The organism is Ruoffia sp. FAM 24228 (genome assembly GCF_045528575.1).
Classification (GTDB): Bacteria; Bacillota; Bacilli; order Lactobacillales; family Aerococcaceae; genus Ruoffia; species Ruoffia halotolerans.
Genome location: NZ_JBGQQZ010000012.1, coordinates 1 through 49,037, shown reverse-complemented (window position 1 = coordinate 49,037; position 49,037 = coordinate 1). Strand labels below are relative to the sequence as shown.

Annotated in this window: 48 protein-coding genes and 2 pseudogenes; 16 read left to right on the top strand and 34 right to left on the bottom strand. The window is 38.6% G+C overall.

Annotated elements, in window-relative coordinates; genetic code table 11:
* Positions 1-164 precede the first annotated feature (164 nt).
* The 4 genes from ACEN33_RS03600 (at position 165) to ACEN33_RS03585 (ending at position 2,752) form a co-directional block, all read left to right on the top strand.
* Positions 165-839, top strand: coding sequence for a hypothetical protein (locus ACEN33_RS03600; protein ID WP_407094596.1), 675 nt, complete (start codon positions 165-167; stop codon positions 837-839).
* A gap of 12 nt (positions 840-851) precedes the next feature.
* A complete protein-coding gene (locus tag ACEN33_RS03595; RefSeq protein WP_407094595.1) occupies positions 852-1,118 on the top strand; it encodes a hypothetical protein in 267 nt (88 codons plus the stop codon).
* 100 nt (positions 1,119-1,218) lie between these two features.
* On the top strand, positions 1,219-2,616 hold the full coding sequence (locus ACEN33_RS03590; RefSeq protein WP_407094594.1) for a recombinase family protein: 1,398 nt from the start codon (positions 1,219-1,221) through the stop codon (positions 2,614-2,616).
* Positions 2,606-2,752, top strand: coding sequence for a recombinase family protein (locus tag ACEN33_RS03585; RefSeq protein WP_168164936.1), 147 nt, complete (start codon positions 2,606-2,608; stop codon positions 2,750-2,752). The genes ACEN33_RS03590 and ACEN33_RS03585 overlap by 11 nt, the downstream gene beginning before the upstream one ends.
* Here the strand turns inward: ACEN33_RS03585 and ACEN33_RS03580 are convergent.
* From ACEN33_RS03580 to rlmH, 9 genes and pseudogenes are all read right to left on the bottom strand, one after another.
* Positions 2,738-3,352: an ATP-binding cassette domain-containing protein gene (locus tag ACEN33_RS03580; protein ID WP_407094593.1), complete on the bottom strand. Its 615-nt coding sequence runs from the start codon at positions 3,350-3,352 to the stop codon at positions 2,738-2,740. The genes ACEN33_RS03585 and ACEN33_RS03580 overlap by 15 nt on opposite strands.
* A gap of 72 nt (positions 3,353-3,424) precedes the next feature.
* Positions 3,425-4,153, bottom strand: coding sequence for a DUF554 domain-containing protein (locus ACEN33_RS03575; protein WP_407094592.1), 729 nt, complete (start codon positions 4,151-4,153; stop codon positions 3,425-3,427).
* A 134-nt stretch (positions 4,154-4,287) separates the two neighbouring features.
* Positions 4,288-5,193, bottom strand: a complete 906-nt coding sequence (locus ACEN33_RS03570; RefSeq protein WP_071408066.1) for a metal ABC transporter permease — start codon at positions 5,191-5,193, stop codon at positions 4,288-4,290.
* Complete coding sequence (locus ACEN33_RS03565; protein ID WP_071408071.1) at positions 5,190-6,116, bottom strand: metal ABC transporter permease; 927 nt, start codon at positions 6,114-6,116, stop codon at positions 5,190-5,192. The genes ACEN33_RS03570 and ACEN33_RS03565 overlap by 4 nt, the downstream gene beginning before the upstream one ends.
* Positions 6,117-6,121: 5 nt before the next feature.
* Complete coding sequence (locus ACEN33_RS03560) at positions 6,122-6,865, bottom strand: metal ABC transporter ATP-binding protein (protein ID WP_407094591.1); 744 nt, start codon at positions 6,863-6,865, stop codon at positions 6,122-6,124.
* 163 nt (positions 6,866-7,028) lie between these two features.
* Positions 7,029-7,976: a metal ABC transporter solute-binding protein, Zn/Mn family gene (locus ACEN33_RS03555; protein ID WP_071408064.1), complete on the bottom strand. Its 948-nt coding sequence runs from the start codon at positions 7,974-7,976 to the stop codon at positions 7,029-7,031.
* 222 nt (positions 7,977-8,198) lie between these two features.
* Complete coding sequence (locus ACEN33_RS03550; protein WP_071408063.1) at positions 8,199-8,696, bottom strand: dihydrofolate reductase; 498 nt, start codon at positions 8,694-8,696, stop codon at positions 8,199-8,201.
* A gap of 14 nt (positions 8,697-8,710) precedes the next feature.
* Positions 8,711-9,489: pseudogene (locus ACEN33_RS03545) on the bottom strand (thymidylate synthase); the annotation flags it as partial.
* A 423-nt stretch (positions 9,490-9,912) separates the two neighbouring features.
* Positions 9,913-10,392, bottom strand: coding sequence for a 23S rRNA (pseudouridine(1915)-N(3))-methyltransferase RlmH (gene rlmH, locus ACEN33_RS03540; protein ID WP_407089126.1), 480 nt, complete (start codon positions 10,390-10,392; stop codon positions 9,913-9,915).
* Positions 10,393-10,486: 94 nt separating this feature from the next.
* Between rlmH and ACEN33_RS03535 the strand changes: the two genes are divergently transcribed.
* Together ACEN33_RS03535 and ACEN33_RS03530 are read left to right on the top strand one after the other, a co-directional pair.
* Positions 10,487-11,863, top strand: coding sequence for a TrkH family potassium uptake protein (locus ACEN33_RS03535; protein ID WP_407094589.1), 1,377 nt, complete (start codon positions 10,487-10,489; stop codon positions 11,861-11,863).
* 17 nt (positions 11,864-11,880) lie between these two features.
* Entirely contained in the window at positions 11,881-12,546 is a 666-nt protein-coding gene (locus ACEN33_RS03530; RefSeq protein WP_407094588.1) for a potassium channel family protein, read from the top strand.
* A 539-nt stretch (positions 12,547-13,085) separates the two neighbouring features.
* Here the strand turns inward: ACEN33_RS03530 and ACEN33_RS03525 are convergent.
* The 11 genes from ACEN33_RS03525 to ACEN33_RS03475 form a co-directional block, all read right to left on the bottom strand.
* Positions 13,086-14,309, bottom strand: coding sequence for a S1C family serine protease (locus ACEN33_RS03525; RefSeq protein WP_407094587.1), 1,224 nt, complete (start codon positions 14,307-14,309; stop codon positions 13,086-13,088).
* 312 nt (positions 14,310-14,621) lie between these two features.
* Positions 14,622-15,485 (bottom strand): MBL fold metallo-hydrolase, encoded by an 864-nt coding sequence (locus ACEN33_RS03520; protein WP_407094072.1) that lies wholly within the window; start codon positions 15,483-15,485, stop codon positions 14,622-14,624.
* A 132-nt stretch (positions 15,486-15,617) separates the two neighbouring features.
* Positions 15,618-17,525, bottom strand: coding sequence for a DUF2207 family protein (locus tag ACEN33_RS03515; protein ID WP_407094586.1), 1,908 nt, complete (start codon positions 17,523-17,525; stop codon positions 15,618-15,620).
* A 402-nt stretch (positions 17,526-17,927) separates the two neighbouring features.
* On the bottom strand, positions 17,928-18,761 hold the full coding sequence (locus tag ACEN33_RS03510; protein ID WP_138404474.1) for a two-component system regulatory protein YycI: 834 nt from the start codon (positions 18,759-18,761) through the stop codon (positions 17,928-17,930).
* Positions 18,761-20,170 carry a two-component system activity regulator YycH gene (gene yycH, locus ACEN33_RS03505; RefSeq protein WP_407094597.1) on the bottom strand — a complete coding sequence of 470 codons (1,410 nt, stop codon included), beginning with the start codon at positions 20,168-20,170 and terminating at the stop codon, positions 18,761-18,763. The genes ACEN33_RS03510 and yycH overlap by 1 nt, the downstream gene beginning before the upstream one ends.
* Before the next feature lie 3 nt (positions 20,171-20,173).
* Positions 20,174-22,027 carry a cell wall metabolism sensor histidine kinase WalK gene (gene walK, locus ACEN33_RS03500; protein WP_407094073.1) on the bottom strand — a complete coding sequence of 618 codons (1,854 nt, stop codon included), beginning with the start codon at positions 22,025-22,027 and terminating at the stop codon, positions 20,174-20,176.
* A 257-nt stretch (positions 22,028-22,284) separates the two neighbouring features.
* Positions 22,285-22,989: a response regulator YycF gene (gene yycF, locus ACEN33_RS03495; RefSeq protein WP_138404477.1), complete on the bottom strand. Its 705-nt coding sequence runs from the start codon at positions 22,987-22,989 to the stop codon at positions 22,285-22,287.
* A gap of 235 nt (positions 22,990-23,224) precedes the next feature.
* Complete coding sequence (locus tag ACEN33_RS03490; RefSeq protein WP_407089119.1) at positions 23,225-24,601, bottom strand: peptidoglycan binding domain-containing protein; 1,377 nt, start codon at positions 24,599-24,601, stop codon at positions 23,225-23,227.
* A gap of 100 nt (positions 24,602-24,701) precedes the next feature.
* Positions 24,702-25,547 carry a Cof-type HAD-IIB family hydrolase gene (locus ACEN33_RS03485; RefSeq protein ID WP_407089118.1) on the bottom strand — a complete coding sequence of 282 codons (846 nt, stop codon included), beginning with the start codon at positions 25,545-25,547 and terminating at the stop codon, positions 24,702-24,704.
* Entirely contained in the window at positions 25,548-26,219 is a 672-nt protein-coding gene (locus ACEN33_RS03480) for an O-methyltransferase (protein WP_407089116.1), read from the bottom strand. It abuts the gene before it with no gap.
* A gap of 108 nt (positions 26,220-26,327) precedes the next feature.
* A complete protein-coding gene (locus ACEN33_RS03475) occupies positions 26,328-27,737 on the bottom strand; it encodes a hemolysin family protein (RefSeq protein WP_407094585.1) in 1,410 nt (469 codons plus the stop codon).
* 415 nt (positions 27,738-28,152) lie between these two features.
* Here ACEN33_RS03475 and cbpA point away from each other — a divergent pair, with 415 nt between their 5' ends.
* Positions 28,153-28,785: a cyclic di-AMP binding protein CbpA gene (gene cbpA, locus ACEN33_RS03470; protein WP_407089114.1), complete on the top strand. Its 633-nt coding sequence runs from the start codon at positions 28,153-28,155 to the stop codon at positions 28,783-28,785.
* 225 nt (positions 28,786-29,010) lie between these two features.
* Here cbpA and ACEN33_RS03465 read toward each other — a convergent pair whose 3' ends face one another.
* From ACEN33_RS03465 to ACEN33_RS03430, 8 genes are all read right to left on the bottom strand, one after another.
* Positions 29,011-29,643, bottom strand: a complete 633-nt coding sequence (locus tag ACEN33_RS03465; protein WP_407089113.1) for an MBL fold metallo-hydrolase — start codon at positions 29,641-29,643, stop codon at positions 29,011-29,013.
* A 21-nt stretch (positions 29,644-29,664) separates the two neighbouring features.
* Positions 29,665-30,819, bottom strand: a complete 1,155-nt coding sequence (gene alr / locus ACEN33_RS03460) for an alanine racemase (RefSeq protein ID WP_407089112.1) — start codon at positions 30,817-30,819, stop codon at positions 29,665-29,667.
* Positions 30,819-31,229: a holo-ACP synthase gene (gene acpS, locus ACEN33_RS03455; protein ID WP_407094218.1), complete on the bottom strand. Its 411-nt coding sequence runs from the start codon at positions 31,227-31,229 to the stop codon at positions 30,819-30,821. Before acpS ends, alr begins: the two co-directional genes overlap by 1 nt.
* 257 nt (positions 31,230-31,486) lie before the next feature.
* A complete protein-coding gene (locus ACEN33_RS03450; protein WP_407089110.1) occupies positions 31,487-32,998 on the bottom strand; it encodes a DEAD/DEAH box helicase in 1,512 nt (503 codons plus the stop codon).
* Positions 32,999-33,175: 177 nt separating this feature from the next.
* Positions 33,176-34,582, bottom strand: a complete 1,407-nt coding sequence (gene murF, locus ACEN33_RS03445; RefSeq protein ID WP_407094584.1) for a UDP-N-acetylmuramoyl-tripeptide--D-alanyl-D-alanine ligase — start codon at positions 34,580-34,582, stop codon at positions 33,176-33,178.
* A 114-nt stretch (positions 34,583-34,696) separates the two neighbouring features.
* Entirely contained in the window at positions 34,697-35,782 is a 1,086-nt protein-coding gene (locus ACEN33_RS03440) for a D-alanine--D-alanine ligase (protein WP_407094158.1), read from the bottom strand.
* Between the two features lie 168 nt (positions 35,783-35,950).
* The gene (locus ACEN33_RS03435; RefSeq protein ID WP_407089107.1) at positions 35,951-36,763 is read right to left on the bottom strand and encodes a hypothetical protein; all 813 of its coding nucleotides are present in this window, start codon (positions 36,761-36,763) and stop codon (positions 35,951-35,953) included.
* A gap of 402 nt (positions 36,764-37,165) precedes the next feature.
* Positions 37,166-37,726 (bottom strand): LemA family protein, encoded by a 561-nt coding sequence (locus ACEN33_RS03430; RefSeq protein WP_407089106.1) that lies wholly within the window; start codon positions 37,724-37,726, stop codon positions 37,166-37,168.
* 245 nt (positions 37,727-37,971) lie between these two features.
* On the opposite strand from ACEN33_RS03430, the gene ACEN33_RS03425 reads away from it, so the two are divergent.
* From ACEN33_RS03425 to ACEN33_RS03410, 4 genes are all read left to right on the top strand, one after another.
* Positions 37,972-38,838 carry a VOC family protein gene (locus ACEN33_RS03425; RefSeq protein WP_407089105.1) on the top strand — a complete coding sequence of 289 codons (867 nt, stop codon included), beginning with the start codon at positions 37,972-37,974 and terminating at the stop codon, positions 38,836-38,838.
* A gap of 86 nt (positions 38,839-38,924) precedes the next feature.
* Positions 38,925-39,209, top strand: coding sequence for a hypothetical protein (locus ACEN33_RS03420; RefSeq protein WP_407094583.1), 285 nt, complete (start codon positions 38,925-38,927; stop codon positions 39,207-39,209).
* A gap of 72 nt (positions 39,210-39,281) precedes the next feature.
* Positions 39,282-39,755: a VOC family protein gene (locus ACEN33_RS03415; RefSeq protein ID WP_407094582.1), complete on the top strand. Its 474-nt coding sequence runs from the start codon at positions 39,282-39,284 to the stop codon at positions 39,753-39,755.
* A gap of 319 nt (positions 39,756-40,074) precedes the next feature.
* Positions 40,075-41,562 carry a hypothetical protein gene (locus tag ACEN33_RS03410; RefSeq protein ID WP_407089103.1) on the top strand — a complete coding sequence of 496 codons (1,488 nt, stop codon included), beginning with the start codon at positions 40,075-40,077 and terminating at the stop codon, positions 41,560-41,562.
* Positions 41,563-41,632: 70 nt separating this feature from the next.
* Here the strand turns inward: ACEN33_RS03410 and ACEN33_RS03405 are convergent, their stop codons facing one another.
* Together ACEN33_RS03405 and ACEN33_RS03400 are read right to left on the bottom strand one after the other, a co-directional pair.
* A complete protein-coding gene (locus ACEN33_RS03405) occupies positions 41,633-41,971 on the bottom strand; it encodes a hypothetical protein (RefSeq protein ID WP_407094159.1) in 339 nt (112 codons plus the stop codon).
* A complete protein-coding gene (locus ACEN33_RS03400; RefSeq protein WP_407094160.1) occupies positions 41,949-43,268 on the bottom strand; it encodes a DUF1576 domain-containing protein in 1,320 nt (439 codons plus the stop codon). Before ACEN33_RS03400 ends, ACEN33_RS03405 begins: the two co-directional genes overlap by 23 nt.
* A gap of 251 nt (positions 43,269-43,519) precedes the next feature.
* On the opposite strand from ACEN33_RS03400, the pseudogene ACEN33_RS03395 reads away from it, so the two are divergent.
* Positions 43,520-43,975, top strand: a pseudogene (locus ACEN33_RS03395) (TIGR00730 family Rossman fold protein); the annotation flags it as partial.
* Between the two features lie 174 nt (positions 43,976-44,149).
* On the opposite strand, the gene ACEN33_RS03390 reads toward ACEN33_RS03395, so the two are convergent.
* Positions 44,150-45,118 (bottom strand): aromatic acid exporter family protein, encoded by a 969-nt coding sequence (locus ACEN33_RS03390; protein ID WP_407094161.1) that lies wholly within the window; start codon positions 45,116-45,118, stop codon positions 44,150-44,152.
* An 80-nt stretch (positions 45,119-45,198) separates the two neighbouring features.
* On the opposite strand from ACEN33_RS03390, the gene ACEN33_RS03385 reads away from it, so the two are divergent.
* Positions 45,199-45,630, top strand: coding sequence for an acyl-CoA thioesterase (locus tag ACEN33_RS03385; RefSeq protein ID WP_407089099.1), 432 nt, complete (start codon positions 45,199-45,201; stop codon positions 45,628-45,630).
* A gap of 137 nt (positions 45,631-45,767) precedes the next feature.
* Here the strand turns inward: ACEN33_RS03385 and efp are convergent, their stop codons facing one another.
* Positions 45,768-46,325: an elongation factor P gene (efp, locus tag ACEN33_RS03380; RefSeq protein WP_407089098.1), complete on the bottom strand. Its 558-nt coding sequence runs from the start codon at positions 46,323-46,325 to the stop codon at positions 45,768-45,770.
* A gap of 153 nt (positions 46,326-46,478) precedes the next feature.
* Here efp and ACEN33_RS03375 point away from each other — a divergent pair, with 153 nt between their 5' ends.
* From ACEN33_RS03375 to ACEN33_RS03365, 3 genes are all read left to right on the top strand, one after another.
* Positions 46,479-47,657: an aminotransferase class I/II-fold pyridoxal phosphate-dependent enzyme gene (locus ACEN33_RS03375; protein WP_407089097.1), complete on the top strand. Its 1,179-nt coding sequence runs from the start codon at positions 46,479-46,481 to the stop codon at positions 47,655-47,657.
* A gap of 128 nt (positions 47,658-47,785) precedes the next feature.
* Complete coding sequence (locus ACEN33_RS03370; protein WP_407089096.1) at positions 47,786-47,911, top strand: hypothetical protein; 126 nt, start codon at positions 47,786-47,788, stop codon at positions 47,909-47,911.
* Entirely contained in the window at positions 47,912-48,193 is a 282-nt protein-coding gene (locus ACEN33_RS03365) for a DUF4386 family protein (RefSeq protein ID WP_407089151.1), read from the top strand.
* A gap of 24 nt (positions 48,194-48,217) precedes the next feature.
* On the opposite strand, the gene ACEN33_RS03360 is transcribed toward ACEN33_RS03365, so the two are convergent.
* Both ACEN33_RS03360 and ACEN33_RS03355 read right to left on the bottom strand, forming a co-directional pair.
* Positions 48,218-48,460: a hypothetical protein gene (locus tag ACEN33_RS03360; protein WP_407089095.1), complete on the bottom strand. Its 243-nt coding sequence runs from the start codon at positions 48,458-48,460 to the stop codon at positions 48,218-48,220.
* A gap of 74 nt (positions 48,461-48,534) precedes the next feature.
* Positions 48,535-48,843, bottom strand: coding sequence for a Crp/Fnr family transcriptional regulator (locus ACEN33_RS03355; RefSeq protein WP_407094163.1), 309 nt, complete (start codon positions 48,841-48,843; stop codon positions 48,535-48,537).
* Positions 48,844-49,037: the final 194 nt, after the last annotated feature.

Here is a 49,037-nt window from a genome sequence, read left to right as displayed (position 1 = left end):
TAGATTCTCCTTTGATTGGTTTTGGTCGACTTAATTATAAGGGAATCTACTGACCTTTTTCTATTGATATACAAAAAAACGTACCAGTGAGTTTTTAGAACTCACCAACACGATTAATTATAGAACCTGAACTTAGTGCCAATTCCACCAGAAACCTAGATAGCTTGTTATATACATTGACTGAAGGTGTCGGTAGGTCGAGAGCTAGAAGTGATGGAAGACTTAGAGAGGTAAGTACATGGTCAACAACTATCCTTAGCTCAGGCGAACTGGATATCTTTAACCGCTTATCCGAAAACACCGGTTTAAAAATGCGTGTCTTCAATTTTAGGGATATCCCTTGGACCGAGTCAGCTGACCAAAGTGAAGCAATTAAAGCTTGTATTACAGCCAATCATGGTTGGCTCCTCTCCGCTTTTATAGAGTACTTATTTACTGAAGATGCTGACATTGAGCACTATTTTGAAGAAGCCATTGAAGTACTTAGAGATGATTCTAATTTAACGATAACGAGTGAGCGAGTGTTTAAAAAATTGGCTGTCATTACAGCAACTGCTAATCTACTCAATGATACTGAGATTCTAGAGGTTGATGTTAAAGCCATTTATGACTTGGTAGTCTCCCAGGAAAATGAAGCGAACCAAACAAGAGACATTGCTAAACAAGCGCATGAAAGGCTGATGCAGTATCTTCTCGCAAACCAAAGTCTGATTTCTTCAGGAAGTCGTTCAAAGATTGGGTACATTGAGGGACAAACCGTTTGTATCTACCGCGATCAATTAACCAAGATACTCAAAGAACTGGGTTTTGAAGACGCACGAATCGTCCGAAAAAAATAGCTAGAATCAAATGTGATTGTTCCTTCCGAATCAGACCGGGTAACGACTCGGAAAGTAATTGAGAGTCAAAAGCATATTAGCTATCGTATCTCAATTCCTGATGCGTATGCGGAAGAAGGCTTGAGGGACGTCAGACCGGTAGGAACATCTACCTACTCTCTCCCTTCTCATCCACGACTACAAAGTACGCTTGTTGGTGAACTACATTCAAATGAAGAGAATCCGACCATTGAGACGTCTGAAGGATTCGACCTTGATGACAGCGACATAGACTTTTAAGGAGATGAAAAAATGGCTACTTCAGAAACTAATTTAAAAATTCAAGTCTTCCTCGAACTACTGGTACAAGTTTTGATTCAACTGGAAAGTGTGAGTGACGATGACTAAAACTGCTGTGATTTATACCCGTCAATCTACACCCAAGCAACAATCCATTCCAGCGCAGATTAAAGCGCTGGAGGATTATGCGAGTCAACATAACACTCAAGTCCTTGCGATTTTTCAAGATGCTATGAGTGGGAAAGATACGAACCGAGAAGACTTTAACGCGATGGTTGAATATATTTCTACTCACGATGTCGATGTCCTATTAGTTTGGCGATATGACCGAATCGCTCGTAACTTAAAGGACCTTGAAAGCTTCCTAATGCTCTGTTCAGATCTAAACGTTAGCGTCATAAGTATCAACGAAAAGTTGGGTCATAACCGTGCCCAAGATGTATTTATGTTACAAATGCTCGGGGCTGTGGGTCAGTATCAGCGAGAAATCATTAAAGAGAATCAGCAAATTGCGTATCAACAAAAGTATGACGAAGGCAAAATTTTGAGTGGGACTGTGTCTTATGGCTATCGTTTAATCAATGACACTCTAGAGGTAAAGGAGAACGAGGCAGCCGTTGTTCGCTTAATCTTCTACCTATACACCCAGAAAGAGCTGGGCTATAAGGCGATTTCGGAACACTTGAATGCGTCTGGTAATCTTAACCGCGATGGCAAATGGTGGCACGCCGTTCGTATTAAATCGATATTGGACAACCCCTTCTATACTGGAGCCATCCAAAGTAAATATGGCGATGCGAATTCTCACCAGCTTCCTTTGATTCAAAAAGAGCGTTTTGAACAAGCCCAAGCCATCCAGTTAAGTCGAAACACTCTCAAACAGCTCGTGACCAGACGTTATGTTTTACAAGGGAAGATAAAATGTCCTCACTGTCACACTGTCTGTACGCCAACTCATACCCTGAACGGTCAGCGGGATTATTATTACTATTCATGTTCTCTCTATACTTCTGGAGGGAAGCGACACTGTCCTGGTATGATACTCAATGCTTTAGAGGTTGAAGACTTCATTAGTTCCAAACTTCATCAATTTATTCAATCTGATTTCGTGGCAGGCCAACTGAAGTCACACATCACTCGAACCAACTACGATATCGATCGAACCAATCAGCAGAAGCAAAATAAGTTAAAACAAAGACAGAGACAAATTATGGATGCCTACGAAAAGGAGCTCCTTGATGACGACCAACTTTCTGATAAGTTGGTCGCATTGAACGGGCGAAAAGCAAAGCTTAAGTTAAAACCCAGGATACCTGAATCCATCACTAATCTAATTGACCGCAACTTACTCATCGACAACAACCCAACCCTTCCACAATACACCCTGTACCAGAGTATCATTGAGAGGATTGCAGTCGATGAAGAAAAGAACGTCATCGCGATTTATTTAACCGGGTTCAGAGAAAATATTTTAGAGGAGGAAGACGATGTTTCATAAAGATAAAATGCGGGCAGTCTATTATACCCGTGTAAGCACGGCAGAACAGGCCCTCTCGGGTTATAGTCTTGGTGCCCAACAACAAATCATCTCGGAGTACTGTGCCAAAAAAGGCTATGAGTTAGTAGGTGGCTAAATAACGTTCCAGCCATTGGATAGAGGCGATATCCAGGTGGTTGGTTGGCTCATCCAAGATCAGTAAGTCCGGCGCTTCAGTCAACACTTGGGCAATACCTGCACGTTTTTGTTGACCTCCGGACGTTTCACCAATTTTTTGGGACAGATTTTTTAATCCCAAACGGGTCAGGATGGACTTGGCGCGGGTTTCTAAATCCCAGCCATTTTGTTCCGTCATCTTTTCGGACAAGCGCAAGAAGGATTCTTGCAAGGACACGTTCTCAGGATCTTTCTCTAACTGAAGTCGCAGGTCTTCATAATCATGAACCAAGCGGACCAAAGGCGAAGAACTGTCATAAATAGTTTCCAAAACTGTTTTATCTGGGTCCAGGTCCGGGTTTTGATCCAAATAGCCAATGCGATAGTTCTGAGGTGCCATCATCTTGCCATCATCGGAGGTTTCCAATCCTGCAATGGTCTTCAAAAAGGAACTTTTCCCTGTGCCGTTGGGTCCAATAAGACCAATCCGGTCACCGGTGCGTAGGGAAAGATCAATACCATCTAATAAGGTCTTGGTACCATAGGTCTTGTGTAAGTTTTCAATGGTTAATTCTTTCATGGAGAAGCCTCCTTTGTAATGAAATTATTATAACATATCCTGGATCTAACAAAGCTTGAAGGAATGATTCTTCTAGAAGAACTGCGCCAGATAGGTGATCCATAGATAACTAATGGGTAGCGAGACCGCCATGGCTGGAATCATGTTGGTGACTGGTAAACGTTTTAACTCCAAAATATTGAGTGCAGAAGCTAGAATCAAGACCCCACCCACTGCCTTGAAATCCGCAATTATGGCGGGTGTCGTATAGGCCAAAATTATTTCACCGGCATAGAACAAGGATAAGAAAACAATCGCCTGTGGCACCGCAATAAAGGAAACTACGGGCCCTAAGCTAGCGGAAAAAATCATGGCAGTAAAGAAATCCAAGAGGGTCTTGGTGATTAACAACCCATGATCACCGGTCATTCCTGATTCCAAAGATCCGTAGATCCCTGTCCCACTGGCACAAAAAAGCACAATGATGGTCGTCAATTGGAAAAAGTAAGTCTTTGAACCTAAACCGTGATTACCGATAGGAATCACTTTGGCCACCCATCGTTCCATATTGGCAGCCGCCTGATTAATTTTCTCATCAAAGCGCAAGCCCATTCCTACCAAAAGGCCGACAATCAGGCTCAATACAACTGCCGGCAAATTCTCGAGGGCGATCATATTCACAACTGCCATTAAGAAGGTACAAAGACCAAAAATCATGGTGAGCGATTCTTTGGCCTCTCGGCTCAGCCTCTTACCAACGCTTCCACCTAATAATCCTCCAACAAAGATTCCCAATGAATTCACAAGGACACCGATCGGCATAGATGACTCTCCTCTTTCTCTTTTCTCACATCGACCATGCGTTTATTTTATCATGAATCATTCTTGAGTGGTAAAAATTTACAAGAAAGAGCCTTCCCGGTGATGATGGGAAGGCTCTTAAACGTGCGTTTGTCTTATAAGTTTTTAATGCTTTCATTTAATGCGTGTTGACGTTTCCGGCGGTTAAACCAAGCACGCAAATGACCTTTGCGCGGTGAGAACAAGAATGCAATCATAGCAACGATTCCTGTCACAACCGCAATCACACCGGCGTAGGATAAATCCATTTTGTAAGCCAGATGCACACCGACAATGGCATTGAAGGCCGCAATGATTAAACTGAGAACAATCACATGACTCAACCGATCGGATAAAAGATAGGCTGTTAAAGCCGGGCCCACCATAAAACCAACGACCAAAATAGATCCGGCGGCTTCAAAAGCACCAACCGCGGTTAAACTTACCAGCGTCATGAGCCCATAATGAAGAAAGGTGGTCGGAATTCCCAAGGAATGGGCGTATTGAGGGTCGAAGCTCGAAACCTTTAATTCCTTGTAAAAATGAAGCACATAGCCAAGGTTCACTAAGAAAATCACCACGGCGATCCAGAAAGCGCGTGGTCCAATATCATGACCCGCAATGACCATCCGGTCAAAGACCGTGAATCCCAACTGTCCCATAAAAACCGAGTCAATGTCCAAGTGAACATCCCCAGCATAGCGGGTCAACAGAATAATGGCAATACTAAACAAGAAAGGGAACACAATTCCGATGGACGCATCCTGGTCTAAGAGCTGTGTACTTCTTAAAGCTTCAATAGCCAAGACAGTAATGACCCCCACGATCGTTGCACCCACCATGAGCAGTGGTGAAGAAAGATCTTTGGTGATAAAAAAACCTATGACGATTCCTAGAAGAACCGTATGGGTGATCGCGTCGGATACCATGGTTTTACCTTGCAAGACCAGAAAGTTTCCGATAATTGCACAGGAAAGAGCGACTGCAACGGCCACGAAGGTAATTTGAATTAAGAGGCTCATAAAGATTCTCCTTTCTCCTGGGCCAGACTTTCTTTTAATTGGCGTTGACGACGAAGAGAACGACGGCGTCTCGCAATTAATCCACGTTCAGGTGCAAAACACACACTGATAATTGTGAGACACGTGGCGACGATTACAATGGTGGCACCTGTAGGAATCTGTTTGCCTGTGGAGCTCAAGAAGGTTCCTAACAAACCAGATATTCCACCAAAGAGGCCCGATAAACCGACAACGACTGACATGCGGTTGGACCACTGGCGAGCCGCAATGGCTGGATTCACAAGCAAGGCCGAAATTAAAACAACTCCGACCGATTCAAGCCCCATTACGATGGCTACCACAATCAGTAGAGACAAAAGAAAGGCAAAAAATCGGTAGGGACCCGGCAAAGTTTGGGCAAAGTGAGCATCGAAGGTAATGATCTTGAACTCCTTCCAAAAAACAATGACCAGTGCAAGAATTATCATTCCAATGATGATCAAAACATTGACTTCTTGCTTGAGCATTCCACTGGCTTGTCCAAAGATAAAATTATGCAGACCCGCTTGAGCGGCATTGGGCGTCTTTTGAACAGACGTTAACAGCGCTGTTCCTAATCCAAAGAAAGTGGATAATACCAAAGCCAAGGCGCTGTCTTGTTTGACCACAGAATTTCTTTGAGAAATAAAATTGATCAACCAGGAAGCCAACCAACCAAAAATTGTAGCTCCCGCTAATAAGGCAAACATGTTCTTGCTACCTGTTAAAATAAAACCAATGACAATTCCCGGTAAAGACGCATGCCCCAAGGCATCTCCCAAAAGACTTTGCTTTCTTAAGGTCAGGAAAACTCCCAATACTCCACTGAAAACACCCAAAAGTGCAGTACCCGTCGCTACCACTTGGAAAGTATGGTTATTTAAAATGTTGGCAATTGAATCCACATCACTCACCCTTCCCCTAAGTTATGGTCTTGTCGATAAGTTTCTTCAATATTGGCAGCCGTGTAAAACTCCTTGACAGGTCCTGCAGCCACGACTTCACGGTTCAAAAAGACCACTTGATCAAAATAATCTTCAACCGTATCCAAATCATGATGAACCGCAATGACTGTTCGTCCCAGTTCTGCCTGCTGGCGCAAGAGATCCATCAAGATTTTCTCCGTCTTCATGTCTACACCAGCCAATGGTTCGTCCAAAATAATGATATCCGCGTCTTCACAAAGAGCTCGGGCTAAGAAAACACGCTGGCGCTGACCGCCTGAAAGTTGTGAAATTTGACGATCCGCAAAAGTACCCATTCCGACACGTTCCAAATTCATCTTGGCAATTTCTCGGTCTTCTTTACTCGGTCTTTGACCAAACTTTAAGTGCCCATATCTTCCCATCAAAACCGCATCCAAAGCAGAAGTGGGAAAGTCCCAGTCTACACTGGTTCTTTGAGGCACGTAAGCTAAGCGGCGTTTGACTTCCTCATAACGATAAGATTCACCGTCCAATTGATAAGTGACCTGGCCGGCGATTGGCTTCAAAAGGCCCAACATCCCATTAAGCAGTGTGGATTTACCTGCTCCATTGGGACCGACGATGGCGGTGCGTTGCCCTTTCAAAAACTTTACATCCACGTTCCATAAGACGGGATGCCCATCGTAAGCAACGGTTAATTGATCGACTGTAATCGCATTATTAGTCATTTTCGAACCTACTTTCTAATTGAATCAAAACAATTGATAGTCATTAATTTTACTCTGGCCTAAACTTTTTCCTGAATCGATTTTTAGACCTTGTCAGGGAGAATTTTTGCAATAAGAAAACGGCGACCCTGTGAGTCAGCCGTAAAATTCTTATATCAAAGAGTTATTTTAAAGCATTCACAATGGTTGAAATGTTTGTCACATAACCGTCGATGTAGTTACCTGCTTTTTCTTCGTCAGTACCTAGGGCGTCTGAGTATAGCTCTCCGCCGATTTCTAGATTTCCACCTTTTGCTTCGACTGCTTCGACCAACGCTTTAACGTTACGATCTGAAACAGAACTTTCGATGAAACATGCTTTGATCTTCTTGTCGATGACAAGGTCAGCAACTTTAGCGATGTCCCCTGTACCAGCTTCGGTTTGTGTATTCAGACCTTGGATACTTTCGACGTTGAAGCCGTAGTTTTTACCAAAGTATGAGAAAGCGTCGTGAGCAGTTACTAGGTAACGTGATTCTTCTGGAACTTCAGCAACTAAGTCAGCAATTTGCTTGTCTAGCTCGTCCAATTCCTTCACGTATGCATCCGCATTGGCTTGGTAGTCTTTGGCGTTGTCTGGATCCACTTCTGCTAACTTATCAGCAACTAATTGAGTGGCTTGTTGCCAGATTTGGATGTCGAACCAGATGTGTGGATCTAGGTCTAAATCTTTGTCTTCGTAGACATAGTCAAGAACTTGACCGTCTTTAAGAGCTTCTTCCAATGAGAAGATGTTAACATCATCGGATTCTGCCATCTTTTCGAAGATATCTGTGAACATGGCTTCTAAGTGCAGGCCATTGTATCCTACTAAATCCGCATTGTTAACAGCATCAATGTCTGAAGGGGTTGGTTCATAACCGTGTGGGTCAACCCCAGGTCCCATAAGACCGGTCACTTTTACGTGCTCCCCGCCGACAACTTCAAGCAAGTCCTTCATGTGTGTGGTCGTAACAACAACGTCTAATTTCTCAGCTTCCGCTTGTGCGGATGGCGTTGAAACAAATAGACCACCGATCATTAAAGCCAGCGCAGCAAGAACTACCAAGCTTCTCTTAAATAAATTATTCATATAACCTATCGTCTCCTTTTTTATGATAAATTTAGTCTAGCCTAAAATATAATTTCTGTCAACTTCACTTTGATCAATTTATAAAATAGCGACAAATTTTCCCAGCGTTTTCTCTTCTGACCAATGTTCGTTCAACTCCTTTATTTTGATTCTTAGATTAGAAAACAAAAGGAAAAAGCCCCACTCTGACTTTAGGGAAGAGCTTTTGAAATAAAGACTGGCTTATGGGGTGTCCTTGCGTACCCAATACTCATAGGCATAGTCGACAGGATCTTCGGGATTGGTTTCACCGGGAATGGACGTTTCCAAGATAAAAACTTCTGGATCAATGGGTGGCATAAAAGTATCGCACTCATAGGTATGTCGAATATTGGTGCGGATAATTTTATTCACATCGTCCCAAAATAAATTAAAAATTTCTGTTCCACCGATGACCATGAGGGCTTCTTGAGTGGCCATATCCAAGGCTTCTTGACGATCAGTAATCACAGTCAGGCCCTGAATGTCGGCACCATAATGAGGATCTCGAGACAAAACAATTGTTTTTCGTCCTGGAAGTAGGCGTTTGCCGAGAGATTCAAAAGTTTTGCGTCCCATCAATATGGTATGTCCCATAGTTGTGTCTCTAAAGAACTTTAAATCATTGGGTAGATTCCAAGGCAATTGATTGTTGACACCAATGCCTCCTTGTTGGTCTTGGGCGTATACAAAGATAATCACTGGCACTCTCCTTTTTAAACGGCGATGGGTGCACGAATTCCTGGGTGTGGGTCATAGCCTTCCACTCGGATGTCATCCACACTTAATTCATCCATGGGCGTGTCTGAATCGATAACAAGCGTCGGTAAATCTTTAGGGTCACGGCTGAGAAGAAGTTCGGCTTGTTCCATGTGATTGGTATATAAATGGACATCGCCAAAGGTGTGCACGAAATCTCCCACTTCCAAACCGGTTTCACGGGCAATCAGATGGGTCAATAAGGCATAGCTGGCGATATTGAAAGGAACCCCTAAGAACAAATCGGCGCTTCTTTGATACAATTGACAGCTTAATTTTCCATCTTGAACGTAGAACTGAAACAAAGTATGACATGGAGGTAAGGCCATATTGGGCACACCTTCCGGGTTCCAAGCCGAAACAATCAAACGCCTTGAATCTGGATTCTCTTTGATTTGCTCAATGACGTCGGCAATCTGATCCAAAGTCTCCCCTTGACGTGTTTGCCAAGCGCGCCACTGTTTGCCGTAGACATCTCCCAATTCACCATGTTTTTGAGAGAATTCCAGATCATTTAGAACCTTGTCTTGGAATTTTGACATTTCCTCGTCATAAACTTTTTTGAAAGCATCATCTTCTAAGACGCGCAGACCAAAATCAGTCATGTTCGGTCCCGTATAGTCGTCGCTGTCGACGTATCTTTCAAAGGCCCACTCGTACCAAATGTGATTGTTGTGTTCCAACAAAAATTGAATGTTGGTATCCCCCGTAAGAACCAGAGTAACTCACTCAAGACATTGGCCACGAGACAAACAGTTCCAAACAAGAGAACCTTCCAGACGGAGGGTTCTTTTCGCGTCGTCCGATTGAGATATGGGTATAACCATTCCCCGAAACCCCGACGGTTTCAGAGAGGAGACACATAAGACGACATAGGAGACTTCCCGATTTCCCGACGATTTTAGAAGGATAGGAGTTTGAGTGAGGACCTCATTTCCTCTTCGGCAAACACCCCAAAGCAGAGCTTACAGGTTTTCCTGTAAACTCTGCTTTATTTTTTTTGATTAGATAGATGATCAAGTTGGGTTTTCCTATCTATGGGCTCTTACTTACTTCAACTAAGGACTATCTAGTAATCCCCCGAAACCCCGATGATTTTAGAGGGTAGAGATGCATTGAGTAAGCACTCTCATCTACCAAACAGATGTAATTTTTATCATCATTTATGATACGCATGCCCCTTCATAATCCGAAACGCTCGGTAGATTTGCTCTACCAACACTAATCGCATTAACTGATGAGGTAATGTTATTCGGCCGAAGCTAATGGATAAGTCTGCCGATTGTTTTAATGATTTGTGTAAGCCGAGAGATCCTCCAATTATAAAGGTTACTTTACTCTGCCCGTAAGTTGCATAGTCATCTAATTGGCTGGCAAGTTCTTCCGATGAGATAAGTTTTCCTTCAATCGCTAGGACGATGACTTTGCGACTTGGGTCTAATTTAGCTTTGATGCGGTCGGCTTCTTTGGCTAAGACAGCCTCTTCTTCGACGTCACTCATATTTTCCTTAGTTGGTTCGTCCGCGAGTTCGATGACTTTTACGTTAGCGTAAGCATCCAGTCGTTTCAAGTATTCTGCGATACCCATTTTTAAGTACTTTTCTTTCAGTTTTCCTACAACAATCACTTCGATATTCATTTCCTCACTCCTTTGTCTGAATTATCATAGCATTTATCAGATATATTTTGTATGATATTTACATTGAATTAATTATCGAAAGGAGCGATTAGGTTTGGCCATTACGATTGGGAACCGAAAAATTTCGACTTCTCTTCAATTAACATTAAGTTTTGTGCTTGTGGCTTTTATCGGAAGTTTGATTTTATCTCTTCCTATCTTTCACCAGCCTTCTACAGATGTAGGTTATTTCGACCACTTATTAACAGCGATTTCGCTTGTTTGTGTATCAGGTATGGCGGCCTTACCCATTGCTGAGACGTATAATTTAGCTGGGCAAGTGATTGCTCTCTTACTTATCCAAGTCGGTGGACTAGGTGTGATTACGATCTTAAACGTTGGGATTTTCTATCTTAACCGACGCCTTTCATTGCAAGATCAGTATTTACTTCAACAATCTTTAAGTCGGGATACGAACAGTAACTTGATGGATTTTCTATTATCAATTTATAAATTTACGATTTCTGCTGAGTTTATTGGAGCTTTAATTATTATGTATGATTTTGTTCCTCGCTTTGGCTTTGCTAGAGGGGCTTTTAATGCTTTATTCTTATCCATCTCTTCTTTTAGTAATTCGGGTTTTCATAATTTATACACAGATAGTTTAGAAGGCTTTTACAACAATCCACTGATTCTATTAACTGTTTCGTTTTTAGTGATTTCTGGTGGGATTGGTTTTTCTGTTTGGTTTGAATTATCTGAACGTGTCGGCAAGTATATTAAAAGTCGTCCACGGTCATTGAGGCTCGCTTTTCAACATTTATCCGTTCATAGTCGGATTGTTTTGGTCTTTTCAAGCGCGATTATCGCTTTAGGGACAGTCTTGTTTCTAGCTGCTGAATGGTCGAATCCTAATTCGATAGGGGATATGTCTCCGGGCTTAAAGCTCTTGAATGCATTCTTTAATACTACAAATACGCGTACGGCTGGCTATACTTCGGTGAATTACTTTGAGTTAAATCCTTTTACAAAATTAAGTTCTATGGTGCAGACAATTATTGGTGGTGCACCGGGTGGGACAGCTGGCGGGATTAAGGTCACATCGTTTGCGATTTTGGTCTTATTATTTAAATCTGAGGTTCAAAGTTATAACCATGTCGTGGCTTTTAAACGAATTATTCCATCGCGTATAGTGAAGCAAGCAGTGATTATTGTTTTATTCTTTGTCATTTTATTATTTGTTGGGTATGGGGCGATTTTATTAACTCATCCTCATCTTGATTCTTTGGATATTTTATTTGAGACAGCAAATGCCCTAGGTTCAGCCGGAATTTCTTTTAATACGATTGATTATTTAAATCCTTTTGGGGTATCTATCATGGTTGTTCTGATGATAGCCGGGCGTGTTGGGCCTATTACCTTACTCTTAGGTATTTTACAAAGACGTAATCGTGAAATACATTACGCAGAGACGAATATTTTCCTTGGTTAATATGAGAGGGGTTCAAAATGAAGAAAAAAATTGTAGGTGTGCTAGGTTTAGGTATCTTCGGCGAGCGCGTCGCAACAGAGTTAAGTGAGTATGGGTGTGAAGTCATCGCCATTGATACTGACGCGGCTAAAGTTCAAAAGATTTCAGAACAAGTGACAAATGCGACGATTGGTGACTTTACAGACATTGAATTACTTCGAAACGTTGGGATTAATAACTGTGATGTTGTGGTCATCGCAACAGGAACTCACTTAGAAAGTGCCGTTCTTGCAGTGATGCATTGTAAGAAATTAGGTGTGCCGCAGATCGTTGCGAAGGCTCGTAGCTTGATGTTTGAAGATGTCTTATATGAAGTGGGCGTGAGTGCAGTTGTGGCTCCGGAACGTGACTCTGGTCACCGTCTTGCATCTAAGATATTACGAAATAAAATCGATGAAGTCTTGCGTTTGGATGATGATACATCGATTATTGAATTTGAAATTCCTGAAGCTTGGATTGGGAAGTTGTTGACAAATCTTGACTTACGTCGTAAATACGAGATTAACTTGATTGGACAACGATCCGAGCGTGGGGAAAACTTAACTGGGATTAATATCGCTGAGCCTTTGCCAGAAGATGTTATCTTAGTTGGGATTGCGAATACGCATACGTTTGAAAAATTTGACTATCTTGGTCAACTGTAAATACGATTTAGACTCACTTCATACTTTGTGAAGTGAGTTTTTTGTTTTTATAAAAAGTTATCCACAATTATAAAGGATAATTATTTTGAATTTTGGGTATTCATTTCGGTTTTTTAGTAAATAATGGGTGTTTTACCGACTTATCCACTAACAGGTTGTGCATAAGTCTGTGTATAAGTCATTTTTCTGTTGAAAACCCCATAATTATCATCATTTTATTATTTATTCACACTCTGAGATGTAATTTTATTTCATTTTATGTACTTATCCACACTTTTCGACAGTTATACACAATTATCGGGGTGTTTTCTGTTGATAACTTGTTTAATTGTTGATAACTTAAGCTTGCATGTTTATACACATAGTTTTTATTCACAAGCGGAATCCTTTAACTTCGTTTTTACAAAGCAAAAAAACGGTCTAGCTGAAAGCTAAACCGTTTCTTTGTTTCACTGACGCTTAGGAAAAGTGTTCTTGAGGAGAAAAATTGAAATAATGGGTAGGTTTATTCAATTTATTTCACTTAACGTTGTGAATTGTTACTGTGCTGGTTGAGTGTTTGTAGTGGGTGATGCTTCTAATGTTACTTCAATTTGTTGCTCTTCCCCACCACGGATAATTGTTAGGGTAATTGTGTCGCTAACTTGGTATTCATAGAGTAATTGACGTAATACTTGGCCATCAGTAACTGGTTCGTCATTGATTGCGGTAATGACATCGAATTGTTCAATACCTGCTGCTTCGGCTGATGAGTTGGCTGCTACATCAATAACAACAGCTCCGTCAGTCATGTCTTCAGCTAAACCTAAATCTTGAACACGTGTTTCAAGGGCAAAGTAGTTCAAGTTAACAGTTGTTGTTCCGAGTACTGGACGGATGACTTCACCATTGGCTTCAAGTTGCTCGATGATTTGAGTCACATTGTTACTTGGGATAGCAAAGCCCATTCCTTCGACGGTTGATGTAGCAATTTTACTTGAGTTAATTCCGATCAGTTGACCACTTGAATTAACTAAAGCCCCACCAGAGTTACCTGGGTTAATCGCTGCATCCGTTTGTAGTAAAGTCATTTCCCAGTCTTCTGCCCCATCACTATCTGTATCGATTGGTAATGAACGGTTAAGTCCTGAGACAATCCCTTGCGTTACTGTTGAGGCGAATGTTGCTGAATCTAAAGGTGATCCGATAGCAATTGCTATGCTACCAACTTGGATTTCATCAGAGTTCGCAAATTCAATCACATCAGTAACACTTTCAGATGAGATTTGTAAAACTGCTAAGTCACTTAGCGCATCTGATCCTACTTCGGTTGCTTCAATTTGAGTTCCGTCATTTAAAGTGACTTCTAAAGAGTCATGTCCATCAATAACATGGTTATTTGTAACAACGTAAGCTATCTCTCCATCAACTTTATAAATAACACCACTACCTGTTCCCACTAGAATTGGTTCTTGTTGGATATCTTCCAGTTGTAATCCTTGCCCTTCAACATAGCCTCTTTGGCCAAATGGACTAGTTTGAACTGATTGGTAGTTTCCGACAGATACGACAGCTTCCTGTGTATCTTGCACTGTTTGGGTAATTGTTGATTCGAATTCAATTAAGTCTTCTTGCGAGTATGCGGTTGGTTGATCATCACTCAATAAGCCGAATCCTAGGACACTGACTAATGATAATACAAGGACAGTTCCCATAATTCCGCCGAACACACTACGCCAAAAGCTTAATGATTGAGTTTCGGTTTGTTGGTTTTTCTTTTTCACTAGCATCTTCCTTTCTAATATTTATTACATAATATATTCTAGCAACCATTTATGAAGCATTTATGAAAATTTATCAATAAAATTTGGATTATAATCTTAAGTCGTCTTAATCTTTATGACATCGCGTTAATATAAGATTGCTGTGACACTTTTTAGGTGTATCTTAAGTTAAATGGGTGATTGGTTTGGCTTGAGATGAGGCAACTTAAGACAAATCACAGTTCATTTCGCGTGAGCCAGCTCACATCACATTTTCAATATAAAAACCCCTCTTTATTAGCTTTGGCTAACTCAGACGGGTTGCTTATACGTTTATAGGCGTTTTAAGGGGGTTGCTTCGCCGGGATCGGTCATGTGTAGTAAGAAATCTTCGTTTACTGCAAAGTTGTTGTAACGTAAGATATCTTCCATTGAAGCCATCGCAAATTCTTTTGTATTGTTGTCACGGCTTAAGTGACCTAGGTAAATATCGGTCGTGTTGTTACCGATTAAGTCTTTCATCGCTAAGGCACCGTCTTCGTTACTTAAATGCCCTTTGTCGCTTAAGATTCTTTGTTTAACAGACCAAGGATATTTTCCGTAGCGTAGCAGTTCAATCTCATGATTACTCTCGATTAAGTAAGCCGAAAGATTCTTTAATTGGCTGCGTAAGCGGTCGCTGACGTAACCTGTATCTGTTAGCATCGCGAAATGTTTTTTGCCTTTTTGAAAAGCATAAAATTGTGGTTGAATCGCATCATGGCTGACACCATAACTTAACACATCAATATCACCAATCGATACAAGTGTATCTGGTTCGATATATTGACGGTTCTCGGATGCGATTTTTCCGATCATATTTTCCATGGCGCTCCATGTCTTAGCATTAGCATAGATTGGAATATTGTATTTACGCGAAAGGACACCGACACCGTGAATATGATCTTTGTGCTCATGCGTCACGAGAATCGCATCAATATCGCTCACCTGACGGTCAATTTGAGCATATAGGGCTTCGATTCGCTTGCCGCTGAGTCCGGCATCAATCATAATTCGGTGATTCATCGATTCGACATAAGTACAGTTCCCACTACTTCCACTTGCTAAAATGGAGTATTGCAATGTATCAAATGCGTCTTGAACACTTTTCTTTTCTTCTTTACCTGGCGTCGATCCAGGTATAATTATTTCAGTCATTTAATCACTCTTTACTTTCATTTTAACGTACTAGATAGCTTATCATTACAACTCGAGATTGGCAATGCTTATTGCTTACAAAAAAACATCTATCAAGCAAAATGTGCCTGATAGATGTTTGGCTAGTTTGGTTTAGAAACCACCGGTTCCCCCACCGCCACCTGATCCTCCAGATGACCCACTAGAGAAGCCACCACCAAAACCTCCCGTATTCGACCCAGAGTATTTGCTTTGTGCTGGAGCGCTACTTGTCACGGATTGGCTAATCGATGGTCTGACAACTTGGTTAATCCAGTAAGGGTTACTGTAGATAACCATTGGCATTGCCATTTGACTCAATTCTTCCATACCATATTCTTTATTCATGGCTTCAATCACTTTATCTGCCACATCTAAGGAAATCGCATAAACTAAAAACTCTTCCCAGAGAGGCAGTGAAGCAACTTCACGCATGTTGAAATTCCCTATATCATCTAACATATTCGCAAAGCCTTTCCACTCTTTAATCATCTTATCTTGTTCGTAAGTTCGAATAGGTCGAAGTGTCGTCAATAATAAGATGACAATGGCTAAGATCAAATTCACTGTGAAGGCTAGTAAAATCGGCATAATATGTTCTTGTAGTGGTGAATCTAAAGTTAAAAATAGTAAAACAAATAACATAATCACACTTGCAATAACAGCTAGAACAGCGTAACCAACGGAATTATTATATTCTTTGGGTTGATTTTTAACTTGTTCACCTTTGACTTCAACGTAATTAGCAAACTGTGTCCATTTACGGTATTTTTGCTTTTTAGTATTACGATTACTTTGAATATCTTCTTCGATTTGACTGAGTGTTGTCGGTTCATTGTTTGGAAGTAAGTATTCATAAACATAGCGTTCATGCTTTTGTAAATCAAATAAGTCAGCTTCTTCTTCAACCGGCGATACACGAATGGTTGACGCGCTTTTGCGTTTTAAAAGACCCCGTTTTTCTCGACTGACTTCTTCTACTTTGATATATCCTTTACGGGCTAAATCAATAATTGTTGCCGAGAAGTCATCCGCAATTGGCTTATCACGAAAAACCGCTGTTGCCATAATGGCGGGTGTTAACTCTTCTGGTAAAGAATAGACATGTTCTGGGACATGCGCTGGCTTTGGATTTAGTTTACGATGATTACGGAAGTAATACACCCAAGCAAAGATAGTCACGAGTGGGAAGCCAATTAAAGCTAAGATGACCCACAACCAACGGCGTTGTTGTGAACTTTCATGCGCCTCTCTATCTGCTTCGACGGTTGCTTCAGATCGCTCAATAATCTCATCTTTCATATTTGCTTGAACGATATTTTGGTTATTTGGTGTTAATGCGGTTGGGAAGATTGCATTAACTTCCACGAATTGATTTGGTGGATTGTCTGGCACTGTGATATCGATGTAACTTTGATCGCCTTCAGTGACCGGCTGAATTTCTCCGTTATAAGGTCCATAACCCCACGCTCGGAAATCATCTGGGTTTGAGACACTTCCGGGTAAGTAAATTCTTGCATCGACCGCAAAGTCATCGTCTGTATTTTCCGGAACGATCTTGCGGTTAATCTCGGCAGTGTCATTATAGTTAGTAATTAATTCTTCTAGTGTGTATTCGAATACAAAATGCACCGTCTCGTCCTCTGCTGGATTAAATACTTGTAGTCTAAAAATCTGACCATTATCGGATACTTTAAACGTTCCAGGTGCTTCGTTAAAACTTTCATTGAGGTAATTAATATCGCCGGTTTCTTCATCTAAAATTCCGACACGATAATCGGTTAGAGTGTAACCCCCATAATCGATATTGTGGTAAGCACCATTCATATAATCGACATCGAATGTGTAGATTTCTTTAAAAGACACATCCCCATCCGACGAAATTTGTCCTGTAATATCTGCTTCTGTTATATCAAAACTAATATCCTGGGCACTCACGGTTGAAATTGTCATCAGCGGCACAAGAATAAAGAGCGAGAGTAACAAGCTCAATATATTTCGGCTCAAACGATTTAAATTCATTTGGCTCACCTAACTTTCCATTCATTATAATAGTATTTTACCATGTATAGGATGCATTCGCACACTAAAGCATGAATTACTTTTTAAAGACTTCTTTTTGAACATGTGTTACGGGTAATTATTTAAAAAGTTTGTCTACTCAAGACAAACCAATCACCCATTTGGCCTGAGTTGCGTCAACTCAAGACAAACCGATCACCCATTTGGCGCAAGTTACGTCTACTCAAGACAAACCGATCACCCATTTGACCTGAGTTGCGTCTACTCAAGACAAACCGATCACCCATTTGACCTGAGTTGCGTCAACTCAAGACAAACCGAACAGCCATTTGGCGCGAGTTGCATTTTAAATCACGATCCCCAAAAAAACCGCTCCACCACAATAGTGGCGAACGGTTCTTACTAATTAAATTGCTTCCGGTTAACTGTATTTCCTCGAATACTATCGACTAATAAAGTAAAGCGGCCATTCGGATTGTCATACACGATTTGCCAGGCAGGTGAATAGACGTTTAAGCCGTCTAATTGCGTCTGGCGGTAATAAACTAATATCGAATAATGAATTACCGAACCGTCTGGGATTAAAGTTTCCACACGACGATCAATAATTTCTAAAGCTTCACGTTCGGATAAGATGGTCCGGTCTCGGTCAAGCTCTGTAACATTGCTTTGGAAAGTTTGCGTATAACCAGTCATCATAAAGTTTTCATCCAAATTAATTCGGATTTCTGCTGTACCATCCACAATCGGACGCCCGTCAAAGGCGGTCATTCGAGCATAGATGACTTGTTCTGAATTAACATACCAAATATTTCGGTAAACATCTCCAGAGATAAATAAGGCTGGGTTCTCCAAAAAGTCTTGAAGGGCTTGCCGTTGTTCATTTGAAAAACCCGTTGTTTCAGCTGTTAAGCCGAGTCCTAAATCCATCGGTTCTGATAAAGTCCCAGTCAGCATGCCTTCTTGATTCACAGATACATCTTCGATTTCAAGTTGTGAAATATTTTCAGCAAGATGATTATTAGTCTCTGATACGACGAATGGGAGTTGATATTTTTCAGTCGATAATTCATCAAAAGTAACGCCACGATTTGATAGATTTTCTTCAATGGATAACTCAATCTGTTCAGTTGGTAAACTGGTTACTTCAGCTCGATTAAACAACATGAATAGTAAGTAAATATCGAATACTAGAAAGAAAAACACTAATACGATTTGAATGCGTTTAAAGTCCACTAGTCAGCTCCCCCTTCACCAAGTACTTGAGTATTCCAAATATCCACAAAGTCGTCGCTTTGAATTTCTTCTAAAGTATAGTGCTCACCGTTTAATTGGAAGAACCAAGTCGGAATGAGCTCTGCTTTTCTAAACATTTCCATATCTTCTTGCCATTCATAAGCCATAAAGATATCTTCAAAGCCATTCACTGTATAACCTCGTTCTTGAAGCACTGCTAAAATTTCTTCATGATTCATCAATTCATACTCTTGTAAAGCCGTGTCGATATGCGTATAAAAAGTCAACATCGGTTGGTGGTATCGGAAGATATCCCCACTCAAATCGCCACGCATCTGAACGGAGTTCGCTCCATAATCAGGCATGTTTGAGCTTGTTAAGATGGGTAAATCATTGTAGTAACGTCTAAAAGTAATGAAGTTATTCTCTTGATGGAATAGACGAATATCGCCTTCCCAATACTCAAATTGTTGCACCATACTAAAGGCATTACGGAATTTCTCAACAGTCGTTCTTGGCTCACCCGGATCTGCCCGGCTGATTGTTAAGTCAAACTGCTGAGTCGTTCGGTTCACATCAAGTGTATTAATATAGTTTTGATAACGGAATACTTCGTCATCATCACTATTTGCTACTTCAGTCGTATTAAAGCCAGTATTATCAAACAAATCACTGACATGAAGATTTTCTGGCAATACATCCAGGGTAAAGAGTTGCGACTGTAAGTTTACATTATTGACTGGCAGGTAAATTGGCTTATATGCGCCTTGATAACGAACCACTTCAAGCAAATCTGAGTTCTCTAAAGTAATAGCATTACGCAATTCATCTTTTCTTAAATTCGATGATAATTCTGCTTCAATCACACGTTCTGTCTTAGAATCAATTAAGTAAACTCCACGCTCTTCTTGCGAAGTCAGCGGAATAATAATTCGATCAATTAAAATATCTGTCGGTATCTCGTCTTCAATGGATAATACTCGCGTGTATGCTCCTAAGGGAATACGCGTCGGTAATTCCATCTGCAGATGATCAACATCTAATAAATTATTAAGTAACTGCGGATCTTCCATATATGACACATTATCAACTGAGATGGGTCTACTTTCAATTAAAGAACGCAATGTGTTGATAGTTGCTTCATCACGAATGAAGTAAGACTGTTGGCCTAATCGAATAATATACTCATCTGAAGAGACAACATCTTGAAAACTTAATCGCGTGGGTGAGTAGTAATTAGCAGTTGGTTGAATGGTTTCAGTCGCTATCTCTTCGTCTGTCGGAGCTGATTCATTACCAATAATACTTTCAAATGTGTTGATATCATAAAGAATAAAGTATGAGAATAAGAAACTAATCGCAACTAATATAACGAGCACGACTGTGATCCCCGTATTTTGTTTTCTCATCAATTAATCCCACTCCCCATCTAGCTCGGTGAATTCGGTATAAGGTAATTCAAAGATAAAGGTTGAGCCTTCACCTTCAACACTATCTACCCAAATTGAACCGCCATGTAATTCGATAACCTCTTTAGAAATCGCAAGGCCGAGTCCACTACCACCTTGTTCACGAGACCGCGCCTTATCAACGCGGTAGAAACGATCAAATAATTTCTCAGCGTCTTGCTTAGAAATTCCTAACCCTTCATCGGTGATACGTACAATGACACTGCGGTGGTTATCTTCAATTTTAACTGTAATGGTTCCCCCATCGGGTGAATATTTCACGGCATTATTTAAGATATTATCAATCACCTGAGTCATTCGGTCCTGGTCAACATCGACATAGATATCCCGTGTTGTAAATTCACGCACAAAATTATAGTTCCCTGCATTTGAATCCGATTCTAAAGTGAAAACTAACCGGTCTATGATATGGTTAATAATCCGTTTCAAATCAACGTAGTCGGTCTGAAGTGTAATTTGGCCACCATCCATCTTAGATAAATCCAGTAAGTTTGCGATCATCCGAATCATACGATTACTTTCTGATTGAATGACTTCTAAAAATTGCGGCGCAATCTTCTCGTCACGCCAAGCACCATCAGATAGGGCTTCACTATAACTTTTAATACTGGTTAAAGGTGTACGCAATTCGTGCGACACATTTGATACGAAATCGCGTTGTTCTTGTTCGGTCTTCTCTTGTTCTGTGACGTCTGTTAACACACACACAACTCCAGTAACAAAGCCGGTTTCTCGACGAATAATCGAGAATTCACCTTTTAAAATCGAATCTACACCTTTATCACTGTGATTAATCATAACTTCAGTATCTTTTTGTAATAATCCTTTTAAAGCGATCTTTGATTCGATATTCAATAGACGTAAAATCGAATGACCAATCGCTTGCTCTCGGCGAATATTTAACAATTGGAGTGCTCGATCATTTACTAAAAGGACGCGTCCTCGCTGATCAGTCCCGATAACACCATCAGTCATATGACGAAGAATTCCGTCTAAGCGTTGTCTCTCTGACTCGGTTGATTCTTGGGCATCTTTTACTTTGACGGCCAGCTCATTAATGGTCATCGTTAACTCGCCTAATTCATCATAACCGTACACTTCAGCAGGATAATTATAGACCCCTTCCGAAATACGTAAGGCTTGTTGACGCATATTCTCAATTGGACGGGTTAAACCTTGACTTAAGACAAAGGAAATCAGTAAAGCAACGCCTACGGCTAAAATCGAAGACTGGAGAAACAGGTCGATAATATTATTATTCTGACTATAAATTTGCTCCATATTAGCTTCAATAACTAACACTCCGAGTAACGTCGTTTGCGTTGTCCCAAAGATAGGCTTAATTAATTTGTAAATCGGTGCATCTGTTTCTGGGTCTGAGTATTCACTGCGTAATTCATTTTGATAGAGTAAGACATTACGCGCATCGGCATCCGTAGTTTGGTTCCCAATCGAACTTTGATCTAATCCCTGATTCGTCGCAATGATCGTTTGCGCATTATTAATCACTTCAAGGCGCGCTGGCGCTGTTGAGCTAAAAGTTTCTAAAGTTTGACGCAATTGGTTGAGCACACTTTGTGACTCTTGATCTGAATTTGATAATATCGGTGTGATATTATTCGCTAAAAAGTCCGCTTGTGTATTAATTTGTACTTTAAAATTATCTACCGTTTGTGTCTCTAACTGGTCAATAAAGATGACTCCGATAAATTGGAAAGTGATCACTAAGATAAATACAAATAGTAAGGGTATTTTAAAGTATATCGATTGGAAAAAGCGAAAAGGTCTTTGCTTCATCGTCGTATCAGCTCCAATCTTTCTAAATTTTTATGTTCTGAACACAATAATAACATGTTGGTGTCTCCTTAATTCAAACATTTTAATTCTAAAAAACATATAGATTCAGTTTATTGATTTTTAACTATAATTACAAGCTAGAATCTCATTTAATTTACTTTGAATCAAGAGCATTGTGTTCTTATTATGTATAAAAGAAGTGCCTGCTAAGCGAAGGAATCCTTCTGCAAATAGCAGGCACTTTATATTGTATTTAATTATTCTTGTTCTGGATTTTTTAAAAAGTATCCAACACCACGACGGGTAATAATATACGTCGGGTGACTTGGTTGATCTTCGATTTTCTCACGTAATCTTCTAATTGTTACGTCCACTGTTCGGACATCCCCAAAATAATCATAGCCCCATACAGTTTCTAGTAAATGTTCACGAGTCATGACTTGTCCAATATGTTTCGCTAAGTAGTGAAGTAATTCAAACTCACGGTGAGTCAGTTCTATTTCTCTACCTAATTTCGATGCAATGTATGCATCTTGGTGAACAATTAATTCGCCTACTTTGATTTCATTGGCATTATTTTCATCTTCATCAACTTCTTTTAAAGCGTTACGACGTAGGTTCGCTTTTACACGAGCCATTAGTTCGCGGTTAGAGAATGGTTTCGTTACATAGTCGTCAGCACCTAATTCCAGACCGAGTACTTTATCAATCTCAGAATCTTTTGCCGTTAACATAATAATCGGCACAGCACTTTCTTTTCTAATTTCTCGACACACTTCCAAGCCATCTTTTTTAGGTAACATTAAATCTAAAATAACGAGGTCAGGTTTTGTTTCTTTAAATTTTTCGATCGCATCTTCGCCATCAAAACTTGTGACAATTTCATAACCTTCGTTTGATAGATTGAATGTAATTATATCCGAGATTGGCTTCTCATCGTCGACAACAAGTATCTTCTTCATATAGTTTTCTTCCCCCTTACATAAAGGATTAATATTTAGGTTAGTCAAATATTAATTAAATATATATCGTATTAATTATACAGTTTTATTAAATATAGTCAAAATTGCCACAATAAATTAAGGTTTTCTTAATTATTTATGACTAAATAAGAAAAGCAAAGTAGTCGAATATTTCATTCCCCTACTTTGCATATTAACCTAATTTTTTTAAAAAGTCATTTTTAAGCCCTTAAGATTAATGGATAAGGACTGGCATACCTTCGTATGCATGAGCAAAAACATCTGCCATAACATCAGGTGGTGTATTAATACATCCAAGTGATCCTGATACTTGATAAGTGTTTCCGCCAAAATTACTTTGCCATCCAGCATCATGGATACCTTGGCCTGTATCGTCAAATGGTAACCAGTAATTTACTGGTTGGACGTAATCACGCTCTGTACGAGGGTTGTATCCTTTTAATTCAGAGTCTTCTTCTTTATCCCAGATTGAGTAAGCACCTGGTACAGTATCTGTTCCGATTTGTCCGGTTACGATAGGTGTTTCAACTACGATTTGTCCATCAACATAAACCCACATTGTCTGGTGGTCAACACTGACTTCAACGTAGCTATCCCCAATATCATTGCCTCCAGTATTGTAACCCGTCCCCACTATATTTGGTTGACGTGATACATTCTCACCAGCTTGTAAATCAGCTAAAATGTTTTGCGTTTCTGATTCACGGTCAATGGACCAACCTAATGTTCCGGGTTCAACTGTTACTTCACCTTCTGAAGTACTTTGGAATTGACGTGGTTTGTCATAAGTTGCGTATTCATCGTTTAATGTTCCAAGATATTCGTAAATTAATTCTTGGTCATAAACAATCTCGTTATTTGAATCAAAGTAAATCCACTCTTCAATTGTTTCTTGAGGAATTGTGACATTGTTTCCAGCAATTTCAAGGTTAATTTCAGTGTTTTTAGCTGTTTCAATTTGTTCCATGACTGAATCGATTTTTTCGTCATGACTTGATAATTCGGGTTCTAAGTAAGCTGAATTAATTTCGATTGATTCTTCACCATTTTGAATACCGTTCATAATTAATTCTTGAACTTTATCAATATCTAATTGATTTCCTTCTTCCGCTTCAGTAACGTAGTAACCTTGCGCTTCAGTATATTCAATGGCTGCATCTTGAGCCGCTGTACGGTCTTCATTACTTAAACCTAGATTCGCTAATTGTTTGTTTAATTTTTGCTCGTCTAAATTCATTGTTTCCATTAAGCCACTATCATGGTTTTCAGATTGGAAGTAACTTGTAATCCACTCATTTGGGTTTTGGCTATTGTAAGTTTCTGTTAAAACTTCACCCGTTTGTAATTCTGGTCCCAATTCACCTAATTGAATCGAACCAACTTCTTGGCCGTTCTCAGTAATTTGGAAAGTTTTGCTGTAGATATCCTCTTGAATTTTTTCTTCCGCTTCAGGGAGTGTTAAGTTACTAATATCAACACTTCCAAAAGTTGTATTTGCTTGGAATTTCTCAGCATAATATCCGATACCTGCACTATATGCCACAATTATGATGACTAGTGCCGATACTACAGAGATAATTAGTTTTTTCATTTGTTCACCTCAAAAAATTTAATATTCGTTCTTTTAAATAACAAGACCTCATTCAAATACATATTTTAGCATGTAAATGTGAATAAAGTATAAATATTACTTAACTATTGTGTGGCGGTTGTGTGACAAATTTTCTAATCGCATGTGCGACTCCATTCTCATTATTCGTTAAAGTCAGCTCATCGGCCACTCTTTTTACTTCTGGATGGCCATTTTCCATTGCGACTCCTAAACCAGCCATTTTAACCATTTCGTAATCATTTAGTTCGTCCCCTATGGTCATAATGTTTTCAGCTTTAATATCTAACAGTTGGATTAAAGCATTTAGACCATTAGCTTTATTCGCTAATTTAGGAATAAATTCAATTGCAACGGGTAAAGAGCGGACAATATGAACTTGTTCATATAATTCATTAGGAATTTTTTCTAAATAATCATCGATAAATTCAACTCCACCAAAGACAACGATTTTATAGAGTGTCTCTAAGTTTAGAACTTCTTCAAATTTTGCCAATGTAATATCAGTACTTAACGTTTTAGCATCTTGTACAACCGTTGGATTCGCTGTCTCATCATCAACTAAATACAGCTTGTCTGGATCAAAGGCAACCATTTGAACTTCTTCACTCCGGTACTCTTTAAAGACATCATAAATTGCTTGACGGTCTGCTTCAGTTAAGATTGTTTCATGAACAATATTTAAGTCAGGTAACTGATGGACAACTGCCCCATTTTGTAAGATTAAATATTCATCGCCATGCCCTTGTGGCAGCTGTTTAGACAAATATTGAATACTTGGTAGCGTACGTCCTGTACAAATAACGACTTGAACACCTTGTTCAATCGCCTCTTTAATTGCGTCTACATTTTCTTGCGACAAAGATTTGTCATCTCTTAGTAAAGTCCCATCTAAATCAATTGCTACGAGTTGAATATCACGTGTCATTTATGCTACTTCCTTTCTGACCATTAAAAGGCCATCGCCAAGTGGAACGAGTGTTGAACGGTTTGTTTTATCATTTAATACAGTATCGAACAATTCATTTAATTTACGATGAATTTTTCTAACGCGTTTTGGAATTTCTGCTTCATCATCTAATACTGTACCACCTTGAAATACATCGTCAATAATTAATACGCCTCCTTGACGAAGTAGACGCATACACTCAGGATAAAATTCGATATATTTCGCTTTGGCACTATCCATAAAGATTAAATCATATGAACCTTCTAAGGTCGGCAAGACATCCGCTGCGTCTCCTTCAATTAGAGTAATGCGATCTTCTAGACCCAGCTTTTTAAAGTTTTCTTTGGCACGTTCATACATTTTTTCATAGCGGTCAATGGTCGTTAAATGCCCATCTGCTTGTAAATGCTGTGCCATTAAACTTGCTGAGAAGCCGATGGCTGTTCCGATTTCTAGAACTTGACTTGGTTGCATGGTTGCAGTAAAGAAATCAAGAAACTTCGCTGTTTCATGCGGTACAATCGGAATGCCTAATTCATTCGCGTAAGCTTCAATCTCACCAAGTCCTCCCTCAAAGTCAAGTTGGCCTTCACGCATAAAGTCAACAACTTTTTGCATCACGATTGGGCGGTGCATCATTTCGTTTAACATGTTATTACTCCTCTATTCAATATTCTCCAAAAAAAAACGAACTTTGGCGCTTGATCAGTCCTAGCTGGCCGACTCAAAGAGTACCGAAAGTTCGTTAGACATACTTGATTATTGGTCACTCTCTCCAGAGTCTAAGTCCAATAATTCTTCTACTGTTATATCACTCGCATCTGCAGTGACGTCATGGTATAAGTTATAATCACTCGAAATTTTCTGATCGTCATCATATTCCACGTGAATTCCACGAATTCGACCGTTATCAATATGACTTGTCGTAATCACATAATCACTTGCTCTTAGAACAATTCGCTCGTCATCGTCTGGCACATAGCCTAGATGATAAATAATCAGACCAGCAATTGTATCTACTTCATCATTTTCTAATTCAACATCAAAATACTGATTAAATTTATCAATTGGTAAAATACCATTCACATAATAATTGTTATCATCGATTTTACGTATGTCACCTGCTGTTGAGATATCTGTCTCATCTTCGATATCCCCAACAATCTCTTCTAACACGTCTTCTAATGTAACAATCCCTTCAACCCCACCATACTCATCTCGCAGTATAGCCAAGTGAGTTTCTTCACGTCGGAATTCAACTAATAAATCATCAACAAAGACTGTGGATGGTACAAATAGTGGCTCACTTGATATATCAAGAATATCAATATTATCAAAACCAACTGTTCGTGCGTGTTTCAATAAATTCTTCATATGAACAACACCCACAACATTATCTTTTTCACCTTCATAGATAGGAATTCGTGAGTAAGGTGTATCTAGCAACGCTTCAATATTCTCATCGTAGTCATCTTCAATATCAACCATGATTGTATCCGTACGTGGCACCATGATTTCTCTAGCCATCTTATCATCTAAAGATAGGACACCTTGAAGCATTGAAAATTCAGCTAAATCAATAGAACCTTCTTTTCGACTTTCAGCCATTAACACTTTCATCTCATCACGAGTGAATGTTTCATCATTCTCTGAGAAATCAAGAGGTGTTAGTCGCTGTAATAATCCAGTTGAAGCTGATAATAGTGCAATAAAGGGACGGAAAATTTTCTGAATCGTTCCAATAATACCACTTGTACCCATGGCGATTTTTTCTGGCATTTGTAATGCCACTTGTTTTGGAAACAATTCACCGAACACTAAAGTAATATAAGACAAAATTAACGTAACGACAACAATCGCAACTGTTACTGCTCCAGGAAATGTCGGTAGCAAAGCTGAGAATCTGTCAGCAAATGAAGTCGCTGCAGAGGCACTGGATAAGAATCCCGCTAAAGTGATCGCAACTTGAATAGTTGCTAAGAAATCATCAGAATTCTCTAATAATTCCAAAACCCTTTGAGCTTTCTTATTACCTTCTTCTGCTAATGCTTTCATTTTTGACTGGTTGACTGATACGAAGGCAATTTCACTTGCTGCGAAAAACGCGTTAATTGCCGTCAAGACTATAATTACTATGACTTGTGTCCACAAGGACCCCGAGGAACCCATTATTTTCTCTCCTTTTAATAATTCAATTTTTTTCTTTACTTATAAATATAAGAAAAAAACGAACAAATTGCAAGAAATAAAAGATGAATTTAACCTGTCTTTCCCCCCTTTTTTTATGTAAGCAATTTTTATCAAGTTTAACCTTCATCTTCTTGTAAAATCAGTGTTCTTTTCTATTTTTTCCTGAATGAAATATGAATGGTTTTTAACATATTTCTATTGCATAATAATTCTAATAAAAACTAGATAATTTTACGCATATATGTTAATATTATATGTTGTGCTAATGAGAAACGCAGATTTAACATTAACTTAATATTAAAAAACGATTAGAAAACCTTTGCATTCTGAATCACATTTTGCTAATATGAATCTATCAAACTACAGTGAATTTTACTACAAGGAGTTTCGCTTTATGATAAAAAACCTCGTGCATCATAAAGACAATATTGTGACGATTAATGAAACAATGAATTGTCTCGACGCGATCGAAATTTTAGAGCAGCATTCTTTAAGAAATGCGCCGGTCGTCGATGCTACTAATACATTATACCGCGGTAATATTTACCGTTATCATATTTATAAATACAAATTTCATCATCCCGATGCCGATCTTGCGCAAGTAAAAGTGACTCAATTTCTTAAAAACACGACGCGAGTTGTTCACGAGAATGATACCTTTTACCAATTAATTTTTGCGATTCGTGATTTACCTTTTATTGCCGTATTGGATAAGGAAAATGTCTTTACGGGCGTCATCCAACATGATGCTATGATTAATTACTTAGCTCAAGCTTGGGTCGCAGACAAGTCAGGTTACGTTCTTGCTATTCAAACACGTGGGGAAAAAGGCGAGCTGAACAAGTTAGCTCGACTTGTGAATCGTAAAGCAGATATTCAATCTGCCGTTACCTTTGAGAAAACAACCTATGATACGTCCACTTACTTAATGGTAACGCTACCAGAGTACTTGGATGTATCATCAGTCCGTGCACTAGTTAAAGACTTGACTCGCCGCAAATACGATGTCAATGTGGTTACGTTGTAGGATAGTGAAAATTTGAGAGAGCATTTGAGTTAGATGGCTGTGCTGTTTGGCTCAAGTTAAGGCAACTCAAGACTAATGAGTTTGGCGTTCGACTCTAGTTGCAACCACTCAAGACAAATGGATCCCCGGTTTGGCTCTAGTTCCACCCCAACTCATTCACCCATCACAAATTAAAAAGTGTCCAAAGTTTTTTGGACACTTTTTGCTTGCTCTCATTTAATGTTTTTAAGCTTTAAAGCCTTGTAAGAAAGGATTCGATTGGATTTCTTGTGAGACAGTCGTTGGTCCACCATGTCCTGGAAACAATACAAAGTCTCCGGGTAAAGTTAAGATATTGCGGACAATTCCAACTAATAACGTTTGTAAATCGCCACCAGGTGTATCAGTTCGACCAATCGAGCCGTTGAATACAGTGTCGCCACAAATCACGAAGCCATCTTCTTTGAATGTGTACACGACATGTCCGGGACTGTGACCTGGAATCAACGCAATGTCAAAGGTAAATGGTCCGACTGTATGTTCTCCAAGTTCAGTCCATAAATGATCCGCTGGATGGTTCACTACAACTGTACTTGGTTGCATATTACGGTTCGGAGTTTGGAATGTCTCCGATTCAATTTCATGAACATATACTTCAATACCGAATTCATCTCGCACTGAATCCACTGCTAAGACATGGTCAAAATGTGTATGAGTAATCAGAATCGCTTCGGGCTCCCAACTATTTTCCTTTATCCAAGCGATAATACGGTCTGCATCATCACCTGGATCAATAATCAATGCTTTGTTGTCTTCATTATAGACGACATACGTATTTTCCTGAATTTGACCGACAACTAATTTTGCTACTTTTAACATAATTTTGCCTCCTTGAAATTTTTAATAAGAATCGTCTAAATAGACTCTTGTCACTCGAGGACCAATAGACGTTAGGATTTCATAACCAATCGTTCCAACTTCTTTTGCAATTGTTGTCGCATGGTTTTTCCCTTTATAATCCGTTCCGATCAGAGTCACGTTTGTTCCAATAGGATATTCACGCGGTAAGCGAATCATCAATTGATCCATATTAATCGTCCCAACAATTGGGCAAGCTTGGCCGTCAACATTTAAAGAAATTCCTTTATAGTGACGTAACCACCCGTCTGCATAACCAATTGGAATTGTTCCAATCCACTCATCTTCACTTGCTTCATACGTAGCGCCGTAGCTCACTTTAGATCCCTTCTCTACTTTCTTCACATAGATTAATTCGGACACTAATTGTAAAGCCGGTCGTAAATCTTTAGTGATTGGATTATCAAAATCACCTTTGGGGTCAATTCCGTACATCGCACTTCCTAAACGAATAATATCGGTTGGATAATCCAAATGCCACATACCCATACCAGAGTTGGCGATATGACGCACTTTAACATCTTCAGGAATAGCTTCAGTTAATTCTACCCACTTATTATATTGCTCTTCAATATATTCTTCTGGTCCACCACCGGCTGTTGAGAAGTGGGTAAAGACACCTTCCCAATTTGTCCAAGGATAGGCTTTAATGCCTGCTTTAAATACTTCAACTTCTTCAACAGAGCGCAGTCCAATACGTCCCATACCTGTATCTAAAGCCAGATGGAAAGTTAATTTAGATAGATTTAATAAACCAAGCTGGTTTGTTTCTTCTAATTGCTCATAAGCCAGTTTGAAAAAATCTAAATGACTCACGGTAATGGTTAAATTATAATGTAAAATTTCTGCGATACCACGCGAATCTGTTAGGCCTAATATAAGAATGGGCACTTGTGAGAATCCTTGGCTACGTAATTCAATTCCTTCATCAACTGTCGCAACAGCTAATCCAGTTGCACCAGCCTGAAGCGCTGCTCGAGCTATTGGCACAGCTCCGTGTCCGTAGCCATCAGCTTTGACAGTGGCATAAATTTGTTGATTGTCTTTTAACTGACTTTCAACTAAGTGAATATTGTGGCGAATCGCAGTTAAATCGACGATCGCTTGTGTAGGTCTATGGTCGCTATAATCTATCATTAATTTATCTCCTTCTTATTAGAAAAATACTCTTTTAATCTGTCTCTTAATGTAGGATCATCTAATTCAACAATCACAGTTGCTGTCGCATGAAAGCGTGAATGACTGATGGAAACTTTCGCTTCTGGGTGAGTAAAGGGTGCGTTAGTAATTACCGGCACACCGCGTTCGTCAGGCAATATGGTAATATCAGTAAACTTTAATTTACTACCTACGCCTGTCCCTAAAGCTTTTCCATAGGCTTCTTTGGCACTAAATCGTCCCGCTAAAAAGCTGGCTTGCCTGACTTGCGAGTATGTATTATAGATTTCCAACTCAAGTTCCGTCAGAATCTTAGCCGCAAAACAAGGTTGTCGCACAGAAACTTCTACAATACGTTCTATTTCTATTATATCTGTCCCTAATTGCATTCTAGTTCTCCCTTTTGATTTTATATATTCAATTATACAATAAAAGCCGTATGAACATTGTGTCATACGGCTTCTGCAGCAAAATGCGTTAGCTTCCGCCATTGCTTTACTTATACTATTTATATATATGTATTTTTTGGTTAAAAGTCAGCTTTTACTATATTAGAAAAGCTGAATAAAAGGATAAACTGTGTTTAGTTTATTCCGTTAAAATGAATATGGTACTTTTTTAACAAACATTTCATAGAATGTGCTACTTAGTCGTTTTTAGACTTGATTTTAAAGTTCTTGCTTTTACGATCAGAATTGTTTCCTTGTTGTTTACCTTTGTTACCTTGTTTGCCTTTGTATCCTTGTTTTCCACGGTTGTTTCCACCACGGTCATTACGGTTGTTACTACGGCGTCTGTTGTATTTTTTGTTGTTTTTAGATTTCTTTCCACCAGCATTTGGTAATGGTCTTTGTGGAGAAATAACAACCTCAACATCGTTATTTTCTGATAAAACTTCTTTTAATAAAGCCGAAACTAAATCATTTGCTTCGTAGTGCGCTAATAACATTTTCGCAGTGTTGCGGTGTTTGTTTGCTTCACTCGATTCTAAAATCTCATTAATTTGGTCAACTAATTGTTGAACTTGTCCGTGCTCTACTTCTTCTGATGTTGGCGGGCTTAATGGTTTCATTTGTTTACGAGTTAAGTTCTCGATTGTTTTTAAGTAAGACATTTCGTTGTGTGTAACGAATGATAATGACATGCCATCTTTACCAGCTCGTCCTGTACGTCCGATACGGTGAACGTAACTTTCTGGGTCTTGTGGAATATCATAGTTATAAACGTGTGTCACACCTGAGATATCTAAACCACGAGCTGCAACGTCAGTTGCCACTAAGATTTCAATGCGTCCTTGACGGAATTCGTTAATTACGCTTGAACGTTTTTGTTGTGTTACGTCACCGTGAATTAATTCTGAGTTGTAACCACGTAATGTTAAACCGCGTCCTACTTCATCAACACGTTTTTTTGTACGACAGAAGATGATGGCTTGCTCTGGATTTTGTACGTCCATGAAGCGTGTTAAGACATCAAATTTTTCGTTGTCTTTTAATTTAACAAAGTATTGTTCAATTAAATCAGCTGTCATTTCTTTCGCTTCAATCTTCACGTGAATTGCGTCAGTTAAGAATTGCTCTCCTAATTTTTTAATTGCAGCTGGCATTGTTGCTGAGAATAATAATGTTTGACGTGTTGCAGGAGTTTTTTCGATAATCGATTTAATATCATCGATGAATCCCATATTTAACATCTCATCTGCTTCGTCTAAGATGACTGTCTCGATGCCTTTTAAGTTTAAGACACGACGGTTAATTAAATCTAGAACACGTCCTGGTGTCCCAACGATGATTTGTGGGTGATTACGTTTGATACGTTCGATTTGTTTTTGAATGGATGTTCCACCGTATACAGTGAATACGCGTGCGCGAACATCTTTTCCTAAGCGGAAAATTTCTTCTTGAACTTGGATTGCAAGTTCACGAGTTGGTGCAATAACAATTCCTTGAATTCCTTTATTATTATTGTGGATTTTATTCAACATTGGAAGACCAAATGCAGCTGTTTTACCAGTACCAGTTTGAGCTTGACCAATAACGTCGCGTCCTTCTAGTGCATGTGGGATTGCTTGTTGTTGAATAGGTGTTGGTTCCTCGAACCCCATATCATCTAAAGTATGGATTAGTTCGGGTTTTAAATTAAATTCATTAAATTTCACTAAGGTATTACCTCTTTCTGTTTTGCCTGTTTGTTATATGTTTGTTTAAAAAGAAAAAACGCCTAGACACAACTCAGTATCAAGCAATGGGCATGTGTCATTAGGCGATGCTATGTAAATTTTCACTTTAACCTTTGTTAGTGTAACATGTTAATCCTTACGTCACAACTATTTTGTTTATGATTGCGTTTCCTTACTTGTTAAGTGTGTCACGATTCTTAATAAATCAACGCCGAAACTTGATTTAACTAAGACCATATCCTCTGAAGTAACCGTATTTTCAAGTTGTTCAATGAGTATTTGATGGCTTTCTGGTTCATAGATGAGATGTGTGTCATCATAAACTTCTTTTAATTCTTCGTATAAATATTGCATTTGCTCACCAAACAAGTAAACGACATCGATATTTTGCGGGTCAATATCTTTCGCAATCTCACGGTGGAATTGTTCACTGTGAGGACCTAATTCGCGAATATCTCCTAGGACAGCAATTTTACGACCGTTCTCTTTTGTTTGAAGTGTTGAATAAGCTTGTAATACTGCTCGCATCGATGTTGGGCTCGCATTATAGGCGTCATTTAATAGTTGAGCGCCATTCTTCATCTCTAGCCATTCTAAACGGTTCGCCGTTAATTTAAACTGAGACAATTGGAAGATCGCTTGTTCAATTGGAACATTAATGCTTTTGGCAATACTTAAAGCAATTAAGGCGTTTGATACGTTATACGCTCCCATAACCGGAATCATACATAGAACATTTTCGTCTAAGTTTGTTTTAAAGTAAGTTTTACTTTGTTCTTCAATTAATTCTTTCGCATAAACATCACTGGTCTCGTCAAAGCCGATACTTAGCGTATCAATGGATTTATTTAATTCTGGCATCTCACTTTGTATTAAGGGCTCGTCACCTGGATAAATAAATAGACCAGATTCTTTTAAGCCAGATGAAATTTCTAATTTGGCTTGAGCAATTCCTGCACGTGATCCTAAGAACTCTAAATGACTTTCGCCAATCAATGTGATGACTGCAATATCCGGTTGGGCAACTTCACTCAAAGCTTTAATTTCCCCGAAACCACTCATACCCATTTCACACACTACAACTTCAGTTGTTTCTGGCATTTGCAGTAACGTATAAGGTAAACCAATCTCATTATTATAGTTCCCTTGAGTTTTATGCACTTGGTATTTTGCCATGAGCGCGTTGGCTGTCATATCTTTGGTCGTTGTCTTTCCGTTACTTCCTGTAATTCCAATCACGATTGGGTCTAGAATGTCACGGTAGTATTTCGCTAAGGCTTGCATCGCTTCTAAAGTATCGTCTACAAAGATGCAGGCAATTTGTTCCGAAGGAGCCTCAGCTTGGTCTTTAGACCAAAAAGTTGCGATAGCACCATTCTCAATCGCTTTTTGGATATATTCATGGCCGTCTGTCTTTCCACTAGTTAGCGGAACGAATAAGCTTCCAGAAGTTATTTGGCGGGAATCGAATTCTACGTTATTAATTTCAATGTCTCTATTTTCTGCGGTGTAGTCAATCGCATGTACTGCTTTAACTACATCCATTAATTTAATATTTTTCATGTTTCACCTACCATACATTTCTCGTTATTTATCATATCTAGTTAAATATATCATATTTTGTCCAAAATAAAATACGAATCACTATTGCAAAGCAAAATAATGATTCGTATTCGACTAAAAATCGACTTTTAATTGGCTATTTCTTTCATGGCGACGTAAGGCTAACTGGATTAATTCATCAATTAAATCACGTTGACTTAAGCCAGTACCTAACCATAAGTTCGGATACATACTGTATTGGGTAAAGCCTGGCATAGTATTGATTTCATTAATATAGATGTCTCCATTGTTTGTTAAGAAGAAATCTACGCGAGCTAAGCCCGAACAATCAATCGCACGATAGGCTGCAAGCGCGTATTCTTGAACTTGGCTAGCGATGTGGTTAGGAATTTCAGCTGGAATTTGCATCTCAACGGTATTATTGATGTATTTCTCATCATAATTGTAAAAATCAGATTGCTTCACCAATTGTCCAACCACACTGACGTGCGCATCATCATTCCCTAAGACAGCCACTTCACACTCTTCTGCGCGAATTCCTTGCTCAACAACGATACGACGATCAAATTGTAAAGCCAATTCCACAGCTTCAACTAATTCACTGCTGTCAGTCACTCTTGATATCCCGACACTAGAACCTAAATTCGCTGGTTTAACAAATAATGGATATAACAAGCTACCTTCTGAACGCGCAATTAAGTCTTCTTTATCTGATTGCCATTCTCTTTGATCGAAAGCGATGTAAGGAACTTGCGGTAGTCCTGCACGTTCAAATAAGTTTTTACTGATAATTTTATCCATTCCAGCAGCACTTGCAGCTACGCCTGCTCCTACATATGGAAGATTTAGAATTTCTAAGAATCCTTGAATTGTGCCATCTTCTCCATTTGGTCCATGAAGAATTGGGAAGACAACTGTATCCTCTTCCGCAATATCACCAGGATTAATGTTAATACCGGTCGAAGAACCTTTTTCATTATCACACCAGGATTCTACTTGTGCGGAACTTAAGCGTAACTGTTCCGAGAACGCGCTTGGCTCTTCCAATAAAGGTCCCTTAATCCACTTCCCTTGGCGGGTAATATAGATAGGTTGAACTGTATATACATCGAACATAATTTGTTGCACGATATTATGTGCTGATAATATCGAAATATCATGCTCTGCGCTTTGTCCGCCATAAAGCATTGTGATTTTCATTGTCTAAACCTCCAATAGTAAACTCGTCTAATAGATAAAATTTTTTTAATTTTAACAATAGTAATTATACCATATTTCCACTGTAAAAATAATATTTTTTTCTATTCAATTCATAATACTATATATTAATTTATATAATGGAATAAAGCAAGTTACTATCTAAGCTTACTAAGCATCCACACTGCTTGATGTAACCCCTTGACTTCGTAATTCAAAATCATCGATGTCTTCAATAACTTCTAATTCTAACGTCCAGCGCTGTGCGTTCGTATCATAAACTAGAAAGCCAATGTGTTCTTTTGGTACTTGATCTTGCGTTAATAAGGTCAATTCGTCTTCGATAATATTTAATGGCACTTTCCAATACGTACCCGTTTGAATTGCTTGAACAAAGTTAATTTTTAATCCACGAGAGAATAGCGGAGCGATTTGCTCCACAACATTCAAGGGTAAAGGATTTACTTTTTCTTTTCGCATAAAAAAGAGTGAACGGGATTCATTCACTAACGCAACCATTCTAGCTTGGATAACTCTTTGAAAACGTGAATAGAAGTGTGAAACAAAGCGGTAAAAGACTTTCAGTAGGCCATTAGGTAACCTTAAAAATACGTAATTGTTTTGAAGTTTATAGAAAAATGCTGACTTTAAGCCTTTATTTGCGTGGAACAAATATAAAATCTCAGCTATCTCATTGGCTGTTAATTGGTGCATGGATTCCATATTTTCAAAATCAATCCAATTTGACATTCGCAACTCTGCGTTGCTGCTAGCTTCGAAGTAGTTCGCTACTTCTGTTTTATTTCGTAAAACTTTGAAATTTGTTTGCGCGTCAAAACGTCCAACTTCAGGAGGTGCTTGAGCAAGTATTATATTATTCGGCATATACTGGGATTCAAAATCCTCAAGGACTAGATCAATACCTCGAGTCATAATATGGTTAGTAACAGAATCATAATGAACATATAAATTTACACGACTCACACTCGCATCCTCCTTTCTTCCAATTTAATTTCTTAACATAATATACTACATTCTACCCATTTTATTCATAAATTAATAGTGTTAAAACACGAGTTTATGTGACATTTATGTTACATATTTCCTTTATTAAACTCCCCCTTATATTCCATGGCAGTTATATGAATCAGCACAATAATAACTAAGCATTATTATGCAATTATTTATTTACTATCCGAATTTAATAGTATCAAATGAGTATCTCATTGACATCTCTCCATAAAATATTCTATAATATTTAACAAGCAATTGCTAGAGATACGCCTACTGACCTTCGTATATCCATCTTAGCATGTTTGTATAAATTATTTAATAACAAAGAAACGACCTACCTTATTAGGTAAGTCGCATCATTTATAATGATTATTAAAATTGAACTTCTGGTACTTGGCGTGCATCCTCTGGAGTTTCTAGTAAGCTTCGTCGATTAAAGCCATGAACATTTGCCACAATATTCGTCGGAACTGTTTCAACAGTTGTGTTATATTGGGTTGCAGTTGAGTTGTACAGTTGACGTGCCGTCGCAATTTGTTGCTCCGTTTTCTCAAGGGTTGATTGCAATTGTGTAAAGTTCGTATTCGCTTTTAAATCTGGATATTGCTCTGCGACAACTAATAGTCTTGATAGAGCTCCTGATAATTCATTAGACTTAGCATTAATTTCAGCTGGATCTGCATCACTTGGCAAGTTAATCAATTGTTGTCTTGCTTTAGTGACTGATTCTAAAGTTTCTCTTTCGTGACTCGCATAACCTTTTACCGTGTTCACTAAGTTTGGAATTAAATCGTTACGACGTTGTAGCTGTACATCGATTTGGCTAAATGATTCATCTACCCAGTTACGACGTTTAATTAAATTATTATAAATAAGTACCCAGATAATCGCGATGACCACGATAACGGCGATAATTATCCACATGATATTCATATATATATTCTCCTTCCGAGACATTTAATAGTTTCTACTATACATTATATTAAATAATTGATTCATTGTCGAAAATTATCCCCTATAGCTCGTTTTCCCTCTTAAAAAATAGACTTAATCGTCAATGTGTTCTTAAGTGTTGTTTATCTCGAATTCGTATTGATGTCTGCTTTTTATCATGATATCATCAAGTTGACGTTTGAATGATATTAAAGAAAAGCAACAACTGAAAGGAAGATACATATATGACAACCGAAGCAATTACACAATCAGCAACAACTATCCAAACAACTGGAATTGAATTAAACGCGTTAAAACCAACTGAATTAGCAGGTTTTTATGAGGAAAAAATCGGCTTAACTTTACTAAGTAAAGATGACGCTGGGAAAATCTATCACTTAGGAACACCAGACGGAACTGTACTTATCTCAATTTACCCGGCGACAACTGAAAAATCACAAAGAACGACTGGTTTATATCACTTTGCTTTATTATTACCAACACGCGGTGACTTAGGTGGGATGTTACGTCACTTACTAGAAAACCAAGTCAATATTGAAGGTGCATCAGATCACGGGTACAGTGAGGCATTATACTTACCTGACCCAGAAGGAAACGGTATTGAAATATACGCTGATAAAGATAGAAGTGAATGGGACATTAAAGATAATGGCCTAATTGGTGGAATCGTTATCGCATTGGACGCTGAAGGCGTACTTTCATCACAAGAGGTGCCTTTCACCGGTATACCAAATGGAACAACGATGGGGCATATTCATTTACACGTAAATGATATTGAATCAACTTTAAGTTTCTATCATGAAGTGATGGGCTTAGGTCTTAAATTCATTATGAATGAAGCCGCTTTATTTATGGCTACACAAGACTACCACCATCATTTAGGTGCCAACCTTTGGAATGGTCGTAATATCCCTGCTGCTCAAGACGGAACACAAGGTTTACGTAACTCTGTTTGGTCAGGTTCTGCGGAAGATTTAAAAGAGATTCAAGCAAAATTAACTGACAATGGACATGAATTTACTAAAGATGGCGAGACTTTTTACTTTAAAGATCCGGCCGGAACAGGTATTATCCTAAAAGTCATAAAATAATAAAACATTGAAAGGTGTACTTGCTATGGCTTGTACGCCTTTTATAGGTGTTTATTAATTTACATATAATCGAAAGGATGACTACTTTGAAAAAGAACACACTGAAAACAATTATCGCTCTATTCCTACTTGCCCTTATCGGGAGCCCTCTCACAGCCATGGCGCAAGAAGGTGCCACTTCTGACGCTGTTATTTATCCAGCTCGTTACCAACTTAACTCAATCGATTCTGTTAACTTAGCTGAATTTTATGAATATAACATGGGGATGACGATTCTAGAAGAAGCAGATGGGTATTACCGTTTAGGAACTTCGGATGAACGTACGTTACTTGAGATATTCCCGACAGATATCCCTCGTGGGGAAAGCTAATCAACTGGACTTTACCATACAGCATTCCTATTCAATGACCGCAAATATTTGGGAGGTGCATTAAACCATCTCATGGAAACTCAATCGCCTATTGAAGGCTTTACTTATCACGGTGTGAGTGACGCGGTTTATGCTGCTGATATTGAAGGTAACGGGATTGAATTATATTGGGACTACCCTGTAGAAGAATGGCCTCAAGATGAAGGTGGCAACTCTGTTGACATGTTAAACGAGCCACTTGACTATGTTGAGTTAATGGAATCAGCTACTGAGGAATTCACTCAATTAGATGAACGTACTAAAATTGGACACTTCCATTTAGTATCTGACGACTATGATGCAGCGGGTAAATTTTACAGTGATGTCTTTAATTTAAATACGCAAAGTTATGTTGAGGGTGACTCATTCTTCCAAGCTTCTGGAAGCTATCACCACCATGTCGCAAATAATAATTGGTTCGCAGATCAAGGGATTACACAACCAGAAGAAGGCCAACAAGGACTTCGTGCAACGATTTGGGAAACTCAATCCGAAGATTTTTTTTAATGAAGTAATCAGTAACTTAGATTCTTTAGGAGCTGATTATACTCTAGAGGATAATTCACTGAGCTTTAATGATACCTCTGGTTTAGGTGTGATTGTTGAATTAGTTCCTGAATAAACGCTGAGCGTAGAATATAAGGGATAGTTCCTTTGTTCTACGCTTTTTTGTTGAATAAAATATTTTATTGCATAAGGTTTTTAAATATTTTATAATGACTGCATTTGAAAACACGCTTGAAAGGAGGGTCAACCTATTAAACGAACACATTATTTATTCCGCTGGGGGACTGTCCTCGTATCTTTAGGTCTTTTAGTCTACGTAATGCTTCACTTTGCTTTTGCTAAACAAGGCTTTCATATTGATGAAATATACTCTTATGGTCTCAGCAACAGTTACTACAATCCCTTTCCAACTGCAATCAATGAATGGACGCCAAGTACGTATTATCAAAACTACTTGATGCCTAACCACGCAACAGCGTTCGAATATGGGTCGGTAATGTCTAATCAAGTCAATGACGTGCATCCACCGCTATATTATTTATTATTCCACACGATTGCCTCTTTTTGGCAAGGTGGCTTTTCACCGATGGTGGGCTTAACGCTTAATTTAGGGGCGCATATAGCGACAGTGATTGTATTATTTTTCTCAATCTATTACTTAACGAAGAATTTTTATTTAAGTATCTTTGCTGGCTTGTTCTGGGGGTTGAGTATAGGTGGGTTAAGTTCGATGTTATTTATTCGGATGTATCATCTGATGGGCTTTTTCGTCATTAGTTTGTTATATCTACTTTTACGGTATAGCCGTTCTAATAAATCACATACGATAATTCTTTTGATACCTATATTTATCGCTACTTTATTGGGCGCTTTGACTCATTATTATTTCTATTTGTATGCCTTCTTTATTGTGGCGGTCGCATGTATTGGCCTTCTAATGATTAAGGAATTTAAAAAAGCAATTATACTGGGCGTTATAGAAGTAGGCGCAATTGGGGTTGCTTGGGGTATTTTCCCAGCGGTCTTTTCACATATTTTCACTTCGAATCGAGGTGTTGAAGTATTAAATAATGCCAATAATGCGAATTTCACAGAGAATTTGAAATTATATTTAAGTTTTGTGCAAGAGGATTTACTTGCTGATGTGTCGCTACCAATCTTTATCGGTGTGTTAATTGGCTGTATTATTCTACTTTGTGTGCAAAGCAAGACCTTAATTAATCGAGTGACTTTCTTACAAATTGCAATGATTATTCTGCCTATGGGCTTATATATCTTTCTCGTTCAAGATTTATCTCATTATCATACCGCCCGCTACATTTACCCAATTTATTCAGTCGTCGCTGTGGCGGTTGTGTTAGTGATTTACTTTTCCCTGCGGGCGATTTTAAGTAAGCCTTGGAGTACTGCCATGACCATTCTTGGTTTAAGTTTAATCGTCTTACTTGGTTTCAAGCGTGAGACAGTTTACTTTCAATATTCAGATCAAGGGGCTTTAACACAAAGTATTCTTGAAAATCCCACCAATTCGGCGATGGTCTTTAGTGCTTCACGCTGGCAAATCGCAGAATACTCACCCCAACTCGCCTTACATGATGAGGTCTATCCTATGATACTGGAGTCGACAGACGCTAGTGACATGCCTGTGATGGAGGCGCATGACCTAGGTGAGCCTTTAACGATTTATACTAATAGTACGCAACTTAAGCAAGAAGACTTAATCCAATCAGTCTTAGAGAAGTATCAGTTAACTGATTACAAAGTATTGCATCAAACGAATGATTTAATTGTTTATTATTTTGAATAATATACACAATGCGAGTGGTCTACGGTTCACTCGTGTTTTTTTGTAAAAAAAAGAAGCCTTCGGGCTCCTTTTAGTGATGTTTGCGTATCGCTTTTAGCATCATAATATTGTCTTCAAAATCATATTCGACAACATCAATGAGTGCTGACAAAACATCGACATGGAATTCGTCATCTCTTAAACCTAATAGGTCTTCGTAATAATCTTCCACTTCGGGTTGTTGAGTTGCTCGGAACTTTTCGATAACAAAATCGAGGTCGGAAGGTTCTGAATCGACCTGACCTGTGATTGTTATTTCACTTTGATGATCAAAGAGTCCAAAGTGAATGTTTGCCTGTGTCATACCACTGTTATAAAAGTAATCCAATAACTCATTCATAATCAACTTAATCTTTCGATATTCTCTCACGCATCTCTTTCCTTTCCCTAATTCCGTCTAGGACAGGTACAACAGTAGCTGCCACGAAACCTCCAGCAAAGCCATTGTTATACAAGTTTAAACCTGCATGAGTTATACCCGTATTCGGTACTAACCCTGCATGTAATAATCCTACCAGAATTCCGGCCTTCCATCCATAGTGGCCTGCGATTGGAGCCAAAGTTGTTCCAAATAAGGCCGAAAGAAGTGATGCTGTTGAACTAGGTTCGTCTACTGCCATCATAACTTGCATGGCGAATATCCCAATTACAACGGGTGTTACGTTAAAGATATGCTTACCAAACGTACCAAAACCAATAACCGTTAAAACGCCACCTATCACGGCTCCTTCAAGCGTACCACCTACAACCCAAACATAAGCTAAAGAGGCTAGACCTAAGACACCCATATTAATAAAGGTTAAGCCAACTCCATAATCCGTCACGAAGTCTGAGATTAAACGCCCTGAATCTTTCTTAAATATCCCATATCCTTTGAAAGACTTACCATTTAACATGAAACCCATAACAAGTAAAAAGAGTGAAAAGGCCACGAAGAATGCTTCAACTTCGATAATGGAATGAGTTTGTATAATCGGATCATAAGTCGTCGTTAAGTCAAATACTCGCATAATACTCGCGATAATCATACCTAAAACTCCAGCCGTAAAGCCCATATTATACAAATTATATCCTTGGTGAAAACGTAAGAAACTTGATCCCATTGGATGAATCGTAAAACCAATGAAGACTCCAACCAAAACTCCTAAAGGAACACTAACCCAATATGACAAACCTTGTCCAAAGGTAATAATACTTACAACTGGTGCTAAAGTCGTTGCAAATAACGATGTAAGTAGAAAATTACCTATCGGCATATTCCGATATTGACTATAAAGCAGTGTTCCTAGTGTTATCGGAATTGAATTATATAAATTTTTACCAAAAAAGGCGAAGCCCATAACTGTAAATAAAGCCGCTACTAATGGGCCAGTTATCTTTGTAGAAAATCGCTTAATTGCCATCGCATTAATCAACATCAGTAAACCAGCGTTGACAAAAGTTGCACCGATTCCCCCTACTTCAAAGTAATCCGTAATCAGATTACTCGGTGAGGTTAAAATAGCTAAGAAACCATCCCATACTTGATTTAATGGATCTACTAACAAACCAAATATGATAAATATAAAAGAAACTAAGTATAAAAAATTGGCCTTGACTGAATCTTTAGTGAAAAAATATTGAGTTAATTTTGCGTTCATATTTGTTTTTTCAACCTCTTCTCCCATCCGAAGCCTCCCATAAAATCCTAATACAAATATATTACCAATTCTCAATCTTTATCACAATAATTAAATATAAAAAAACACTCAATAGACACTTTTAAACTTGCTTCATATTTTAGTTATAATAAGGTTACGAATTTTATGTATAAGAAAGGAGGATGAGGATGAGGATGAACATTACAGTTTATTGCGGCTTGAACCCTAGTAAGAATCCGAATATTAGCTTAGCAGCTACTAGATAAGGAACTTGGGTTGGACAACAAGGTCATCCGCTCGTTTACGGTGGAAGTATGAATGGTTTAATGGGATTTGTTGCGGACACAGTATTAGAAGAGAACGGCGATGTCCAAGGAATCATCCCAGAAGTGTTGCGAGAGATCGAAACGAAGCACCTCAACGTTCAGAATATGGAGATTGTTCAAACAATGCCCAAGGGAAAAACTCGGATGATTGAGCTCAGAGACGCCTTTATTGCCCTCCCTAGTGGGGTTGGGACTTTAGAAGAAATTTCAGAAATCGTCTCTTTAACTCGCATTGGACTCATTAATAAACCAACTGTTTTTTACAATGACGACGGCTATTATGAGGCTCTGAAGGAGCAGTTTGACCGCATGGTGCAAGAAGAGTTCCTTAAACTTGAAGTCCGAGAAACGTTCCTCTTTTTTGAATCGCTTCAAGAGATTGAAACGTTCATTCGTGAACATTCATAGGGGGATGTGTCCTTGAGACTTTCTCAGGGACATTAAAGTGGGAATTGGGTCTCTGAAATTTTCTCAAGGACATTTCAGCCTCAAAATTACAATTATTTAAAACAAAAGACGACCCAACACTTCAATTGTTGGGCCGTCTTGTTTTATACGCAGGGGTTGGTCGTAACCTCTAGATTAAAACTTGCGAATATGTTTATCTAAGTAAAATTTATGTTTAATTTCTAAAAAGCGCTCGAATTCAATCAGTATATGATATAAGAGTGCGCGCGTTTCAAATTCTTCTCGATTTTTGGGTAAATCGCTGCTCCGGTAATAGCTATATAATTCACTTATACTTTCTAATAAACCTTTCCCACTATTTGTTTGCGCAAATTCATCTGAAGTGAGTTTAAACATATTTGCTAAGGTTGTATTTTGTTCAGTTCTTAATGAAATGTGTTGCAGGGAATCAATCATCCGTTTTAATATATCTGCTTGTCTAGATCGCATTTGAGCGTAGCGAATAAAGTAATCGTCTTTAGTGAATATTTGATTCTCATATTCGGACAAAGCCAGTTGTCTGAAATCTTCTATAGACGTATTGACATGCTCTACTTCAGCCCGAATTAAAGGTATATCAAAATCATTTTCAAGTAATCTTTGATTTATTAATTCCAATACGACGCGGAAGTTTTCTTCAATTTCTTTAATTCCTTTTTTTAATTTTAGTTTCTGATTTGGCATCCATAAATTAAATAAAATCGCCATACCAGCGCCAATCACCATAATTAGCACACCATTGAGTTGCCACTGCCACGACACACTTTCTGCGATGACAAAATGCGTGACTAAAACTGAAATCGGTGCAATGGCAGCTTGAAGATTCATCCTGTAAGCAACTGGAATAAATATGAGTAAATACAGGCCAAATGCCCAGACTTGAAACCCAAATATTAAAAATATGACGGTCGCAATCGCAAAAGCAAGTACCGTAGCGATTAAATAAGTCAGGGAAATCTGACGAGACGCTTTACGTGTATCTAGCAAAGTTAAAATCGTAATAATTCCTGTCGCCAGTGAGTTCTCTAAGCCGATAAATTTAGCGATGTAAATCGCGATGGTGGCCGCCAGTGTAATCTTTATTGTCCGAAGTCCAAGTGACATCCAATCCCTCCATTACATTATGACTTTCTTTTATATATAATAGCATGTATACCACATTTTATATAGGAGAGGTACTTACAATGATTTTTGAATATGAACATTTAATTCAGTTTTATGAAACAGATGCAATGCGCATTGTGCATCATTCCAATTATTTGCGTTGGTTTGAAGAAGCCCGTCTCGTTTGGTTATCTGAGATTGGCTACAGTTATAAGCAAATGGAAGACGAAGGCATCATGATTCCAGTACTTTCTGCTCAAGTTGAATATAAACAAATGCTTGCTTTTGGCTCAACGGCTATCATTCGATTGCGAATATCTCACTTTACACCTGTTAGAATGACAGTTGAATATAAAGTATATAATAAAGAAACGGGCGATTTAACAACGACAGGATCAACATCGCATTGTTTCCTAGATGCCGAAACTCAGCGTCCACTTTCTTTAAAACGTAATCATCCAGATATTCTTGCAGCATTTGAAAAAGCACAAGCAGATTCAAAAGAAGACTAAAGATAATAAAAGTATAGCGCTCAGCGTGACACCATCTGGTGTCATGGCTAGGCGCTAAATTGTGTTGGAAAATATTTTTATTCTGTATTAATTTTTACAAAAAAAAGACGAATCCGAAGATCCGCCTTAACTATTATTTACGCACGTTTTTGGTAAGTTCCTTCAGACGTGTTGATGATTAACGCTTCTCCAACTTCGATGAAGTCAGGAACGTTGACTACTAAACCAGTTTCCATTGTTGCTGGTTTACCAGATCCTGTTACTGTTGCACCTTTAATTGATGGTTGAGTTTCTTTTACTTTTAAAGTAACAGTTTGAGGTACTTCAACCCCGATAACTTCAGAACCGTAGAATTGGATTTTTACTTCCATATTTTCTAATAAGTATAATAACTCATCTTCAATTGAATCTACTGGTAATTCATATTGTTCATATGATTCTAAGTCCATGAAGTAAGCTATTTCGTCCATGCTGTATAAGAATTGAACATCTTTTGTTTCAAGGAAAGCACGTTCGAATTTTTCATCCGGACGGAAAGTTGTATCATAAGTCGCACCAGAGCGAACGTCACGTAATTTCATACGCATAACTGTATTCCCTTTACCTGGTTTATGGTGACTTGCGCTTAATACTCGAATTAATTTTCCATCTTGAATAAATGTCATACCTGCTTTTAAATCTGCTGCAGAAATCATTTCACATTCTCCTTTTATTGTCTCTAAAATATTCCTTCCCATTATAGCATAAAATTCCTTATGATATCGCTATCCTATAAAAAAATCATTTAATAACAACTAAAATTGTGATAGACTAACTAAAAATGAACTTTAGATGAGGGATACATTAAAATGAATTTAGATAATTTATTCAATACTAACTTAACTAAAATTAAACCCAATGCCATTCGGGCCTTCGATGAAAGTGCGTCCCAAGTTGAGGGTATCATCAAATTAACGCTCGGCCAACCAGATTTTAATACGCCTGAACATGTTAAAGATGCTGGAATCAAAGCCATTCAAGACAATCAAACCGGTTATTTATCGACACCTGGAGATAACCGATTACGTCAAGCTGCCGCAAATTTCGTTAAAGAAAAGTACGATTTAGATTATCAATGGGAAGACGAAGTCATTGTAACTGTTGGGGCGACTGAATCGCTATCGACGGCACTTCAATCGATTTGTAATTCTGGAGATAAGATTATTGTACCCTCTCCTTACTTTACTTTATATTCTTCAATTATTTACTTAGCCGGTGGTGAACCAATTGAAGTGGATACAGCTGCCAATGATTTTGTTATGTCACCAGAGATGTTAAAAGATACTTTAGAAGAGCATGGTGATGCCGTTAAAGCAATCATCTTAAATTATCCGACCAATCCAACGGGAGTAAACTGGACGGAAGAAGATGCAAAAGCTTTCGCAAATGTACTGCGTGATCGACCAATATTTGTCATTAGTGATGAAATATACAGCGAATTAGTTTACGAAGAAGAGCACGTATCGATTGCGAAATACATTCGTGAGCAAACAATTGTGATTAATGGTGTATCTAAATCTCATGCGATGACAGGCTGGCGTGTAGGGCTCCTTTTTGCCCCAGCGAATATTATGAGCCAATTAGTTAAAGTGCACCAAAATCTTGTCACCACAAACTCAACGATTTCTCAATTAGCTGCTCGTGCAGCGTTGGAAAATGGCATGAACGACGCTCAACCGATGCGAGAAAAATATGTGATGCGCCGTGATTATATTTATGATTTTATGACACGCTTAGGTTTCAAAATCGTTAAGCCAAGTGGCGCATTCTATATGTTCGCGCGTATTCCAGAAGATTTGGAACAAAATAGTATGGACTTTTGTCTAGACTTAGCTCATTCAGCTGCCGTTGCTTTCGTACCGGGATCTGCCTTTGGTATCGGAGGCGAAAGTCACGTTCGCCTTAGCTATGCTGCAAGTATCGATGATATTAAGGAAGCGATGCGACGTTTAGAAGTATTTGTCAAAGAGAAACGCGAAAACAAATAAAAAATTAAAAGATTACTAGATTTAGAGAATCCTCTTTTCTAGTAATCTTTTTTCCAGCTTAACTTAAGTCAATGCCCGACGTCTTCTTTACTTGTAAACTTAATCTATACAATAAAGGGAGAAATAACATGCAAACAACACAAAAACGAGAACTATCTATGCGGCAATGTCACGAAAACTTCTCACTACTCGTAGCTTGGTTGCGACTGCTTTATACAGCTACTTTAGCAATGCCGATCGGTTATTTACTTTAGATTAGTGTCAATTTAGAAAGTATCGTTATCCAATCAAACGCGAATTTAGACGTTTTACTGCTGTCAATCGCTGTCGGGGAACGGGCTTTTAGCTTAATTTGGGGCTTTGGATTAATTATTATCGGCTTGCTTTTGTTAGTTCTAGCCTATGTCGTATTGAAAGCAACACCGATTCATAAAGTAATTGGTTATTTATTATTACTGCCTGGTGTGAGCTATATTATCATGCATACTTTAACTTTACTCGGACCAGACATGACAGCTCTAGCTTCACAATTATAAGGCTTTTTAGCGGTCCCGATGGCTTTAGGCGAATTGGGTTTGGCACTTTAGTTTATCTTCAAAAAAGGCATGGCTCTTAAGGTTCAACCAGCGCTTAATGCTGCTTAATGATTCTGGTTTCATTCCAAGTGAACTAGCCAATTGATGTTGGGGAACGCGGTCAATGAGATCAGGACGAGTATCTAATAAATTTAAGTAACGTTCTTGTGGTGAGGCGCTAATGAAACGGGCATTATTATCTTGAATGTTTGCTAGGTCTTCTTTCATGAAGCCTCGCGTAAATACAATTAATTTAATTTATTTTTGAAACATCACATCTTCATTAATAATATCACCGACGATCAATACAGAATCTTCGACACATTCAATTGAATACTCTGAAGGGATCCTCTAGGTATAACTTTTATAATTAATCGCTGTCTGTTTCTCCGTGTAGAGAAATTATAAGTGTTTTCTTCACCGGCTTCATCAATCGCAAACTGCCTTAAACAGCCTTGTAACACGAAGTAACATTCTTTTGATACATCACCTTGCCTAAGGAGTATTGTTCCTTGTTTGTATGTTCTTACATCGATTTCGGAGCTTAGTTGTTCGACTTCTGCTTGAGTTAAAGTAAATCCGTTCAAAATTTCGGTTAAATAATCAGTCATTCCTTCACCTTCTCCCACTCTATTATTCACCCATCTATTACCACATTCAAATCGAGTAGGAGACTAGCCATTATTTGACTAGTCGACCTCTCACACCACCGTGCGTACGGTTCCGTACACGGCGGTTCAATACCTTGCGTAAGCAGACTCTACCAATTCGCTTAGTGGAACTAAGCCCCATTGGTGGAGTCTTT

What these genes read in the sequence shown, in the direction of transcription:
- ACEN33_RS03590 (WP_407094594.1), top strand. Translation starts at nt 1,219, where the DNA reads ATGACTAAAACTGCTGTGATTTATACCCGTCAATCTACACCCAAGCAA.
- ACEN33_RS03585 (WP_168164936.1), top strand. Translation starts at nt 2,606, where the DNA reads ATGTTTCATAAAGATAAAATGCGGGCAGTCTATTATACCCGTGTAAGC.
- ACEN33_RS03580 (WP_407094593.1), bottom strand. Translation starts at nt 3,352, where the DNA reads ATGAAAGAATTAACCATTGAAAACTTACACAAGACCTATGGTACCAAG.
- ACEN33_RS03575 (WP_407094592.1), bottom strand. Translation starts at nt 4,153, where the DNA reads ATGCCGATCGGTGTCCTTGTGAATTCATTGGGAATCTTTGTTGGAGGA.
- ACEN33_RS03570 (WP_071408066.1), bottom strand. Translation starts at nt 5,193, where the DNA reads ATGAGCCTCTTAATTCAAATTACCTTCGTGGCCGTTGCAGTCGCTCTT.
- ACEN33_RS03560 (WP_407094591.1), bottom strand. Translation starts at nt 6,865, where the DNA reads ATGACTAATAATGCGATTACAGTCGATCAATTAACCGTTGCTTACGAT.
- ACEN33_RS03555 (WP_071408064.1), bottom strand. Translation starts at nt 7,976, where the DNA reads ATGAATAATTTATTTAAGAGAAGCTTGGTAGTTCTTGCTGCGCTGGCT.
- rlmH (WP_407089126.1), bottom strand. Translation starts at nt 10,392, where the DNA reads ATGAATATCGAAGTGATTGTTGTAGGAAAACTGAAAGAAAAGTACTTA.
- ACEN33_RS03530 (WP_407094588.1), top strand. Translation starts at nt 11,881, where the DNA reads ATGAAGAAAAAAATTGTAGGTGTGCTAGGTTTAGGTATCTTCGGCGAG.
- ACEN33_RS03520 (WP_407094072.1), bottom strand. Translation starts at nt 15,485, where the DNA reads ATGACTGAAATAATTATACCTGGATCGACGCCAGGTAAAGAAGAAAAG.
- ACEN33_RS03515 (WP_407094586.1), bottom strand. Translation starts at nt 17,525, where the DNA reads ATGAATTTAAATCGTTTGAGCCGAAATATATTGAGCTTGTTACTCTCG.
- yycH (WP_407094597.1), bottom strand. Translation starts at nt 20,170, where the DNA reads ATGAGAAAACAAAATACGGGGATCACAGTCGTGCTCGTTATATTAGTT.
- walK (WP_407094073.1), bottom strand. Translation starts at nt 22,027, where the DNA reads ATGAAGCAAAGACCTTTTCGCTTTTTCCAATCGATATACTTTAAAATA.
- yycF (WP_138404477.1), bottom strand. Translation starts at nt 22,989, where the DNA reads ATGAAGAAGATACTTGTTGTCGACGATGAGAAGCCAATCTCGGATATA.
- ACEN33_RS03490 (WP_407089119.1), bottom strand. Translation starts at nt 24,601, where the DNA reads ATGAAAAAACTAATTATCTCTGTAGTATCGGCACTAGTCATCATAATT.
- ACEN33_RS03485 (WP_407089118.1), bottom strand. Translation starts at nt 25,547, where the DNA reads ATGACACGTGATATTCAACTCGTAGCAATTGATTTAGATGGGACTTTA.
- ACEN33_RS03480 (WP_407089116.1), bottom strand. Translation starts at nt 26,219, where the DNA reads ATGTTAAACGAAATGATGCACCGCCCAATCGTGATGCAAAAAGTTGTT.
- ACEN33_RS03475 (WP_407094585.1), bottom strand. Translation starts at nt 27,737, where the DNA reads ATGGGTTCCTCGGGGTCCTTGTGGACACAAGTCATAGTAATTATAGTC.
- cbpA (WP_407089114.1), top strand. Translation starts at nt 28,153, where the DNA reads ATGATAAAAAACCTCGTGCATCATAAAGACAATATTGTGACGATTAAT.
- ACEN33_RS03465 (WP_407089113.1), bottom strand. Translation starts at nt 29,643, where the DNA reads ATGTTAAAAGTAGCAAAATTAGTTGTCGGTCAAATTCAGGAAAATACG.
- alr (WP_407089112.1), bottom strand. Translation starts at nt 30,819, where the DNA reads ATGATAGATTATAGCGACCATAGACCTACACAAGCGATCGTCGATTTA.
- acpS (WP_407094218.1), bottom strand. Translation starts at nt 31,229, where the DNA reads ATGCAATTAGGGACAGATATAATAGAAATAGAACGTATTGTAGAAGTT.
- murF (WP_407094584.1), bottom strand. Translation starts at nt 34,582, where the DNA reads ATGAAAAATATTAAATTAATGGATGTAGTTAAAGCAGTACATGCGATT.
- ACEN33_RS03440 (WP_407094158.1), bottom strand. Translation starts at nt 35,782, where the DNA reads ATGAAAATCACAATGCTTTATGGCGGACAAAGCGCAGAGCATGATATT.
- ACEN33_RS03430 (WP_407089106.1), bottom strand. Translation starts at nt 37,726, where the DNA reads ATGAATATCATGTGGATAATTATCGCCGTTATCGTGGTCATCGCGATT.
- ACEN33_RS03425 (WP_407089105.1), top strand. Translation starts at nt 37,972, where the DNA reads ATGACAACCGAAGCAATTACACAATCAGCAACAACTATCCAAACAACT.
- ACEN33_RS03415 (WP_407094582.1), top strand. Translation starts at nt 39,282, where the DNA reads ATGGAAACTCAATCGCCTATTGAAGGCTTTACTTATCACGGTGTGAGT.
- ACEN33_RS03410 (WP_407089103.1), top strand. Translation starts at nt 40,075, where the DNA reads ATGCTTCACTTTGCTTTTGCTAAACAAGGCTTTCATATTGATGAAATA.
- ACEN33_RS03400 (WP_407094160.1), bottom strand. Translation starts at nt 43,268, where the DNA reads ATGGGAGAAGAGGTTGAAAAAACAAATATGAACGCAAAATTAACTCAA.
- ACEN33_RS03390 (WP_407094161.1), bottom strand. Translation starts at nt 45,118, where the DNA reads ATGTCACTTGGACTTCGGACAATAAAGATTACACTGGCGGCCACCATC.
- ACEN33_RS03385 (WP_407089099.1), top strand. Translation starts at nt 45,199, where the DNA reads ATGATTTTTGAATATGAACATTTAATTCAGTTTTATGAAACAGATGCA.
- efp (WP_407089098.1), bottom strand. Translation starts at nt 46,325, where the DNA reads ATGATTTCTGCAGCAGATTTAAAAGCAGGTATGACATTTATTCAAGAT.
- ACEN33_RS03375 (WP_407089097.1), top strand. Translation starts at nt 46,479, where the DNA reads ATGAATTTAGATAATTTATTCAATACTAACTTAACTAAAATTAAACCC.
- ACEN33_RS03370 (WP_407089096.1), top strand. Translation starts at nt 47,786, where the DNA reads ATGCAAACAACACAAAAACGAGAACTATCTATGCGGCAATGTCACGAA.
- ACEN33_RS03360 (WP_407089095.1), bottom strand. Translation starts at nt 48,460, where the DNA reads ATGAAAGAAGACCTAGCAAACATTCAAGATAATAATGCCCGTTTCATT.
- ACEN33_RS03355 (WP_407094163.1), bottom strand. Translation starts at nt 48,843, where the DNA reads ATGACTGATTATTTAACCGAAATTTTGAACGGATTTACTTTAACTCAA.